Source organism: Neorhizobium phenanthreniclasticum, assembly GCF_040066075.1.
Taxonomy (GTDB): Bacteria; Pseudomonadota; Alphaproteobacteria; order Rhizobiales; family Rhizobiaceae; genus Neorhizobium; species Neorhizobium petrolearium.
In genome coordinates this window covers 115,344-172,072 of the sequence record NZ_JBEAAL010000015.1, presented here as the reverse complement: position 1 = coordinate 172,072, position 56,729 = coordinate 115,344, and the positions used below count along the sequence as shown (strand labels likewise).

The 56,729-nt window shown below is 61.1% G+C and carries 54 protein-coding genes (2 of these 54 cut by a window edge); 31 read left to right on the top strand and 23 right to left on the bottom strand.

The features are described 5' to 3' along the window. From ABK249_RS19295 to ABK249_RS19280, 4 genes are all read right to left on the bottom strand, one after another. Nucleotides 1-158: the beginning of a tripartite tricarboxylate transporter permease gene (locus ABK249_RS19295; RefSeq protein ID WP_348863692.1), read on the bottom strand. 1,348 nt of this gene lie to the left of the window's left edge; only the first 158 of its 1,506 coding nucleotides appear in the window; its start codon is at nucleotides 156-158; its stop codon lies beyond the left edge, outside the window. Between the two features lie 18 nt (nucleotides 159-176). Next, complete coding sequence (locus ABK249_RS19290; protein WP_348863691.1) at nucleotides 177-638, bottom strand: tripartite tricarboxylate transporter TctB family protein; 462 nt, start codon at nucleotides 636-638, stop codon at nucleotides 177-179. A gap of 245 nt (nucleotides 639-883) precedes the next feature. Beyond that, nucleotides 884-1,645: an SDR family NAD(P)-dependent oxidoreductase gene (locus ABK249_RS19285; RefSeq protein WP_348863690.1), complete on the bottom strand. Its 762-nt coding sequence runs from the start codon at nucleotides 1,643-1,645 to the stop codon at nucleotides 884-886. Between the two features lie 174 nt (nucleotides 1,646-1,819). Beyond that, nucleotides 1,820-2,593, bottom strand: coding sequence for an HpcH/HpaI aldolase family protein (locus tag ABK249_RS19280; RefSeq protein WP_348863689.1), 774 nt, complete (start codon nucleotides 2,591-2,593; stop codon nucleotides 1,820-1,822). 219 nt (nucleotides 2,594-2,812) lie between these two features. Between ABK249_RS19280 and ABK249_RS19275 the strand changes: the two genes are divergently transcribed. Next, nucleotides 2,813-3,706 carry a beta-keto acid cleavage family enzyme gene (locus ABK249_RS19275; protein WP_348863688.1) on the top strand — a complete coding sequence of 298 codons (894 nt, stop codon included), beginning with the start codon at nucleotides 2,813-2,815 and terminating at the stop codon, nucleotides 3,704-3,706. 86 nt (nucleotides 3,707-3,792) lie between these two features. Continuing rightward, nucleotides 3,793-4,704 (top strand): cupin domain-containing protein, encoded by a 912-nt coding sequence (locus ABK249_RS19270; RefSeq protein WP_348863687.1) that lies wholly within the window; start codon nucleotides 3,793-3,795, stop codon nucleotides 4,702-4,704. Between the two features lie 52 nt (nucleotides 4,705-4,756). On the opposite strand, the gene ABK249_RS19265 is transcribed toward ABK249_RS19270, so the two are convergent. Together ABK249_RS19265 and ABK249_RS19260 are read right to left on the bottom strand one after the other, a co-directional pair. Beyond that, nucleotides 4,757-5,779: an NAD(P)H-quinone oxidoreductase gene (locus ABK249_RS19265; RefSeq protein WP_037152000.1), complete on the bottom strand. Its 1,023-nt coding sequence runs from the start codon at nucleotides 5,777-5,779 to the stop codon at nucleotides 4,757-4,759. Between the two features lie 25 nt (nucleotides 5,780-5,804). Next, the gene (locus ABK249_RS19260; RefSeq protein ID WP_052182881.1) at nucleotides 5,805-6,752 is read right to left on the bottom strand and encodes a DUF6282 family protein; all 948 of its coding nucleotides are present in this window, start codon (nucleotides 6,750-6,752) and stop codon (nucleotides 5,805-5,807) included. A gap of 122 nt (nucleotides 6,753-6,874) precedes the next feature. Here ABK249_RS19260 and ABK249_RS19255 point away from each other — a divergent pair, with 122 nt between their 5' ends. After that, complete coding sequence (locus ABK249_RS19255) at nucleotides 6,875-7,657, top strand: helix-turn-helix domain-containing protein (protein WP_037152004.1); 783 nt, start codon at nucleotides 6,875-6,877, stop codon at nucleotides 7,655-7,657. Between the two features lie 69 nt (nucleotides 7,658-7,726). Here ABK249_RS19255 and ABK249_RS19250 read toward each other — a convergent pair whose 3' ends face one another. Continuing rightward, complete coding sequence (locus ABK249_RS19250) at nucleotides 7,727-8,350, bottom strand: TetR/AcrR family transcriptional regulator (protein ID WP_348863712.1); 624 nt, start codon at nucleotides 8,348-8,350, stop codon at nucleotides 7,727-7,729. Between the two features lie 264 nt (nucleotides 8,351-8,614). Here ABK249_RS19250 and ABK249_RS19245 point away from each other — a divergent pair, with 264 nt between their 5' ends. From ABK249_RS19245 to ABK249_RS19170, 16 genes are all read left to right on the top strand, one after another. Beyond that, on the top strand, nucleotides 8,615-9,475 hold the full coding sequence (locus tag ABK249_RS19245; RefSeq protein WP_348863686.1) for an FAD binding domain-containing protein: 861 nt from the start codon (nucleotides 8,615-8,617) through the stop codon (nucleotides 9,473-9,475). Then, entirely contained in the window at nucleotides 9,472-9,969 is a 498-nt protein-coding gene (locus ABK249_RS19240; RefSeq protein WP_348863685.1) for a (2Fe-2S)-binding protein, read from the top strand. Before ABK249_RS19245 ends, ABK249_RS19240 begins: the two co-directional genes overlap by 4 nt. Then, the gene (locus ABK249_RS19235; protein ID WP_348863684.1) at nucleotides 9,966-12,335 is read left to right on the top strand and encodes a xanthine dehydrogenase family protein molybdopterin-binding subunit; all 2,370 of its coding nucleotides are present in this window, start codon (nucleotides 9,966-9,968) and stop codon (nucleotides 12,333-12,335) included. The genes ABK249_RS19240 and ABK249_RS19235 overlap by 4 nt, the downstream gene beginning before the upstream one ends. A gap of 35 nt (nucleotides 12,336-12,370) precedes the next feature. Then, the gene (locus tag ABK249_RS19230) at nucleotides 12,371-13,621 is read left to right on the top strand and encodes an ABC transporter substrate-binding protein (RefSeq protein ID WP_348863683.1); all 1,251 of its coding nucleotides are present in this window, start codon (nucleotides 12,371-12,373) and stop codon (nucleotides 13,619-13,621) included. A gap of 33 nt (nucleotides 13,622-13,654) precedes the next feature. Beyond that, nucleotides 13,655-14,530, top strand: a complete 876-nt coding sequence (locus ABK249_RS19225) for a branched-chain amino acid ABC transporter permease (protein ID WP_348863682.1) — start codon at nucleotides 13,655-13,657, stop codon at nucleotides 14,528-14,530. Between the two features lie 10 nt (nucleotides 14,531-14,540). Then, nucleotides 14,541-15,536 (top strand): branched-chain amino acid ABC transporter permease, encoded by a 996-nt coding sequence (locus ABK249_RS19220; protein WP_415926457.1) that lies wholly within the window; start codon nucleotides 14,541-14,543, stop codon nucleotides 15,534-15,536. Continuing rightward, on the top strand, nucleotides 15,536-16,291 hold the full coding sequence (locus ABK249_RS19215; protein WP_348863681.1) for an ABC transporter ATP-binding protein: 756 nt from the start codon (nucleotides 15,536-15,538) through the stop codon (nucleotides 16,289-16,291). The genes ABK249_RS19220 and ABK249_RS19215 overlap by 1 nt, the downstream gene beginning before the upstream one ends. Next, nucleotides 16,284-16,988, top strand: a complete 705-nt coding sequence (locus tag ABK249_RS19210; protein ID WP_348863710.1) for an ABC transporter ATP-binding protein — start codon at nucleotides 16,284-16,286, stop codon at nucleotides 16,986-16,988. Before ABK249_RS19215 ends, ABK249_RS19210 begins: the two co-directional genes overlap by 8 nt. Before the next feature lie 443 nt (nucleotides 16,989-17,431). Continuing rightward, nucleotides 17,432-19,036 (top strand): ABC transporter substrate-binding protein, encoded by a 1,605-nt coding sequence (locus ABK249_RS19205; protein ID WP_415926456.1) that lies wholly within the window; start codon nucleotides 17,432-17,434, stop codon nucleotides 19,034-19,036. Between the two features lie 64 nt (nucleotides 19,037-19,100). Continuing rightward, a complete protein-coding gene (locus ABK249_RS19200) occupies nucleotides 19,101-20,117 on the top strand; it encodes an ABC transporter permease (RefSeq protein WP_348863680.1) in 1,017 nt (338 codons plus the stop codon). A 49-nt stretch (nucleotides 20,118-20,166) separates the two neighbouring features. Further along, nucleotides 20,167-21,036: an ABC transporter permease gene (locus tag ABK249_RS19195; protein ID WP_348863708.1), complete on the top strand. Its 870-nt coding sequence runs from the start codon at nucleotides 20,167-20,169 to the stop codon at nucleotides 21,034-21,036. Nucleotides 21,037-21,047: 11 nt separating this feature from the next. After that, nucleotides 21,048-21,905, top strand: a complete 858-nt coding sequence (locus ABK249_RS19190) for an ABC transporter ATP-binding protein (protein WP_348863679.1) — start codon at nucleotides 21,048-21,050, stop codon at nucleotides 21,903-21,905. Further along, a complete protein-coding gene (locus ABK249_RS19185) occupies nucleotides 21,902-22,660 on the top strand; it encodes an ABC transporter ATP-binding protein (protein ID WP_348863678.1) in 759 nt (252 codons plus the stop codon). The genes ABK249_RS19190 and ABK249_RS19185 overlap by 4 nt, the downstream gene beginning before the upstream one ends. A 30-nt stretch (nucleotides 22,661-22,690) precedes the next feature. After that, nucleotides 22,691-23,443 (top strand): FadR/GntR family transcriptional regulator, encoded by a 753-nt coding sequence (locus ABK249_RS19180; RefSeq protein ID WP_348863677.1) that lies wholly within the window; start codon nucleotides 22,691-22,693, stop codon nucleotides 23,441-23,443. 133 nt (nucleotides 23,444-23,576) lie between these two features. Next, entirely contained in the window at nucleotides 23,577-24,494 is a 918-nt protein-coding gene (locus ABK249_RS19175) for a dienelactone hydrolase family protein (protein WP_348863676.1), read from the top strand. Nucleotides 24,495-25,023: 529 nt separating this feature from the next. Further along, nucleotides 25,024-25,335: a hypothetical protein gene (locus ABK249_RS19170; RefSeq protein WP_348863675.1), complete on the top strand. Its 312-nt coding sequence runs from the start codon at nucleotides 25,024-25,026 to the stop codon at nucleotides 25,333-25,335. Nucleotides 25,336-25,340: 5 nt separating this feature from the next. Here the strand turns inward: ABK249_RS19170 and ABK249_RS19165 are convergent, their stop codons facing one another. Continuing rightward, nucleotides 25,341-26,489, bottom strand: coding sequence for a mandelate racemase family protein (locus ABK249_RS19165; protein ID WP_348863674.1), 1,149 nt, complete (start codon nucleotides 26,487-26,489; stop codon nucleotides 25,341-25,343). Nucleotides 26,490-26,591: 102 nt separating this feature from the next. After that, nucleotides 26,592-27,398 carry an NAD-dependent epimerase/dehydratase family protein gene (locus ABK249_RS19160; RefSeq protein ID WP_348863673.1) on the bottom strand — a complete coding sequence of 269 codons (807 nt, stop codon included), beginning with the start codon at nucleotides 27,396-27,398 and terminating at the stop codon, nucleotides 26,592-26,594. Nucleotides 27,399-27,551: 153 nt separating this feature from the next. Between ABK249_RS19160 and ABK249_RS19155 the strand changes: the two genes are divergently transcribed. Together ABK249_RS19155 and kdgD are read left to right on the top strand one after the other, a co-directional pair. Further along, a complete protein-coding gene (locus tag ABK249_RS19155) occupies nucleotides 27,552-28,316 on the top strand; it encodes a FadR/GntR family transcriptional regulator (RefSeq protein WP_415926455.1) in 765 nt (254 codons plus the stop codon). A gap of 93 nt (nucleotides 28,317-28,409) precedes the next feature. Beyond that, on the top strand, nucleotides 28,410-29,339 hold the full coding sequence (gene kdgD / locus ABK249_RS19150; protein ID WP_348863707.1) for a 5-dehydro-4-deoxyglucarate dehydratase: 930 nt from the start codon (nucleotides 28,410-28,412) through the stop codon (nucleotides 29,337-29,339). A gap of 107 nt (nucleotides 29,340-29,446) precedes the next feature. On the opposite strand, the gene ABK249_RS19145 is transcribed toward kdgD, so the two are convergent. After that, nucleotides 29,447-31,039 carry an ABC transporter substrate-binding protein gene (locus tag ABK249_RS19145; RefSeq protein ID WP_415926454.1) on the bottom strand — a complete coding sequence of 531 codons (1,593 nt, stop codon included), beginning with the start codon at nucleotides 31,037-31,039 and terminating at the stop codon, nucleotides 29,447-29,449. Nucleotides 31,040-31,274: 235 nt separating this feature from the next. Between ABK249_RS19145 and ABK249_RS19140 the strand changes: the two genes are divergently transcribed. The 8 genes from ABK249_RS19140 to ABK249_RS19105 all read left to right on the top strand — a co-directional run bounded on the left by ABK249_RS19140 (nucleotide 31,275) and on the right by ABK249_RS19105 (nucleotide 40,507). Then, complete coding sequence (locus tag ABK249_RS19140) at nucleotides 31,275-32,090, top strand: NAD-dependent epimerase/dehydratase family protein (protein WP_348863671.1); 816 nt, start codon at nucleotides 31,275-31,277, stop codon at nucleotides 32,088-32,090. Between the two features lie 13 nt (nucleotides 32,091-32,103). After that, nucleotides 32,104-33,183, top strand: a complete 1,080-nt coding sequence (locus ABK249_RS19135) for a mandelate racemase/muconate lactonizing enzyme family protein (RefSeq protein ID WP_348863670.1) — start codon at nucleotides 32,104-32,106, stop codon at nucleotides 33,181-33,183. A gap of 99 nt (nucleotides 33,184-33,282) precedes the next feature. Beyond that, the gene (locus tag ABK249_RS19130) at nucleotides 33,283-34,269 is read left to right on the top strand and encodes a BMP family protein (RefSeq protein ID WP_348863669.1); all 987 of its coding nucleotides are present in this window, start codon (nucleotides 33,283-33,285) and stop codon (nucleotides 34,267-34,269) included. An 11-nt stretch (nucleotides 34,270-34,280) separates the two neighbouring features. Further along, nucleotides 34,281-35,696 carry an amidase gene (locus ABK249_RS19125; protein WP_348863667.1) on the top strand — a complete coding sequence of 472 codons (1,416 nt, stop codon included), beginning with the start codon at nucleotides 34,281-34,283 and terminating at the stop codon, nucleotides 35,694-35,696. Next, complete coding sequence (locus ABK249_RS19120) at nucleotides 35,693-37,216, top strand: ABC transporter ATP-binding protein (protein ID WP_348863666.1); 1,524 nt, start codon at nucleotides 35,693-35,695, stop codon at nucleotides 37,214-37,216. Before ABK249_RS19125 ends, ABK249_RS19120 begins: the two co-directional genes overlap by 4 nt. Further along, nucleotides 37,206-38,252: an ABC transporter permease gene (locus ABK249_RS19115; RefSeq protein ID WP_348863665.1), complete on the top strand. Its 1,047-nt coding sequence runs from the start codon at nucleotides 37,206-37,208 to the stop codon at nucleotides 38,250-38,252. Before ABK249_RS19120 ends, ABK249_RS19115 begins: the two co-directional genes overlap by 11 nt. After that, entirely contained in the window at nucleotides 38,252-39,196 is a 945-nt protein-coding gene (locus tag ABK249_RS19110; RefSeq protein ID WP_348863664.1) for an ABC transporter permease, read from the top strand. The genes ABK249_RS19115 and ABK249_RS19110 overlap by 1 nt, the downstream gene beginning before the upstream one ends. 21 nt (nucleotides 39,197-39,217) lie before the next feature. Next, nucleotides 39,218-40,507 (top strand): amidohydrolase family protein, encoded by a 1,290-nt coding sequence (locus ABK249_RS19105; RefSeq protein WP_348863663.1) that lies wholly within the window; start codon nucleotides 39,218-39,220, stop codon nucleotides 40,505-40,507. On the opposite strand, the gene ABK249_RS19100 is transcribed toward ABK249_RS19105, so the two are convergent. The 9 genes from ABK249_RS19100 to ABK249_RS19060 form a co-directional block, all read right to left on the bottom strand. Next, nucleotides 40,504-41,415, bottom strand: coding sequence for an ABC transporter permease (locus ABK249_RS19100; RefSeq protein ID WP_037152021.1), 912 nt, complete (start codon nucleotides 41,413-41,415; stop codon nucleotides 40,504-40,506). The genes ABK249_RS19105 and ABK249_RS19100 overlap by 4 nt on opposite strands. Beyond that, entirely contained in the window at nucleotides 41,412-42,512 is a 1,101-nt protein-coding gene (locus ABK249_RS19095) for an ABC transporter permease (protein WP_037152023.1), read from the bottom strand. Before ABK249_RS19095 ends, ABK249_RS19100 begins: the two co-directional genes overlap by 4 nt. Then, nucleotides 42,509-44,032 carry an ABC transporter ATP-binding protein gene (locus tag ABK249_RS19090; RefSeq protein WP_037152025.1) on the bottom strand — a complete coding sequence of 508 codons (1,524 nt, stop codon included), beginning with the start codon at nucleotides 44,030-44,032 and terminating at the stop codon, nucleotides 42,509-42,511. Before ABK249_RS19090 ends, ABK249_RS19095 begins: the two co-directional genes overlap by 4 nt. A 3-nt stretch (nucleotides 44,033-44,035) precedes the next feature. Further along, the gene (locus ABK249_RS19085) at nucleotides 44,036-45,136 is read right to left on the bottom strand and encodes a BMP family ABC transporter substrate-binding protein (protein ID WP_037152027.1); all 1,101 of its coding nucleotides are present in this window, start codon (nucleotides 45,134-45,136) and stop codon (nucleotides 44,036-44,038) included. Between the two features lie 20 nt (nucleotides 45,137-45,156). Then, a complete protein-coding gene (locus ABK249_RS19080; protein ID WP_037152028.1) occupies nucleotides 45,157-46,536 on the bottom strand; it encodes an amidohydrolase in 1,380 nt (459 codons plus the stop codon). 1 nt (nucleotide 46,537) lies between these two features. Beyond that, complete coding sequence (locus tag ABK249_RS19075) at nucleotides 46,538-47,197, bottom strand: glutathione S-transferase family protein (protein WP_037152030.1); 660 nt, start codon at nucleotides 47,195-47,197, stop codon at nucleotides 46,538-46,540. Next, entirely contained in the window at nucleotides 47,194-48,039 is an 846-nt protein-coding gene (locus ABK249_RS19070) for an aromatic ring-hydroxylating oxygenase subunit alpha (protein ID WP_037152032.1), read from the bottom strand. Before ABK249_RS19070 ends, ABK249_RS19075 begins: the two co-directional genes overlap by 4 nt. Continuing rightward, nucleotides 48,036-48,689 (bottom strand): Rieske (2Fe-2S) protein, encoded by a 654-nt coding sequence (locus ABK249_RS19065; RefSeq protein ID WP_037152034.1) that lies wholly within the window; start codon nucleotides 48,687-48,689, stop codon nucleotides 48,036-48,038. Before ABK249_RS19065 ends, ABK249_RS19070 begins: the two co-directional genes overlap by 4 nt. A gap of 167 nt (nucleotides 48,690-48,856) precedes the next feature. Next, a complete protein-coding gene (locus tag ABK249_RS19060) occupies nucleotides 48,857-49,117 on the bottom strand; it encodes an acylphosphatase (RefSeq protein WP_348863662.1) in 261 nt (86 codons plus the stop codon). A 440-nt stretch (nucleotides 49,118-49,557) separates the two neighbouring features. On the opposite strand from ABK249_RS19060, the gene ABK249_RS19055 reads away from it, so the two are divergent. Beyond that, nucleotides 49,558-51,642 (top strand): TonB-dependent siderophore receptor, encoded by a 2,085-nt coding sequence (locus tag ABK249_RS19055; RefSeq protein ID WP_348863661.1) that lies wholly within the window; start codon nucleotides 49,558-49,560, stop codon nucleotides 51,640-51,642. 4 nt (nucleotides 51,643-51,646) lie between these two features. Next, nucleotides 51,647-52,453 (top strand): siderophore-iron reductase FhuF, encoded by an 807-nt coding sequence (gene fhuF, locus ABK249_RS19050; RefSeq protein WP_052182883.1) that lies wholly within the window; start codon nucleotides 51,647-51,649, stop codon nucleotides 52,451-52,453. A gap of 25 nt (nucleotides 52,454-52,478) precedes the next feature. Here fhuF and fhuB read toward each other — a convergent pair whose 3' ends face one another. The 4 genes from fhuB to ABK249_RS19030 form a co-directional block, all read right to left on the bottom strand. Beyond that, complete coding sequence (fhuB, locus tag ABK249_RS19045; protein WP_348863660.1) at nucleotides 52,479-54,464, bottom strand: Fe(3+)-hydroxamate ABC transporter permease FhuB; 1,986 nt, start codon at nucleotides 54,462-54,464, stop codon at nucleotides 52,479-52,481. Next, a complete protein-coding gene (locus ABK249_RS19040) occupies nucleotides 54,461-55,381 on the bottom strand; it encodes an ABC transporter substrate-binding protein (protein WP_348863658.1) in 921 nt (306 codons plus the stop codon). Before ABK249_RS19040 ends, fhuB begins: the two co-directional genes overlap by 4 nt. Continuing rightward, entirely contained in the window at nucleotides 55,371-56,186 is an 816-nt protein-coding gene (locus ABK249_RS19035) for an ATP-binding cassette domain-containing protein (RefSeq protein WP_415926453.1), read from the bottom strand. Before ABK249_RS19035 ends, ABK249_RS19040 begins: the two co-directional genes overlap by 11 nt. A 119-nt stretch (nucleotides 56,187-56,305) precedes the next feature. Beyond that, nucleotides 56,306-56,729 carry the end of an FGGY-family carbohydrate kinase gene (locus ABK249_RS19030; protein ID WP_348863657.1) on the bottom strand. Its footprint extends 1,208 nt past the window's final position, so only the last 424 of its 1,632 coding nucleotides appear in the window; its start codon lies off the right edge, out of view; the stop codon is at nucleotides 56,306-56,308.

Below are 56,729 nucleotides of genomic sequence, written 5' to 3'. Positions count from 1 at the left end.
AACGTAAAGGGCAGGAGCATCGAAATAGTGGCGATCGGCCCCAGGCCGGGCAGAACGCCGACTGCGGTGCCGAGAAGTACGCCGAAAAAACAATAGGCGAAGTTCGATAGCGTGGTTGCAGTCGAAAGGCCCAGAAGAAGTCCGTTGAATATATCCATGTCAAACCCGTGAACCGACTAGAAACCAAGACCCTGCAGCCAGTTCCCGATGATTGGTATGGGGAGGCCGAGCAGTTCGACGAAGACAACGGAGCAGAGTCCCGCAAAGACGAGAGAACCTGCGAAGGCTTTCCAATCGAGCCGGAATTTGACGCTCGCCGCAGCGCTCAAGATCACCAGCAGGAGGACGGCAAGCGGCAGCCCGAGTTTCTCCATCATCAGGCCGAAAATCAGGATCGTGACCGGCACGAGAACGAGCGGCCTCCACCGGATCGTCGGTATCGACCCGGATCCGGCCAACCGCGCGCGAAAGAGAACGAGAAGGCCTGTAAACAAGAGCAAGCTCGAGACGATGATTGGAAAATAGCCGGGTCCCATCCGACTGGAGGTGCCGAAGGGATAGCTGCACGCGATCCATGCCGACACGGCACCGATGACTGAAAAAAAGAGTCCAAGCAAAACGTCTTGGCTTAGCTTCATCTGAGGTCCTCCCGACACCATAAGAAGAAGTGATCATTCTATCACAACTCGGCGTCAGAAGATTCGCTCGGCAAGCGGCCGAATGCTCGTAAGAAACGTCGCAAGTTGTCCATGTTACTATCAATTCAGGACTGCTGTATGCTGGCAACCTGGTAAATGAGTATGTTTCGTCAGACGAAGAGCAAGGTGCGAAGCTGCGGCTGGAGCTTGATCCGAACGACGTGAGAGATTGCGTCTTTCAATTGCTAGAGGTGACGGCCCTCGTCCACCGGAACGACGATCCCGGTCGAACTGGTGAGGTTGACGATACAGGCGATCACCGCCCGTGCGACGTCGTCGGGGGTCGTGACTTTTCCGAGAGGAAGTCTTTCTGCGGTTTTCTGCAGTTGGTCACGGGTACGATGCGGAACGAAATCCGTATCGACACCGGCGGGTGAAACGGAGAAGACACGGATTTTCGGTGCCAGCACCTTGGCAAGTGCGATGGTGAGCGCATCCAGCCCGCCTTTTGCCGCGACATAGGCAAGGCTGCTTCCGATACCTGTCCGCGCGGCAATGGAGGAAATGTTGACGATGACCGCACTGTCTCTGCGTTCAAGCAGCGGCCGGAAAGCGCGAACCATGGCAAAGGGGCCTCTCAAATTTATCGCGACTGCACGGTCGAAAATTTCATCGGTCAGAGCATCGAGATCATTGGCGGCGACGGGTGTTGTCGCACCGCCGCAATTGATTAGGGCATCGAGACCGTCGAACCGTTCACGGACCACGGCGGCGGCATCGGCGACGGAGGTTGCGTCATCGATGGCGATACGTATGGCGAAATGCCCGCTGCCTTGAAGCGCGCCCACGACCTCATCCGCCATCTCGCGGCGGCTGTTATAGCCGACCACGATGGTTGTACCCACGCTGGCGAGGCGCGCGGCAATCGCCCGTCCGATCCCGCTGTTTCCACCGGTGACGAGGGCCACTTTCGGGATCGTCAACTCCGGAATTTCGATGGCAGTCATGTTTCTCCCCGACAGACTTCCCGCATTTCCGCGGCAACCGAAGCCTTCAACAGTTTGATGTGATTATATGGTTCCACGCCAGCGGTTTCTCTTGCACACGATCATGTCAGCAAATCTGACGGATCGCCGCCGTCAAGCCCCGCCGGTTCAGTGCGTAAGCGACCGCTGACTTTCTCAGTCGGAATAATCCGCGAGCGTTGCGCTTGCCGCCGAGCGGATGAAGCCGTGGTCGCTGGACAGCAGCAAAGCCGAGGCGCCGAGTTCCTTTGCGAAGGCAAGATCGGCCTTGCTGGTAGGCAGCATCAGCAGCGGGACGTTGGCCTTTTGGGCCGCAGCGGCGACCGTACTGCTGATTTCGGCGACCTTGGCCTGTGCCTGTGGGTCGTCGCCAAAGGATGCGGTCAGGTCGCCCCGGCCGATGAACAGGGCGTCGATACCATCCACCGCGGCAATCTCCTCGGCGCGATCGACCGCTTCGACATCCTCGATCATGGCGATGCAGGCAATTTGGCGGTCCTGCTGAGTCATATGGCGGATGCCGCCAACGCTGCCCCACATGCCGGCCCGAGTCAGTCCCGCAAAACCGCGATTGCCGCCCGCATAACGGCAACTGCGGGCTATTGCCTGTGCTTTTTCCACGGTGGTCACGTGGGGAACCATGATGCCCATCGCGCCGCAGTCGAGCGCGGACAGAATGTTCGCATCCGTGAATTCGCCGACACGGACCAGAGGTGCGATGTTGGAGGCCCTGGCGGCGAAAATCATAAGGTCCGTGATGTTGCGATCGAGCGGCGCATGCTCCTGATCGATGACGACAAAATCGTATCCGATCGTTCCGAGAATCTCGATGACCTGCGTCGTCGGGAGCTTGAGGAATGTGCCGAACATTCGCTGGCGCGTCAGTAATCGTTCGCGGAATGTCGTGAAGTCGGGACGCTGTTCTGTCATATGGCTGCCTTTCGTTAGCCGTTCCTAGCGGCTCCTTCGCAGAGCACGAAGCCAATTGCCGCGACGTTTCTCGCTGCGAAACACAGCCCTTCCACCTTGCGTTTCTTCTCGCGAAACGGCCGGTGATAACGATTGAGGTCAGCGACGTTGGATGCGAGCCAGAGCTTCATGACAGTGCGAGGTCAGCTCTGACCGCGCCCAATGAGGAAAGCGAGAGCTTTGGCCAATCCAACGATTATCAGTTGCGCCGTCACCGGCAATATAACCAGCCCCTCCCAGACCCCCTATCTGCCGATAAAGCCGGAACAGATCGCCGATGCCTGTCTGGATGCGGTGCGCGCCGGTGCGGCGATCGTTCACATCCACGTCAGGTATCCGGATGGGCGTCCGAGCATGGAATTGGCGCATTACCGGGAGGTCGTCGAACGCCTGCGCGCTGCCGAAGAGGACGTCATCATCAATCTCACCACCGGCCCCGGCGGTCGCTTCATCCCCAGCGAAGACGATCCGAGCGTCGCTGCACCGGGCACCACTCTTATGCCGCCGGTGCGACGTGTCGAGCATATCGCGGCGCTGAGGCCCGAAATCTGCAGCCTCGACTTCAACACGATGTATTCCGGCTCGTCGGTGGTCATCAATACGCCGCGCAATCTCGCCGTCATGGCCGATATTATTCGCGATTCAGGCGTCCTCCCCGAGCTCGAAGTCTTTGACACGGGCGATATCCAGCTCGCCAACCATTTCATTCAGGAAGGGCGGCTTGATGCGCCGGCGCTCTTCCAGATCGTGCTCGGCGTCCGCTACGGTGCGATCGCCACGCCAGAGACCCTTCTCTACATGAAATCACTGCTTCCGGTTGGTTCGCATTGGGCGGCTTTCGGTGTCGGACGCTGGGAATTTCCCATGCTCGCGCAGGCTTGGCTTCTGGGTGGCCACGTCAGGGTCGGGTTGGAGGACAATATCTACCTCGAAAAAGGCGTGCTCGCCGAAAGCAATACCGTGCTCGTCAGGAAGGCCGTGCGCATCCTGAAGGAACTCGGCGGCACCGTCGCAACTCCCGGCGAGGCGCGCGAAATCCTGGGACTGAAGAGACAGGTTCCCAAAGCCGGCTAGGGGGCCGGGCGCAGCGGCTGATCCGCGCGCCTGGCCTGCGGCTTTGGGCTCTACCGACATTTCGACAAAGACAAGCGGAGGAACGGATGTACGATCGGAACGACCCACGATCCAGCCTGCTGGGCAATGCGAAGCCGGCGGGCGCCAGGGTCCACAGCAGCTATTTTGGTTCGCAGCTGGGGCTGTTCTACAAGGAAAAGCCCCACATCAAGGACGCCAATGGAGATACCTGGATCAGTCGAGGCCAGAACTTCGTCGTCGCCTATACCAAAGGCAAGGAAGGCGGCGCCTTCTCCCGCGACGCGCAGCCCGACGAATATGCCGTCATCATTCCGGACAAGGAGACTTCGGTCGAAATCACCACCGCCGAGGGTACCACGACCGTGCCCGGCTATTCGGTCGCCTTCGTGCCACCGGGCAAGAGCTCCATCCGGATGCTGACCGCCGGCAGCATCGTCCGGCTCTTCACGCCGAAGTCGACGGATTTGGCGGAGGCCGCCTCGAATGCTGACGCGTATCGCGGGCCGCATCCCAATGTGCCGCCGTTCGAAGCCTGGCCCGAACCTCCCGGCGGCCTCAAGCTGAAATGGTACACTCTGGACGTCCCTGACGATCCTTCACGGTTCGGCCGGATCTACCGTTGCACGACGTTCATGATCAACTACCTCGTGCCGCGTATCGGCCCGCGCGAGCGGGACAAGGTCTCACCGCATCATCACGACGATTTCGAGCAGTGCTCCCTGGCGCTGAGCGGTACCTTCACGCACCATCTGCGCTGGCCGTGGACGACGAACATGAACATCTGGCGCGAGGACGAACATCTCTATTGCGAGTCGCCCTCGATCTGCGTCATTCCGCCGCCGGCCATCCATACGACCACCGCCGAAGGAACAGGCGTCAACCAACTGGTCGATATCTTCGCTCCACCCCGTTTCGATTTTTCGGAAAAGCCGGGTTGGGTGCTCAACGAGAACGATTATCCAATGCCCCATCGTTAAAGAGATTGCCGCCGGCTTTCGCCTCGAATGTCGGCGGCTACCACCTTCAACATCAAAATCGCTTGCCGGATGAGGGAACGGTTGCGGCAAGCGCCGGGTCCACAGCCAGGACCACTTTCCCGATCTGCTGGTTTTCGTCCAGGATATGATGGGCTTCCTGCACTTCGGTGAATGGAACGACTTTGTGGATACGGGTCGTGATGCGCCCATCCTCAAACAACGGCCAGACGTGGTCGACCAGTTCTCTGGCGAGCCGCCCCTTGTAGGCAGGAGGGCGTGGCCGGAGCGTCGATCCGGTTATCGTCAACCGGCGGCGCACGAGCGTGCGGATATTCACCTCGGCTGTACTGCCTTGATGGCTGGCGATGAAGACGAGCCGACCGTCGTATTTCAGCAGATCCAACTGGCGCTGCGTGTTGGCCCCGGCCTGGCCGTCGAGGATGACATCGACGCCCTCGCCACCCGTCAACGCCCGGATGCCCTCGTCCCAGGCGCCGCGGTAATCGACGGCTGCTTGGGCGCCGATGGCCTTGCAGACGGCCCGCTTCTCTTCGGTGCCTGCGGTGGCGAAAACCGTCGCACCGCGAAGATGTCTGGCGATCTGGATGCCCGCCATACCGACCCCGCTCGTCCCGCCATGGATCAGCAGCGTTTCTCCATGTTCCAGCCTGGCAAGCCAGATCAGATTATTCCAGGCCGTGAAGAAGACTTCCGGGAGCGACGCTCCCTCTATGAAGCTCAAGCCGTTCGGAATAGGCATGCATTGCACAGCCGGGACGGCGCAAAACTCTGCATATCCTCCGCCGTTGACGAGCGCGCAGACGGGGTTGCCAACATATTGCCCGTCAACGCCTTCGCCGACATCGTCGATGATGCCGGCAACGTCGAGGCCGAGGATTTCGGAGGCGTTCGGCGGGGGTGGATAGAGACCTCGCCGTTGCTGGACATCGGGGCGATTGACCCCGGCAGCCGCGACGCGGATCAGAACCTCCCCGGCCTTTGGCCGGGGGCGCGGCTGTTCGACGATCCGAAGAACTTCAGGCCCGCCCGGCCTTTCGATCATGACGGCTTGCATGTCTCATCCGCCATGCCAAAAGGGTTCATGACGTCAATCCGACCAGGCGAGCCGGATTGTCTGCCACCATGGTCCGCACGTCCGCGTCCGTGAAGCCGAGCGCCAGGCAGAGCTTGATGGCTTGACGCATGCCTTCGACCGGTGTGGGATTGTCGACCTGCCCGAGGTCCGAGCCGATCGAGGAATGTTCGACGCCGGCTGCAAGAATATGTTCCCTGAGCTCTTCCGGCGTATAGGTGTTGAAGCGGGAATCGACATAGAGCCCGGCAGACTGTTCGATCAGGGCGCCGAGCTGCGCCAGTTCGCGGATATCGTCATAGGTGAAGTGCAGTCCATACATCGGATGATTGACAAGCAGCCGCTTGACGCCGCGCGCACGCGCTTCATCGAAGAGCTTCCAGATTTCCCAGACATGCAGATGACCCGAGGACAGGATGACATCGAATTCGGCAATGAGATCGAGGATCTGCTTCACCTCGTCCAGGATTTCCCCGTATGGATCAACGACCGTCAGGGCCGGCGAGTTTCTGAGCTGGACGTTCGAGGCAAGCCGCGTCTTGCGGTGAGCGCTACGGATATGGTTGGCTGCTTGGGCCGTCGGCATCCAGATCAACTTGGCGCCCATCTTCAGTTGCGCATCGACGACGAACGGGTTCAGCCCCCCGGTGGAATTGTTGAGGACCAGACCGCTGTACATCGCAAAGTCCGGGTTTGCGAAAATGCGTTCCATCATCGGTATGACCGGGGAAACCGAATAATGGTGATCCTTGAAAAGGATGGCGCGCATCCCTGCCGCCGCGGCTTCCTCGGCCGCCTCCATATGGTCGAGCTGCCGAGGCATGGTTGACGGCCCGGAGTGAACGTGAAGATCGATGGCGCCCTTCAGCAAGGCATTTGCCCTGGCATCATCTATGCCGGCCATAAGCCGTCTCACTTCTTCCCTGTTGCGTTTCGCATCGTCTGTCGAAGCCATGACATTCCCCTGCTTGCATTCGAGGACTCCCCTAAAACTTGACACCGGAAAGCGACAACCTATCATCCCACGCATTTCGCCAGTCGAAATATGTAGCAGCGATTCCAGGGGGAGGAAGATCAATGGGCATTCGAGCAATCGAGCGCGCGATGAATGTTTTGCAGGAGCTGAATCTGCAGCCAATCAACACGATTGCCCAACTGCATGCCCGAACGAAGCTTCCGAAGCCCACTCTCGTGCGTATCCTGCGCACGCTTGAGGATGCAGGATACGTTGAGAATGATGTGCGGCAGGGGGGATACTGCGTCAGTGCGCTGGTGACGTCCCTCAGCTCCGGCTTTCACAAGGGGCCGCTGGTCGTGGAGGCGGGGCGTGCATGGGCCATCGCGATCACCCGCAAGCACAAATGGCCGATCGCGATCGCCCTGCCGGATTATGACGGGATGGTGGTTCGCTTCAGCACGGTTCCCGATAGCTTGATCTCCCCCTTCCACAGCACCGTGAACAAGCGTCTGTGCCTGCTTACGCGCGGACTTGGGCTGGCATATCTGGCGTTTCTCGACAAGGACGAGTTCGACATGATCATCGATATTCTTAAGAGGTCGGATGATCCGGAGAACGCGCTGAGCCATCACCCCAATGAACTGAAAAGGCTTGTCGGAAAGGTACGCGAAGCCGGTTATGCAACACGCTCGTCGCTTGTAGAGCCCAAGAACTCCAATACCATCGGCGTTCCCATCGTCGGCCAAGGGGGGCGAGTGATAGCGAGCATAGGACTGACTTATTTCAAATCGGCTTTCAGTTCGGAGCAGGAGGCTTGCGATCGCTATGTTCCAATTCTGCAGTCGGCAGCGGCGGCAATCTCGGAAGATCTTGATCGCTTGTCGAACAGCTTTGCTATTTGAGCGTGAGGTCTAAAGGCGTTCGAGAAACGTCGAGTACCTGAAGCAGACAACGATCAGCGGAATGACCGATCAGGCTTTTGCCTGCACGATCGTTTTTGCGACTTCCGGTCCGCCGAGCATGAAGCTCTTAACGCCGTCTCGGACGATATCGTCCAGGGATTCCGGTGTTGGCGTAGAATAGACAAAACGCCGGATCGCCAGATAGAAGATGCGGCCGTGCAGTCCCCAAAAGAGTTCGGTTTCCCGCTCGGTCAGCGGCGTCTCGTCCGCGCCGGGAAGCCCGAGTTCATGACGAAGCTCAAGACAGGCAGGTTCGATGATCTGCTGCCGTACGATGTCGAGATAGCGTGGTGTGATGTCGAATGCCTTCAGCCCGGAAAAGACGAAGATCCTTACCCAATCATAATGGAAGACGCGGTTCACGTATTGAAGGTAAAATTCCGTGAGCCGGCCTTCGAGCGGTAGGCTGCGATCGGTAATCAAACCTGCCCAGGCTTCGTCCCAGCGGCTTAGATAGACGTGTTCGTAGACGCGCTCGATCAGCGCCTCCTTGCTGGGAAAATGCCGGTAGATCGCCGAATGGGTGATGCCGATCCTCTTTGCGAGTTCCCGGGTCTGTCCCTCGAAACCATGCTCGGCAAAGAAGCGGACGGCCTCTTCCAGAATGAATTGCTCCCGCTCGGTTGCCCGCATGTACTGCTTGGGGCGCCGTGGCTTTGGCCGGCCATGCCCGCCTTCCGGGACATTCAGCTGATCCGTCATTGCACTCCTGAATCCGCGACCGCTCGCCATCTGCGGCACATAACGCATTGCTTTCTCAGCGATAGCGCAAGTCGCGATTGAGACCAAGTGGTAATTTATTTGAGACCATTTGGTAATTTTTGTTGACCGGCAACCATCTTGCGGAATAATGTAACCAAGTGGTCACAAATTCCAGCGACCATCGGGAGGAGACCGGTGAAGGCGAGAGCTTTCGAATATGTGCGCCCGCAATCCGTCGAGGAGGCGCTGCGGGCCTTTGGGGATGCCGATGGCGATGCGGCCTATATCGCGGGTGGGCAGAGCCTCGTTCCCGCTCTGGCGCTGAGGCTCCAGGCGCCGGCATTGCTCATTGACATCGCACGTATCGAGGAATTGCATGGCCTTGCCGTCGTGGAAGATAGGCTCCGCGTCGGTGCGACGACACGCCATTTCGAAATCCTCAACTCTGAACTGGTGGCAGAACATGCGCCGCTGCTTTCGAAAGCAGCGCCCTTCGTCGCCCATCCCGCGATCCGTAACAAGGGGACGTTCGGCGGCAGCCTGGCGCTCGCCGATCCCGCATCGGAATTTCCTGCCATGGCGTTGGCGCTCGACGCGGAGGTCGAGATCGCTTCGCTCGCAGGCGATCGGCGCGTTCCGATTGCCGATTTTTTCCTCGGTCTCTATGAGACGGCGCTCCAGCCCGGTGAGATGATCCGGGCCGTTCATATCCCGGTCGCGACTGGAAAGTCCCGCTGCGCCTTCGGCGAACTTGCCCGCCGCCGCGGCGATTATGCGCTCGTCGGTGCCGGCGTGAACGCGGAATGCGACGGCGATCGCATCGAGCGCATAGGGATTGCCTTTCTGTCGGCAGGGCCCGCGCCCATGCGGGCGAGAAACGCCGAAGCCGTCCTTACGGGGAGCCGCCTGACGCTCGAAATTATCCGCGAGGCGCAGGAAGCCCTTGATGTCGATCTCGATCCTCCTGGTGACGAGCACACGCCCGTCGAGATGCGCCTGCATCTGGCGCGCGTGCTGCTCGGCCGCCTGCTGGGGCAGCTGGAGGCGAGGCCATGAGTGGCAAGATCGCGGTTTCGCTGACGGTAAATAGCGAGGAGGTTGAGGCGCTCGTAGCCCCGAGAACCACGCTGGCCGATTTCCTGCGCCAGGACCTTCAGCTTACTGGCACCCATACCGGCTGCGAGATGGGCGTCTGCGGCGCCTGCCTGGTGCTGATCGACGACCGGCCCGTTCATGCCTGCCTGATGTTCGCCGTACAAGTGGACGGATGCGTGATCGAGACGGTCGAGGGGCTGACGTCGCGCGGTGCAATCACCGATCTCCAGAAGGCATTCCACGAGCGCAATGCGCTGCAATGCGGGTTCTGCACGCCCGGCATGCTGGTCAGCGCCTATGGCATCCTGTCGTCCGGCAATGTTCCGAGCCGCGAGGAGATCCGCGATGCGCTTTCCGGAAACTATTGCCGCTGTACGGGCTACGAGGCGATCGTCGACGCGATCGAGCGGACGGCTGGCGAGCGTTGGCGCGCCAAGGCGGAGGAGGAGGTATGAACGTGTTCGCCGGCTCCCTGGACAGACCCAATTCCTATATCGGCCGTTCGGTCTCCCGGCCGAATGCGAAACGTCTGCTCGAAGGCAAGGGGCGGTATGTCACTGACCTTGTCCTGCCGCGCATGCTCTATGCGGCCTTTGTCCGCAGCCCCTATGCCCACGGACGAATTCTCTCGATCGACACGGATGAAGCCGCGGCGCTTGCGGGAGTCCGCGCCGTTTTCACAGGCAAGGATCTCGCGGCGATCTGCACGCCCTGGATCGGCACGCTCGATCACTTCAAGAACATGAAGTCGCCACCGCAGATGCCGCTTCCAACGGAAAAGGTGACCTGGTCCGGCCAGCCGGTCGTGCTGATCGTCGCCGACAGCAGGGCAATCGCCGAGGACGCCGCCGAACTGGTAATGATCGACATCGAGGAGATGCCGGCGCTTGCGGACCCGGCTGAGGCTATGTCCGGAGGGGCGATTTCAGAAGAACTCGGCGACAATCTCTGTTTTTCGATGAAGCTTGACGCTGGCGGTGTCGATGAAGCCTTGGAGGCGGCGGATCTGACCGTGGAGCAGAGCTTCATCTTCGGTCGGCATACGGCCGTGACGCTGGAGCCCCGGGCGATCGTCGCTGATTATGATCCCAGCGAAAACCGGCTGACGGCGCATCACGCCACTCAGACGCCCTATCAGTTCCAGGATGTCTATTCCCGCCATTTTGGAATTCCGGAAGCCAATGTCCGCGTGATTGCGCCGGATATCGGCGGCTCCTTCGGCATGAAGCTGCATGTCTATCACGAGGAGATGGCGGCGGTTGGGGCTTCTATCCTGCTCGGCCGGCCGGTGAAATATGTGGCGGATCGAATGGAATCCTTCGTTTCCGACATTCATGCCCGCGACCATCGCGTTACGGCAAGGCTTGCGGTCGGGAAAGATGGCCGTATCACCGGCATGGAAGTCGACGACGTGACCGCGATCGGTCCATTCTCCAGCTACCCGCGTACCAGCGCCGTGGAAGGCAACCAGGTCGTCCGGTTGATGGGCGCGCCCTATGACTTCTCCGCCTATAGGGCAAAGCTGTCGGTGGTTTTCCAGAACAAGGTGCAGGCCAGCCAATATCGCGCCGTTGGCCATCCGATCGCCTGTGCGGTGACCGAATGCATGGTCGATAAGGCGGCGCGTGAGCTCGCACTCGATCCCTTTGATATCCGCGTCCGTAATCTCATCCCCGACGACAGCTATCCGCGCAAGTCGCCGACGGGTTACCAGTTCGAGAAGCTCTCCCACGAAATCTGCCTGTCGCGCCTGCGCTCGCTGATGAATTACGAGTCGCTTCGCGCGGAGCAGGCGAAATTGCGCGAGAAACGCATCCTGCGCGGCATCGGCATAGCGCTTTTCGTTGAGATCACCAATCCCAGCCCAGCCTTTTACGGTGTTGGCGGGGCGCGTATTTCCGCGCAGGACGGCGCGGTCGTCAAACTGACGCCATCCGGCGAGGTGCATTGCGCGATTTCCGTAACCGAACAGGGGCAGGGGACCGAGACCATCATTGGCCAGATCGTCGCGGATCAGCTCGGCGTCGATCGCGCCAAGGTTCGCCTCATGACCGGCGATACGGACATGACGCCGCATGGTGGCGCGACCTGGGCATGCCGCGGGGCGGGCATAGGTGGTGAGACAGCGCTGCAGGCGGCGCGCAGGCTGAAGGCCAATCTTCTCTCGATCGCGGGCCTCATCCTGCAGGCGCAGCCCGGCGAACTCGATATCCGCGAGGACTGGATCGTCGAGGCTGCTACCGGTCAGCAGCGGATCAGTTTGGCGGAAGTGGCCCGCATCGCCTTTTTCCGGTCGGACACCTTGCCGCCCGGCACCCAGGCGCAGCTCTCGGTCGCCCATCATTATGCCCCGCAAGGTTACCCCTTTGCCTTCACCAACGGCGCGCAGGGGTCACTCGTCGAGGTCGATGTGGAGACGGGCTTCGTCAAGATCCTTCGGCACTGGGTGGTGGAGGATTGCGGCCGCATCATCAATCCGCTTCTGGTCGACGAGCAGATCCGCGGTGGCGTGGTGCAGGGGCTCGGTGCGGCATTCTTCGAGGAATGCCTCTACAACGCGGAAGGCCAGCTCACCAACGGCTCGCTCGCCGATTACCTCGTGCCGATGGCCTGCGAAATGCCCGACATCGAGATTTCACATGTGGAGACGCCAACCCGCGACACGGAACTCGGCGCCAAGGGCGTCGGCGAGGCCGGCACGGCCGCCGCTTCTGCTGCCGCGATGAATGCCGTCAACGATGCACTCGCCCGTCATGGCGCGGTGCTGTCGCAGATACCGATGACGCCGGCGCGCATCCTGAAAGCGCTCGGCAAGATCTGATGCATGCGCACATGTCCAAGAGGAGGAGGACAACAATGACGAAGGGAATTGACAAGCTGGTCCAAAGGCCGATCAGCCGCCGCACCGCACTGATAGGGCTGGCCGGAACCGCCGGCGCGCTTTCGATGCCGTGGATCGCGCGGGCCCAGGCGGAGACGATCCGCATTGGTTTTCCGACGCCGCTCACTGGTCCATTCGCAGCCGAGGCCAATGACCAGGTGCGCAGCGCCCAGCTCGCGGTCAAGCTGGCGAACGACAAGGGCGGCATTGCAGGCCGCAAGGTCGAGCTGCTTGTCCGTGACGACAAGCTGAACGCCGGCGAAGCCGCTACCCGCACGCTTGAACTTATCGAGAAGGACAAAGTGCATGCGGTGGTGGGTGCGCTTTCGAGCGCCGTGCAGCTTGCAGTCAACGAAGTGACCCGCGCGCGCAACATGATCTATGTTTCGATCAGCCAGTCGGACACGATCAACGAGATCAAGGACTTCAGCCCCTATACGTTCCACGAGGCGCTGAACCCGACCATGACCACGGCGGTGGTGGCCAGGCATTCCTTCCAGAAGGGCTCCAAAATCGCCTATCTGGTGGCCGATTATGCCTATGGCCATGAAATGTTGCGTGGCTTCAAGCGGGCTGCCGAGGCGATCGGTGCCGAAACGGTCGGCGAGATCCTGCATCCTTTCGGTGCAGCGGACTACTCCACCTTCATCCCGACCATCCTGTCGCTCAATCCGGATATCCTCTGCATCTGCAATTTCGGCCGCGACCAGGCGAATTCGATCAAGCAGGCGGTGGATTTCGGCGTGAAGGACATGATGAAGATCGTCGTGCCTGTCATCCTGCACAACCAGCGCCTCGCGGTCGATCCGGAAGTCTTCGAAGGCGTGGTCGGCGGCGCGAACTATTACTGGGGACTCGAAGAAACCGTACCGTCGGCAAAGGCCTTCAACGACGTCTTCCGCGCCGAGTACAAAGGAGCGATCCCCACCGACTACGGTGCTTACGGCTATACCGGCGTCGCGTCGCTGCTCATGGCGATCGAGAAGGCCGGCGGAACCGAACCGCAGAAAGTCATCGAGGCCATGGAGGCACTGAAATACGACGTTGCCAAGGGCGAGCAATTCTATCGCAAGTGCGACCATCAGTCGGTACAGTCGGTTCTCGTGCTGGAATCGAAAGCCAAGAGCGATATGAAGTCGGATGCCGATCTCTTCAAGATCGTCGCCAACGAGCAGGCCTCGGAGAGCATTCTCAGAAGCTGCTCCGAACTCGGCTTCAAGAGCTGAGACAAGAGCCGATATTCCGGGACGGATGAACCTATGACCGTGCAACTCATTGCGATGCAGCTGTTTTCAGGCCTCGCGCTCGGCGCTATCCTGATCATGGTTGCGCTCGGCCTGTCGATCATCTTCGGCATGCTGGGCATCGTGAACTTTGCGCACGGGGCGCTGTTCATGGTGGGTGCCTATGCGGGTCTTTATGTGGCCGGGCTGACAGGGAGCTTCTGGTGGGCTCTCGTGCTGGCGCCGGTGCTGATCGGCCTGTTCGGCATGCTCATTGAGCGTTTTCTCATCCGCCCCCTTTATGGTCGTTCGCCGGATGATCCGCTGCTTTTGACCTTCGGCCTCGGTTATGTGCTGGTGGAAGCCGTGCGCATCCTCTTCGGCACCGACGGAATTCCGTTTTCCACGCCGGCGGCTCTGCGCGGCGTGGTCAACCTCGGCATCGGTTTCTTTCCGCTCTATCGGCTGTTCGTCATCGGTGTCGTCCTCGCCGTGCTGCTCCTTCTGTGGATCGGTCTCGAAAAGACGAAATTCGGACTGATCGTCAGGGCCGGATCGGCCGATCCGCTTATCATGCGGGTGCTCGGAGTCGATATCAGCAAGCTGTGGCTGGTCGTGTTCGGCATCGGGGTCGGCATCACCGCACTCGGCGGCGTGCTCGCCGCGCCGATGCGCAATGTCTCTCCCGAGATGGGAACGCTGGTGCTCGCCGAAGCTTTCGTGGTCACAGTCATCGGCGGCATGGGCTCGCTTGCAGGCGCTGTCATCGCAGGTCTTGTCGTCGGCGTGGCAGTCAGCATGACGTCGCTGTTCGCACCGGAAATGGCGACGATCGTGATGTTCGCGCTGATGGCGCTCATCCTTCTTGTGCGTCCGAATGGCCTTTATGGTCGCGCAGCGCCGGGGCTTTGAGGAGATGGTCATGTCGGTCGTTAGAAACGTCGAGCTTGCTCCCCCTCCATCCCGGCAGGGTCTTGCGGCGCTTTTCTCAGGCGCCAACCGCTGGCGTGTGCCGCTTTCCGTCCTGACACTCTGTATCCTGCCATGGGTGCTGCCATCGCAGGCGCTGGCCGTGAACGTACTGATCTACGGTCTTTTGGCCGTGGGCTACAATCTTCTGTTCGGATACACCGGCCTGCTTTCCTTCGGCCATGCGGCCTTCTTCGGTGCTGGTGCCTATGCAACCGGTATTACGCTCGGCACTTTCGGCGTGAACTGGTTCGTTGCCATGCTGATCGGGCTTGCCGTGGCCGGCTTCCTTGCGACTATCATGGGCGTGCTGGCGATCCGCACGCGCGGCATCTACTTTTCCATGGTGACGCTGGCCCTCTCGCAGCTCGTTTATTATACGGCGCTGCAGGCATCCTCCTGGACCGGCGGCGAGAATGGCCTGCGCGGCTTCACCGTCAGCACGTTGAGTTTTCCGGGCTTTTCGTTGAACTTCCTCGATCCACTCGTCAAATATTATGCGATCATGATCGTCGTGGCGCTGGCGCTGTGGTTCGTGTCGCGCGTGCTGAACTCGCCATTCGGCGCCGTTATCGAGGCTATCCGGGAAAACGAAACGCGGGCGCGCGCTTGCGGTTACAATGTTGAGCGCACCAAACTCCTCTCTTTCGTGCTGTCGGGCATCCTTTGCGGGCTCGCGGGCACGCTGTCGGCCATGCACCTCTCGATCGTGCCGCTCGACTCGCTGCATTATCAGACCTCGGGCCTGATCGTGATGATGACACTGCTCGGTGGGGCCGGCAGTTTCTTCGGTCCTTTCATAGGCGCGCTCGCTTTCCTTTCGATGGAAGATATCTTTTCGCTCTGGACCACCAACTGGCAGCTCATCGTCGGAGTGATCTTTATCCTCTTTGTCCTCTACCTGCCGAAAGGCGTCTGGGGCACGCTGATTTCCTGGGGGAAGGGCTGATGAACGAACCGATTATGAGCGTTGCCAATGTCGGTAAGCAGTTCGGCGGCCTCATTGCCCTCAAGGGTATCACGGCCGACTTCAAGGAAGGACAGATCACCGCTATCATCGGCCCGAACGGAGCGGGTAAGAGCACGTTCTTCAACATTCTGTCCGGGGCCCTCAAACCATCGAGCGGTACCCTGAAATTCCGTGGCGCGGATATGGCGGGCGTACCGCAGCACGATTACGTGCACCGCGGCATCGCCCGCTCCTACCAGATTACCAATATCTTCCCGAACCTTGCCGTTCTTGAAAACGTCCGCGTTGCGGCTCAGGCATTCAGATCCCGGATGAATATCTGGACCAACCGAGGTGTTTACGAAGACATCGAGGAGAAGGCATCTGCGACTCTTGCTGCCGTGGGGTTATCCGGACGGGCAGGGACGCTGGCGAAATTCCTGGCCCACGGGCAGCAAAGGGCGCTGGAGATTGCCATCGCGCTGGTTGCTGATCCCGCTCTCCTGCTGCTCGACGAACCCACTGCCGGCATGGGGCCGGAGGAGACGCGTGAGATGGTGGCGCTGATCGAGAAGCTGGCGGCCGACCGGACCATCCTGCTGGTCGAGCATAAGATGAAGATGATCCTCGGCTTGAGCGACAGGGTCATCGTTCTTCATCACGGCGAGCTTCTGGCGGATGGTACGCCGGAGGAAATTCGGGCGAACGGCGAGGTTCGCCGCGTCTATCTGGGGCAGAACGATGGCTATGCTTGAAATCGAAGGTCTGAATGGCTGGTATGGCGCAAGCCACGTGCTCCATGGCGTGTCCTTCGCCGTTGAACCTGGGGAAATTGTCGCGCTGGTCGGCCGCAATGGCGCCGGCAAGACCAGCATCATCCGTTCGATCATGGGTTTGATGCCGCGCACCACCGGCAGCATCCGGTTCAATGGCGAAGACATCACGCGATTGAAAGCGCACGCCCGCTATGCCCGTGGCCTCGCCTACGTACCCGAAGAACGGCGTATCGTCCGTGGACTGACGGTGCTGGAAAACCTCCAGCTCGGATTGGTGGCCGACCGCCAGGGTATCGACGAGGCTGCCGCCATCGAGGAGATCGCCCGCAGTTTCCCGCGCCTGAAAGAAAGGCTGCATCAGGAAGGTGTGACGATGTCAGGCGGTGAGCAACAGATGTTGGCGATCGCCCGCGCAATGATCGCCAAGCCGAAGATGATCCTGCTCGATGAACCGTCTGAAGGCATCATGCCGGTTCTCGTTGAAGAGATGGGGGTGCTGTTCCGGCGGTTGCGGGATGAGGGGACGACGTTGCTGCTCGTCGAGCAGAATGTGGAATGGGCGCTGAAGCTCGCTGACCGCGCCGTGATTGTCGACCAGGGTGAGATCGTCTATCGCAGCGATGCGGTCACGCTGCTGGCGGACAAGGACATCCAGGAGCGGTATTGCGCGGTCTGAACTGCCGGTACCCGATAATCAATGCTGGAAGGACGGGCTTCGTCGCGTTTGACGGCGAGGAAGGGTATCTTCAGGAGTTATCATAGATACGGGCTTGATGAGCCGCGTGTGGACAAGTCTTTTCGATCCCACGTGCTGCGTCGTTGTATTCCGAACGCAAGGAACTGACCGAGTCCAGCGAGAACAGTTGCGGCGCCAAAGCGGCGATCAAGATCCACTCGTTGGCGAAATAGGATCGTCTTGACTACCTGATTTCCGGTGGCATCCCATGTCTGCGATGTATCCTCGCAGGAATCATTGCCCTTAGCCCTGCCTGCCGTGATTTCACGGTCCTTCTCTTGAGACGGCAATTCAGATTGACACTTGTTATAAGACGTCATATCTCTTGCGAGGAGCTCATTCATCCGCCGGGAGGAGACCGGCGGCTTACGGGAGGATCGACCATGAAACCAGTTATGAGGATAATGGGGCCGCTATTGCTCGGTTCCACGCTGCTTCTCCAGCCGGCGCGAGCGGAAACTCCGCCGAACATGCTGGTCGTCGGCTTTTCGATGAACAATATCCTGACGCTCGATCCTGCCGCCATCACCGGCAAGGAGACCGTACAGGTCCTCACCAACATATATGACAACCTCGTGGCGCTCGATGCGGTCAATCGCGCTCAGGTGGATCCCCAGCTCGCCGAAAGCTGGATGATCGCCGAAGACAACGGCTCGATCACCTTCAGGCTGCGCAAGGGCGCGACCTTCGCTTCCGGCAATCCCGTCACTTCGGCAGATGTCGTCTGGTCCTTCAAGCGGCTGATGAAGCTCAACCTTGCCCAGGCGTCGTTCCTGAAGACCCACGGCTTCTCCGCTGCCAATGCGGATGCGAGCTTCACCGCTCCGGACGACAATACGGTCGTCATTAAGCTGCCGAAGAAGGTTGATCCGCAGATCATCGTGCAGACGCTCGGCATTGTCGGCCCGGGCTCCATTCTCGACATGAAGGCGGTTATGGAGCACGACAAGAACGGCGATATGGGCACCGCTTGGCTTACCAACAATTCCGCCGGTTCCGGCCCGTTCACGCTCGGACAGTGGCAGTCGAACGAGCGCGTCACCCTCGAACAGAACCCGAAATACTGGGGCGAAAAGCCGGCGATGCGCCGCATCATCATGCGTCATCTAGCGGAATCGCAGAGCCAGCGGCTGATGCTCGAAAAGGGCGATATCGACATCGCCTACTCCATGTCGGCAGCCGATCTCAAGGCGCTCGAAAACAACAAGGACGTCAAGATCCAGACGAACGGCGGCAGCGGCTTCTATTACCTTGCCGTCTCCATGAAGGACGAGAAGTTCCAGAACCCTAAGGTTCGCGAGGCGCTGCGTTATCTGATCGATTACCAGGGCTTGAACGACAGCGTGCTGCCCTATTTCGGCAAGCGGCGCGACCGCCCCGTGCCGGCGGGCATATTCGGCGCCTTGCCGAATGCGGGCTACAAGCTCGATGTGACGAAGGCCAAGGCGCTGCTCACCGAAGCCGGTTATCCGCACGGCTTCTCAACGACGCTTCGCGCCATTTCCGACGTACCGTTCATGAGCCTTGCGACCGCCATTCAGGCGACGCTCGCGCAGGCCGGCATCAAGGCGGAGATTATCACCGGCTCCGGCGACCAGATTTACGGTGCGATGCGTGAACGCAAGTACGAACTCATCGCTGGCCGCGGCGGCGGTGGCCAACTGCCGCATCCGGACTCGAACTTCCGCGCCATCGTCTACAATCCCAATAATGCGGACGAGGCGAAGCTGACGAACTTCCAGGGCTGGCGCACGTCCTTTTACGATGAGAAGATCAACAAGATGATCGATGATGCTCTCGTCGAAGGCAACAAGGACAAGCAGATCAAGGACTACGAGACCATCCAGACCTATTACGCGGACATGATGCCGGCGATCCAGCCCTTCTCCGAAGTGGTCGACAGTGTTGGTTTCCGGGCCGATATCAAGGGCCTCGAACTGAATCCCTCCTGGTCGACACAGCTTCGCACGGTCAAGAAAGAAAGATGATCGTCGGCCATCGCGGTGTGAGTTCTGAAGCGCCGCGACGGTTGTTACGATCCTGAGGAAGCCCATGATTAACGAGCGTCTCCCCGCTTTCACGCGGCAGGCCGGCACCATATTGGCAACCCTGATCGGCTTGCTGATCCTGACCTTCTGCATCGGACGGTTGATGCCGGTCGACCCAGTCCGCGCCATCGTCGGTGAAGAAGCCGATCAGGCCGCCTATGAGATGGTCGCGGAGCGGATCGGCGCAAACCTTCCTCTCTGGCAGCAGTTCTTCCGCTACGTGAACGACTTGGCTCACGGCGATTTCGGAACTTCGATCCGAACGGGGCAACCTGTCATCAACGATATCCTGCATGTCATGCCCGCGACGATCGAGCTTGCGACATTCGCGATCATCGTCGGTGCCGGCTTTGGCATTCCGCTCGGCATCCTTGCCGCCGTGCGTCGCAACCGGCCGACCGATCACGTCATCCGCTTCCTCACCCTCATCGGGCACTCCATGCCGATCTTCTGGACCGGTATGATCGGCTTGATCGTCTTTTACGCGGCGCTCGATCTTGTCGGCGGCGGCGGCCGTATGTCGGACTACTATATCGGCCTCGTGCCGGAAACGACGGGCTTCCTGCTGATCGACTCGATCCTTGCCGGCGACATGGAAGTCTTTTGGGATGCGGTGAACCACCTGCTGCTGCCGGCCAGCATCCTTGGCTATTCGTCTATGGCCTACATTACCCGCATGACCCGCAGCTTCATGCTGGATCAGCTGAACCAGGAATATATCGTCACGGCGCGGGTGAAAGGCCTGTCGAAGAACCGCACCATCTGGCATCACGCGTTCGCCAACATCCGCGTGCAACTGGTAACGATCGTGGCGCTCGCCTATGGCAGCCTGCTTGAAGGCGCGGTCCTCATCGAGACGGTGTTCTCCTGGCCGGGTTTCGGCCAGTACATCACCAACAACATGCTGATCGGCGACATGAACGCGGTGATGACCTGCGTACTGCTCGTCGGCATCATCTTCATTGCGCTCAACCTGCTTTCCGACGCGCTCTACAAGATCTTCGATCCGAGGACGCGGTGATATGGCAGCGAACTCTCTTCCCATGCAGAATGCCGCCCAGGAAACAGCTATGTCCGGTGCCCGCTCAAATCCCAACTCGGCCTTCCGCCGTTTCCTTGCGATCATTCGCGAACTTCTCGGCAACCCTTCCTCGGGTTTCGGCCTCGTAGTCATCGCCATCCTGCTCCTGACGGCGATCGTCGCGCCGTTCATCGCGCCTTACGACCCCAATATCGTCAACCTGAGCAACACGCTGAAGCCGCCGAGCGCCGAACACTGGTTCGGAACCGATGAGCTCGGCCGCGACATCATGAGCCGTATCATTTACGGCACGCGCATCAGTCTGACGATCATCACCATCGTCTCGGTCATTGTCGGCCCGATCGGGTTGCTGGTCGGAACCACCGCCGGCTATTTCGGCGGCTGGTATGACACGATCATGATGCGCATCACCGATATCTTCCTGTCCTTCCCGAGCCTCATCCTGTCGCTTGCCTTCGTGGCGGCACTCGGCGCCGGCCTCGAAAACGCGATCATCGCGATCGGACTGACCACCTGGCCGCCGATCGCGCGTCTCGCGCGTGCCGAAACGCTGACCTTCCGCGGTGCCGACTATATCTCGGCCTCCCGCATGCAGGGGGCATCGGCGCTACGCATCATCGTCAAGTCGATCATGCCTATGTGTCTTCCCTCGGTGCTGGTGCGCGTCACGCTCTCGATGGCGACGGTCATTCTGACGGCGGCGGGCCTCGGCTTCCTCGGCCTCGGAGCGCAGCCGCCGCTTCCGGAATGGGGTGCGATGATCGCCACCGGCCGGCGCTATATGCTGGACAACTGGTGGCTGGTCGCGTTCCCGGGCGGCGCCATCCTGCTCGTCAGCCTTGCCTTCAATCTCCTGGGCGACGGCCTGCGCGACGCGCTCGACCCGAAACAGCGCTAGGATTTTTCGCCATGGAAAACAGTCAGGCACTCCTGAAGGTCGAAAATCTCCGCGTAAGCTATCGCAGCGGCAAGACCTACAATACCGTCGTCAAGGGCGTCTCCTTCGATCTCGGCCGCGAGCGGCTCGGCATCGTCGGCGAATCCGGTTCGGGCAAGTCGACGATCGGCCGCGCGCTGCTGAAGCTTCTGCCGACTGCCAGGATCGAGGCCGACCGCATGGATTTCGGCGGCACCGACCTCATCTCCGCCAGCGAGAAGCAGATGCTGACGATCCGCGGCCAGCGCATTTCGATGATCCTCCAGGACCCGAAATTCTCGCTCAACCCGGTGCACCGCGTCGGCGACCAGATCGCCGAAGCCTATCGCGTCCATACCAGGGCTTCTGCCCAGGTGGCGAAGCAGAAGACGCTGGAAATGCTGGAAGCGGTGAAGATCCGCGATCCGGAGCGTGTCTTCTGCCTTTATCCGCATGAAGTCTCGGGCGGCATGGGCCAGCGCATCATGATCGCCATGATGCTGATCCCCGAGCCGCAGATCATCATCGCCGACGAGCCGACCTCCGCGCTCGACGTCACGGTGCGCATGCAGGTCCTCAACATCCTGAACGAGCTCGTGACCAACAAGGGCATCGGCCTCATCATGATCAGCCACGACCTCAACCTGGTGCGCAATTTCTGCGACCGCGTTCTCGTCATGCGCCATGGCGAAGTGGTCGAGGAGCGCGTGGCACGCGACATGAAGAACTGCACGCATCCCTATACGCAAGGACTGCTTGCCGCCCAGCCGCATATCGGCGGCAGCCGCAAGCCGCTCCCGGTGCTGAGCCGCGAGCCTCAGACCAATACAGCCAACGAGGTGCGCACATGACCGCCATCGAGGTCCGCAACCTCTCGATCGACCTTGGCTATGGTTCTGCGAAGAAGCGCATTCTCGGCGACGTCTGCTTTTCGGTCGAGACCGGCGAGTCCTTCGGCCTGGTCGGCGAGTCCGGCTCGGGAAAATCGACCATCCTGCGCTGCATCGCCCGTTTGCTGAATGCGTGGGATGGCGCTATCGAGCTCGAAGGGCGGTCCGTGACCGGCATGCCCTTCGCGGAATACTGCCGCATGGTCCAGATGGTCTTCCAGGATCCCTACGGTTCGCTGCATCCGCGCCAGTCGATCCGAATCGCGCTGCAGGAGCCTGTGCGCATCCACCGCATGGACAGGCAGGTGGAACGCATGGAGCGGGCGTTGATCGATGTCGGCCTCAACCCCGCCTTCCTGTCGCGTTATCCGCACGAACTGTCCGGTGGTCAGCGGCAGCGCGTCGCGATCGCCCGCGCGCTCATTCTGGAACCGCGCATTCTGCTTCTCGATGAGCCGACCTCCGCGCTGGACGTGTCAGTGCAGGCGGAAGTGCTCAATCTGCTCGCCGATCTGCGCGCAAAACGCAATCTCACCTATCTCTTCGTCAGCCATGATCTTGCGGTAATCGATCATATGTGCGAGCGGCTTGCAGTAATGCAGCATGGCCGTGTCGTGGAAATCATGAGCCGCGATGTGCTGGCGACAGGCGAAGCCAAGGATCCCTACGCTCGCGAACTGATCCAGGCGAGCCTCGAATACGATCACGCCGTCTAGTTCGGTCTCTAGAGGCAGGGAGGTGCCACGATGACAGTCGATGCCGGAAAGACCGCCTCGCCAGCCGCCACCTGGACCCGCAGGGAAACTCTGAGCTCCCAGGTGGTGCGCACCATCGCGGAGCGCATCAAGAGCGGCGATTATCCGCGCGGATCGAAATTGCCGACGGAAAAGGCGCTGATCGACGAACTGGGGGTCAGCCGCACCGTCATCCGCGAGGCGATCGCCAATTTGCGGGCGAGCGGCCTCGTCTCCATCCATCACGGGATTGGCGTTTTCGTCCGCCAGGACGCGGGCGTCACGCCGTTCCGGCTGGGCGATGAAAACCTGGCGTTGGTCGAAAACCTGGTAAAAGGGCTTGAGCTGCGCATCGGCATTGAATCCGAGGCAGCGGCGCTCGCCGCCGCAAGGCGCAACCAGGCCGATCTCGACGCCATGGCGGCGGCCTGCGACGCCATGGATGTCGCAGTACGCAATGCGAGCCGCGACACCCAGGCGGATTTCGATTTCCATTGCGCAGTCGCGACCGCCAGCCATAACGAGCACTTCTTCCGCATCTTCAACTATCTCGGGGAAACCCTGATGCCGCGCATGCGGCTTTCGACCCACGCAGTGGATGATGCGGCCCTTTCTGTGCATCTGGCGCGCGTCAACGAAGAGCATCGCGCCATTCTGCGCGCCATCGAGGTACAGGATGTCGAAGGCGCGCGGGCAGCGATGCGCAAGCACCTGGGTGACAGCCGCGACCGCATGCTTGAAAGACTGCGCGCAAGCCATGATTGACAGTGAGAATATGTCGAGCCTCGCAGTGAGGCTGCGCGATAATCTCTCGTTTCCGTGGAATTTCGACCCTGCGGCGGAAAGCTTTCCGGACTGGCGAGATCGGACGAGAGAGAAAATCAGGAAGGCTCTTGGCATGGAACTGGTTGCCCCAGCCAGCGCCTCCGTCATCGGGAAATGGGCCGAGGATGGCTGCGTCGGGCAGGAGCTCGAACTCAGTTTCTCGAACGGCGAGACGACCGGGGCCTATCTGCTTCGCCCGGATACGGAGGCCGCGACACCGGCGGTTCTGCTTCTGCACGATCACGGCTCGTTCTTCTCGATCGGCAAGGAAAAGATGATCCGGCGTCCTGGCGAGACGGCCGGTATCGCGGCCGACATCGAACACTGGATAACGAGGCTCTACGGCGGGCGTCACGTGGGCAATGAACTCGCCCGCCGCGGTTACACGGTGCTTTGTGCCGATGCGCTCGGGTGGGGAAGCCGCAAGGGGAATGGGTACGAGGCGCAACAGGCGCTGGCGGCCAATCTGATGCAGTTCGGCGTGTCATACGCCTCGGTCATTTTGACGGAGGATTTGGAAACGCTTGCCTGGCTTTGCCGATTGCCGGGCGTCGATTCCGATCGCGTCGGGAGCTTCGGTTACTCCATGGGAGGCTCGCGCGCCTGGCAACTGGCGGCCCTCTCGGACGACGTGAAGACCTGCGTCGCCGGCGGCTGGATGGGCACGCTCCAAGGGCTCATGCAGCGGGGCAACAATCAGCTTCGCGGCCAGTCGGCCTTTACCATGCTGCATCCGCCGATCGCCGGAAAACTGGATTATCCGCATTTCGCCGGGCTCGCCGCACCGAAACCGGCCCTGATCTTCAGCGGTGCCGAGGATCGGCATTTTCCGGAGCCGACCGCCCTGGCGGCGCATCGGCAGATCCGCGAGATCTGGGCTGCGGCCGGGACTGGCGGACAAGCCGAAACGCGGCTCTGGGAAGGCGCGGCTCATGCATTCCCGGCTGACCAGCAAGACCATGCGATCGACTGGCTTGATCGGGTGATGTGAGGTGGGTTGGAAGGCAAGTCCTCGCGGAAAGCGGGCTTGGATCGGGTCGAGGCCTGCTTCCCTATAAGGATTTCGATTATGCCGTGTGGCACCCCCTCTGCCCTGCCGGGCATCTCCCCTCAAGGGGGGAGATCGAAGAAGGCGTGCTCAGCGGTCCCTCTCTGATTTGTTCGACGGCAGGAAGCTGGCAGGGGCGGGGTACGCCTTCCAATGCTATTGCGATGTTTGCCCGTGGATAGGTGATCGCCGCCTTCGAGCATCTCCAATGACTTAACCGCCTCATCATCCCCGCCCTCCAAACCCATGCCTACAATCTCTCCGCTTCCGTTGCCGGAGTGTTTCGCGAGACGTTCGCGGGCAGGCGGGAGCCGGCGCTTCCATCGGAACCGTAACGTGCGGGAAAGGTGGAAGAGGTGAAAGCCATGGAGCGCGTGCCGAAAGGCGGTTGCTCCTATCAAGCCTCCCCCTGGCCGCCGGGTCAGGTTCGGTTGAGCCGTGCAAGTGGTGAGCCTGTCCCGAAAAGACGGGCGTGAACAAGACCACGCAGCGAGGCGAGATGATCACCTGTAGGGGCCGGAAGCCCCGAGAGAACGCCGAAGGCCACGCGAATGCGGAGCCACTTGATTACTATCATCCGAAGTTCCGCATTCGCGTGCGCTTCTCCGGACCATTCTTTGAAAACCACGGCAGGCGACTGCCGCGGGTCCTAAAGTGTTGGTCAAAGGCTGGAAAAATCAACGGAATTGATTTCACCGACGGAGGACAAACTTTTGCCGACCGCAAAAAACCCGGCCTCCAAAACGAGACCGGGCTTCTCTTTCCTGCTTGGGAGGCAGAATAGACAGTTCAGCCGACGAGATTGGCGTTGATGAAGTCGAAGTTGATGTCTTCGCCCATGCCCGGCTTGTCGGAAATGTGCACGAAACCGTCTTCGTCCATCGGATCCACGAGTGCATTCAGGTATTCGAAGCCGTCGTCATATTCGAGGAACGGGTGCAGCAGGCCGCGTTCGTACCACTTGGCATTCTTGGTGCAGGCTGCGACGATCAGGTTTGGAGCGCCGTTGCCGTGAATTTCGCAGTTCATGCCGAAGGATTCCGCCAGATGCATGCATTTCATGGCGGGACTGATACCGCCGACGTCGTGGACGCCGGTGCGCAGGATGTCGCAGGCCTTGGAGGTGATCCATTCAGCGCGGCTGAAATGCTTGCCGCCGGCGCTTTCGGGGCCAAGGACGGGAATGTCGAGATTGTCAGCCAGCCACGCGTAAGAGGCCGAGCTGTCTTCGTCCATCGGCTCCTCGATCCAATCGAAGCCGAGCTTTTCCAATCCCTTGCCGAGTTCCAGCGCTTCCGTTCGGGTATACCAGTGGAAGGCATCGATCATCAGATGGATGTCCGGACCGACTGCCTCGCGTACCGCGGCGCAGGCTTTCAGGTCCATCTTGACATCCGGTGCCCAGGAGACCGGCGGCATCCAGGTATGCAGCTTGATGCCCTTGTAGCCGCGCTTGACGAGCTTTTCGGCAAACCGGCCGTAGTCCTCCGGAGTTGCGAGGCCATTTTCCAGCTCATCACCGCACATGATCGAGCCATAGGCCGGAATCTTTTCGCGGTAGCTGCCGATCAGCTTGTGGACCGGCATGTTGAGCTTGCGGCCCGCGAGGTCCCAGAGCGCGCAATCGACGATCGCCAGCGCACGGTCGGTGAGTTGCATGGCGCTGCCGCGCTGCCAGTGGGCGAGGCCCTGCCACAGCCGTTCGCGTGCGAACGGGTCTTCGCCGATCAGCACCTTTTTCACGAACTTGTCGATGACGTGCGGGCGGATGACTTCGGGCGGAGCAAAGCAGTAACCTTCGGCGCCATAGTCATCAATAATCGTCAGCAGCGCCAGATTGACCTTGTGCGGCAGGCCCGGATGCGCGTGGCCGGCGCTGTCCTGATGACGGCGCGTGGTATGGGAGAATACCCGCACGTTGACGTCTACGATCTTCACGAAATTCCTCCTGTCGCGCGGAAGGTCCGGCTTCCGCCATTTTTTTACGTGAGTATCCGGCCTCGACCGGATCCAGGCCGCCCGGTTACAGGCAGCGATAGTCTATTTTCCGGTGTCGTCCGGATGGCCGGCGGATGCGAAGCCCCCGCCTTGGTAGATGACCGCCGGATCCGTTGGGTCTTCCTTGCCGGCGGCGGCTTCCACTTCCGCGCGCCATTTCGCGGAATTGTCTTGCGGCTTCCAGCCAAGGAAGGCGGCATTGCTGTTGTCCCACCACTGCTCGTCATTGGCGGAGGCGCCGTAGACGACGGTATGCCCGATCCGCGGAGCGGCAAACGCCCGCTGGCAGAGCGAGAAGAAATCGCGGTAGCTCAGCCAGGTCGCCAGCATGCGCGTATTGACCGGCTTCTCGAAGCACGAGCCGATGCGGACGGAGAGTGTCTCCTGTCCGAATTTTTCGAAATAGAGGCTGGCGATTGCCTCTCCGAAAACCTTCGAGGCTCCATAGAGGGAGTCTGGCTTGGGCACGACCATGTTGTCGAGCCGCTCATCGCGCCGGTAATAACCGATGACGTGGTTGGAACTCGCGAACACGATGCGCGGCAGGCCGTTGTGGCGCGCCGCTTCATAGAGATTGTAGAGGCCGACAATATTGCCCTGAAGAATAAGCTCGAACTTCTTTTCGGTGGAAATGCCGCCGAGATGAATGATCCCGTCGATACCATCGAGAAGCTTTGCCACGCCTTGGGCGTCCGCGAGATCACATCGGATAAAGGTTTCGTTCGAACCGGCGTCGGTGATTTCACCGATATCGGAAATGATGACATGGTCCGCGATATCCTTCAGCATCGGCCGAATTGCCCGGCCGACACCGCCCGCGGCGCCGATTAAAAGCAGTCTCTTGAGCATCCTTCCCTCACGGCGGGGTCGATTATCACGATCGGTCGCCTCACGATGTTATCATACCTCATATGACATGTCATACTATATGTCGAGCTCTTGGCGTCAATAAAATTCGTCTCGGCTGCTTGACAAGCCGGTCCTGTTTTATCCCTCTAAGTCATGCCAGAGCGATGGGAGCAGGCGGAATTGAAGAATTCAGATCATACCACTGGGGAAATAGCCTCGCGAAAAGGCCGCAATCTGGTCGAGACGGTCGGCCGGCGTATGAGAGATGCGATCAATCGGGGAGAGCTGAAGCCCGGCGACAAACTGCCGACGGAAAGTGGGCTTACGCTGCAATATCAGGTAAGTCGCACGGTCATCCGCGAAGCAATCGCGTCGCTGCGGGCCGACAATCTCGTCGAGGTCCGGCATGGCGTCGGCGTCTTCGTGCTGGCGCCGCAGGCCGGGTCGCAAAGCGGTTTCCGCATGGTGGATGCCAGCCGCGTTTCATCGATCATCGAGATGCTCGAGGTCCGGGCGGCAATAGAGATCGAGGCCGCGGGACTTGCGGCGCACCGTTCGTCTCCCGCTCAGCAGGAGCTGATCTTCGAATGTCTGGAGACGATCAAGCGCGAGATCGCGGCGGGCAGATCAACGGTCGAAAGCGACCGGGCCTTCCATCTCGCCATTGCGGATGCGACCAACAATCCTCGCTTTCGGGAACTCCTGGAAGCCATCGGCAGGCAGATGATCCCGCGATCGCTGCTGCAGGAGGGAGATATGGACGTTTCGCCCATGGAATACCTGTCCCAAATCCAGAACGAGCACGCCGATATCGCGCGGGCGATCGCCGATGGTGACGATTTGGCTGCTCGCGAGGCAATGCGCACGCATCTCAAGGGAAGCCAGCAGCGCTACCGGTCTTTGATACGGCGCTCCTGATTTCGTTCTGAATGAGAGATAATATCATTCTTGACAATCATATTATGACTCGCTAGCCTTTCTGGAAATCAACCAGGAGGGACAATCTTGTCTATGGATCCAAATGAACTGAAGCGTGCGCTCGGCGCCGGCCTCTTGTCGTTCCCCGTGACGCCGTTTGGCACGGACGGCCTATTCAACCGCAAGGTCTACGAAAAGCATGTCGGTTGGCTGGCAAGCTTCGATGCATCGGTCCTTTTTGCCGCCGGCGGTACCGGCGAGTTCTTTTCGCTGGAGCCTGCGGAAGTCCCCGAGATCATTGCCGCGGCCAAGGCTTCGGCCCGCGATACGCCGATCGTATCGGGCTGCGGGTACGGCACGCGTATCGCGGTTTCGATCGCCAGGTCTGCCGAAAAGGCCGGCGCAGACGGGCTGCTGCTGCTGCCTCATTATCTTATGGATGCCAGCCAGGAAGGTCTCTACCAGCATATCAAGACCGTCTGCCAATCGGTCGGCATCGGCGTGATGGTCTATAACCGCGACAATTCCATCCTCTCGGCCGAGACACTGGCTCGCCTTTGCGATGACTGCCCCAACCTGGTCGGATTCAAGGACGGCTCCGGCGATATCGGCCTGGTGCGCAAGATCACCGCGACCATGGGTGATCGGTTGACCTATCTGGGCGGCATGCCGACGGCGGAACTTTTCGCGGATGCCTATCTGTGCGCCGGCGTGACGACCTATTCCTCGGCTGTCTTCAATTTCGTTCCTGCCCTGGCAACACAATTCTACAAGGCGCTGCGCGCCGGCGACACGGAAACGACCAACCGCATCCTCATCGACTTCTTCTATCCCTTCATGGAGATCCGAAATCGTCAAAAGGGTTACGCGGTTTCCGCCGTCAAGGCCGGCGTCCGGCTGATGGGTTTCGACGCGGGTCCGGTTCGCGCTCCGCTGACCGATCTGACTGCTGAAGAGGTCAAAGTGCTCGAGCTTCTCTGCGAGCCCCATCGCAACGCTTCCGTGATACAGGCGGCTGAATAAGCGCCGTCTCTTCCAACTCGGCGCCGTTTTCCAGACGCGCATCATGAAAACGTCCGCAACCGGGGTTGCGGACGTTTCGTCTTGGGAGGGTCTTTGAGTGCTGCCAATCAGCGCTGCTTGAAAACGGTACGCAGGCGGACCGTCCAGCCGTAGTGGTTTTCGTAACCTTTCACGTCAGCACGATAGACGACGCTGTCGACGACCGCCGAAATCGGCTGCAGCGCTGGAACGAGTTCCTCGTACCGCTTCTGGATGTCTTCATACATCGTCTTCTGCTTGTCCTGGTCCCGCTCCACCAGCGCCTTCGCCGACATGTCGTTCAGCTGTTGGTCGAAGAAGGAGGTACGCCAGCCGATGATGCCGCTGAGCTTTGCGTCGTCGGCATTGTTGGGATTGATGACCAGCGCGCGCAGGTTGGAATGCGGATGTGGTTCCTGGCCGCCGCCGCCCCGGCCGACGATCATTTCGAACTTGCGTTCGCGCATCGGACCATAGATCTGGTCGCCGGCGCCCTGGATGATTTCGGCCTTGATGCCGGCCTGGGCGAGGGTGGCCTGGATCGCAGTGGCAGTGTCTGCGAAGGGCGGCTCGTTGAGCGTCAGGAGCTTGACAGGGAAGCCATCGGGATAACCCGCCTTGGCGAGCAGTTCCTTGGCCCTGGCGGCATCGACCTTGTAGTCCGGATCAGGCAGGCTGCCGATAACGCCCTTAGCGATCGGGCGAAGACGTTTCGTGCCGTAGTTCGGCATGATCGTCTGGTTGATGCCGTCATAGTCGATCAAGTAGCGGACCGCGAGTCTCACGTCCGGGTTCTTGAAGCGCTCGTCCTTCATGTTCATGGCGAGGAAGTAGAAACCCGAGCTCGGCGTGCTCTGCACCTCGACATCCTTGTTCTTGCCGAGCGCAGCGATATCCGGAACCGAAAGGCCGACCGCGACATCGATGTCGCCCTTTTCGAGCATCAGACGCTTTGTCTGGGATTCCGGCATATGCCGGAAGATCACGCGCTTCATCTTGGGCTTTTCGCTCCAGTAGTCATCGAAGCGCGTCAGGATGAGCATTTCGTTGGAGGACCAGCGGGTCAGGCTGAAAGCGCCGGAGCCGGCCGAATTGATCTTCAGCCAGGCTGCGCCCTTATCGCCGTTTGTCTCATGGCTGAGCACGGTCTTCATGTCGACGATTGCGCTGGCGTCCGGCTTGCCGAAGATGCCAAGCGTCAGTTGCGGGTCGTTGGGCCGTGCCGGCTTGATGGTGATCTTGTTGCCGTCCGCGCTCAGGAATTGGTCGATATTATCGGCCTTGTAGCCGAAGGACGACCAGACGCCCGCGCCGACGAGGCCGAGGCTGATGTTGCGTTTGATGGACCAGACGACGTCCTCAGTCGTGACCGGGTTGCCGGAGCTGAACTTCGTGCCATCCCGCAACGTGAAGGTAATCGTGCCGTCGCCCGCAATGGTCCAGGAGCTGGCGAGGCCGGGATTGACGGTCTTCTTGTCAGCGGCAAGTTCCACAAGCGTGTCGTAGAGATTGGCGATGACGCCGGTTGCCTCGCGGCCCGAGATCGCGGCCGGGTCCAGGGTGAGAATATTGTTCATGCTCAGCCCGACGATCAGCTGGTCGGCGGGCGTATCCGCAAAAGAGCCAATTGGCGCAGACAGCGTCAAAGCTGCGGCCAGGGCCACATGCCTCATCCATTTCATTGGGTTTCCTCCATTCGGCGCTCAGTGTATGACGTCACATGAGCTGAATTCTTGTATGAAGACCTAAACGACGCATTTCGTCAACAGATGCACCGTGTGTCGCGTAAATTTGTCTCATTTTAAAAGCGCTGGCGGGCGCATCCGTTTTGCGTCATCGCATTTCAGACGTCTTGTCATATTATAAGTTGATTGATATTCGCTGATCACTGCGTGCAGCCTGACGAGGAGGAGAGGAATGAAGCGGCTTCTGATCACCGGGGCGGCCGGCAATATGGGCATGGCCATGCGCCAGAGGCTCGGCCATCTGGCCGAAATCATCCGTGTCTCGGACATCGCTCCGCTCGGAAACATCGCGGTCAACGAAGAGCCGTTTACCTGCGATCTGGCGGATGCGGACACGGTCATGCGTTTGGTGGAAGGATGCGACGGCATCCTGCATTTCGGCGGCATACCGTCCGAAAACACCTTCGCCAGCATCCTCAACAGCAACATTCGCGGGCTGCACAATCTCTACGAGGCGGCACGGCGGCATGGAAAACCGCGCATTCTCCTCGCCAGCAGCAATCACACCGTGGGCTTTTACCGACAAGACCAGTTCATCAGCGTCGACAAGCCCACTAAACCGGACGGCCTTTACGGTGTCTCGAAATGCTTCGGCGAAGGTCTCGCTCGGATGTATTTCCACAAGCTCGGTCAGGAGACGGCGATCGTCCGGGTCGGCGCATGCTGGCCGAAACCGACCACTGTGCGCATGCTCTCGATCTGGTTGAGTTTCGACGACATGGCCTCGCTTGCCGAACGGGTGTTCAAGGCGCCTCATCTCGGTTGTCCGACGATCTGGGGTGTCTCCAACAACCAACCGAAATGGTGGGACAATTCCGCATCCGCCTATCTCGGCTGGATCCCCAGGGACAGCGCGGAGGTCTACCGCGCCGAATTGGAACGCGACCCGGGAATTCCTGCGAAGGATTCATCTCAGGCCATGTGGCAGGGCGGCGGCTTCGTCGACGATCCCATTTATACCGAACCTCCCCGTTCTCCGAACCGGTAATGGTAACGATCCTATGAAGATAACCGATCTGCGCACCACCGCCATCAGTCTGCCGCTTGCCGAACCGCTCGGCAATGCGACCGCGACCATTCATGAATTCTCCTGCCTTGTGGTCGATCTTGTTACCGATGAGGGGCTGGAGGGCGAGAACCTGATCTTCACCATCCGCCCGGAGCAGTTGAAGCTGCTCGATGCGATGGTGCATGTCCTGCGGGATGCGGTGATCGGGCGTGATCCGGATGATACGGGCGCTTTCTGGCAGGATGCCTGGCGGCGCATCAACTTCATCGGCTTCACGGGCGTCTCGATCATGGGCATCTCGGCGATCGACGGCACCATGTGGGACCTGAGAGGCAAGCGTGCCGGCCTTTCGATTTCTAGGATGCTCGGCCGGTGCAGGGAAAGCATTCCTGCCTATGCGAGCGGCGGCCTGTGGCTGAACCAGGACATACCCTCACTGGTGCGGCAGGCGGAAGGCTTTGTGGCGGAGGGCTTCAAGGCGATGAAGCTACGCCTCGCCGGGCGGATCGATATCGACCTGCCGCGGGTGAAGGCCGTCCGGGCGGCGATAGGCGGCGATATCGGGCTGATGATCGATGCCAATCAGGTACTCGATGCCGACACGGCGATCAGGCTCGGCGACGCTTTGGCGCAGTTCGACATTGCCTGGTTCGAGGAGCCGGTGCCGGCCCATGCCCTGGAGGATTTGGCAAAGGTGGCGAAGGCCCTGCGGCTGCCGATCGCTTCCGGCGAGAACGAATATACCCGCTACGGCTTCCGGCGCATGGTCGAGGCCGGCGCCGCCTCCATTCTGATGCCGGATCTCCAAAGGGTCGGCGGCGTGACCGAATTCGCGCGTGTCGGCGCGCTGGCGGCAAGCTTCGACCTGCCGATCTCGTCGCATCTCTTCCCGGAAATGAGCCTGCAACTGCTGTCCCACGTACCGACTGCCCATTCCCTCGAATACATGGACTGGTTTGCGCCGCTGTATGAAGGAAAGATAGAGCTTGTCGACGGGATAGCCCGCATTCCCGATGCGCCGGGTTGGGGGATGTCCCTGGATCGGGACGCCGTTAGCCGCTACGCTCTCTAGGTGCTTTGCTTACGGATTGTGCATCTCCATCGCTTGACACAGTTTTGGGCGGCCCATAGAAATTTTTGACCAACCGGCAAAAAATGAGGGGCTTCAGCCATGACAACCGAAATACGTCTATCTCGCCGTGCGTTGCTTGTTTCAGCCGCGGTTCTCAGTGCCGGAACTTTCCTATCGGCTGCGCGCGCGGCGGCTCCCATCAAGGTCGCCGGCATACATGGCTCACCTGTTGAAAATGCCTGGAACTCGGTCCTTCACAAGGCTTTACAGGACGCAGCGGCGGAGGGCGTGATCGAATATGTCTTCTCCGAAGGAGTGTCGGGGACGGACTATGCGCGAGCCATGCGCGAATATGCCGAACAAGGACACCAACTGATCATCGGCGAAGCCTATGCTGTCGAAACCGAAGCCCGCGAAGTCGCCGCCGACTACCCGGAAACGGCTTTCGTGCTCGGCTCGAGCGGCAAGGAGGCCGGAGATAATTTCGGCGTCTTCGGTACCTGGAATCATGACGGTGCCTATCTTGCGGGTATGCTCGCCGGCAAGATGACAAAAAGCAATGTCGTGGGGTCCGTCGGCGCCATGCCGATCCCGGAGGTCAACATGTTGATCAATGCCTTCGGAGAAGGCGTGAAGGCCGTCAATCCGGATGCGAAGCTCCTCGTTTCCTTCATCGGAACCTTCTTCGATCCGCCGAAGGCCCGCGAAGCCGGACTTGCCCAGATCGATGCCGGTGCGGATATCCTGTTCGGTGAGCGGATCGGTACGGCGGACGCCGCCAAGGCGCGTGGCATCAAGTCCGTTGGCTCGCTGATCGATTACACGCCGCGTTACCCTGACACTGTCTTCGCCAACGCGCTCTGGGGTTTCCGTCCGATCCTCAATGCAGCACTCGCCGATGTTGCGGCCGGCAAGCCGGTCGGTAAGGACTACACACCATTCGGTCTTCTCAAGGAAGGTGGCAGCGATATCGCCTATGTGAAAGGCGTCGCTCCGGCTGACGCCGAAGTGGCGATGGAAGCCAGGCGTGCCGAGATCAAGGCCGGCACGTTCGAGGCTCCACGCAACATGGAAGAGCCGAAGTAGCGGACGCTTCCATGCCCGACGATGCTACGGCACTGGCGGAGGCGATCCGTAAAGGTCGCCTTACTGCTTCCGGGGCCATGCAGGCCGCATTGGACCGTGCGGAGCAGATGGACGGCCTCGGTGCGATCGTTCATTTTGAAGCCGAAGCCGGGCTTGAAGCGGCGCGGGTGATCGATGCACGGCTGGTGCAAGCGGATGATCGTCTGAACTTCGCGCCTTTCATCGGGGTGCCCAGCCTCGTCAAGGACCTGGGCGGTCCTTTTGCGGGCCTTCCGGTCGCTGCAGGCTCGCGCATGTTGAGCCGCGGTAACGAGAACTGTCCGGACTCCGACCTAGCCGCCCGCATGCGAGCGGCAGGCCTCTGTTTCTTCGGGTTGACCACCGTGCCGGAGATGGGGCTTTCATTGTCCTGCGAGCCCGCGGCCGGGCCGACCTGCCGCAACCCGCTCAATCCGCTGCGAACGCCGGGCGGCTCGTCCGGAGGGGCCGCGGCAGCGGTTGCCGCCGGGATCGTCGCGATTGCCCATGCGACCGACGCAGGCGGGTCGATCCGCGTGCCCGCAGCCTGTTGCGGGCTTTTGGGCATGAAGGCGACGCGCGGCGCAATGCCGGCCGGGCCGGGATTCGGCAATCACCTCGGTGGAATTGCCGGTGAACTCGCCGTCTGCCGTTCCTCTCGCGATCTTGCAATGATCTTCGAAGCCGTGCTTGGTGGCGTACGCGGTCCTCTCGCCGACCCGGAACTGGCCCCTGTAAAGCGCGGACCGTTGCGCATCGGGCTTCTCACCGAAACGGGTAACGATCATCCGACCGACCCCTCCCGCAGCGAAGCCGTCGAGGCGGCTGCCAGATCGCTGGAAAAGGATGGCCACGCTGTCGTCTCTCTCGGTTGGAGAGATTTCGCCGGACCGGTAGCCGCGAGTGCGATCGCGCTTCGCGACATCATTGCCGTTAACCTGGCGACCCACGTCGCGGGCGTCCGACTTGACGTGGAACTGGCAGAGCCGCTGACAAGGGCCTTTATCCGCCGTGGCGTGGCGATGATCGGTAGCGAGCTGTGGTCGGCAATGGATGGCGCGGTCCACGCCAGCCGCTCTTTCTGGGACATCTTCAAGGATTTCGATCTTCTTGTCGCGCCGATGCTGGCAACAGCGCCGCTTACGCTCGGCTCATTGCCTTTCGACCACGGCGATCCGGATCTGCAGATCCGTCGCATGACGGATTTCGCGCCGCTTGCCGCGCTAGCCAACATTACCGGCTTTCCAGCGCTGACCCTGCCGTTCGGCGCTGATGCCGATGGCCTGCCACTGCCAGTACAGCTGATTGCGCCGATGGGCCATGACCGCTTGCTTCTTCACCTTGCAAGTCGTCTGGAAAAGGAAGACCGTTGGCAACACCGTTATCGCTTGGCAGGATTGAATTCATGACCGGCCCGGTGCTCGAACTTGATAGCATCAGCAAACGGTTTGGCGACAATCTTGCCAACCACGATATTTCGCTGAACCTCGCGAAAGGTGAGATTGTCGCCCTGCTTGGCGAGAACGGCGCCGGCAAGACGACGCTGATGAGCATTCTTTTCGGCCACTACATACCGGATACCGGCAAGGTCACTGTCATGGGTAAGGGGTTGCCGCCCGGCAAACCGCGGGCGGCAATCCGGGCCGGTGTCGGCATGGTGCACCAGCATTTCTCGCTGGCGCCCAACCTTACGGTGCTGGAGAATGTCATGACCGGCACGGAAAGCCTTTGGTTGCCGGCCTCGAATGCCGCCGCCGGGCGCAAGAAGCTTCTGGAGATATCAGAACGTTTCGGACTGAAGGTCGATCCGGATGCGCGCCTCGGCGATCTCTCGGTGGGCGAGCAGCAGCGAGTCGAAATCCTGAAGGCGCTCTATAACGACGCGCGTATACTCGTTCTCGATGAACCCACTGCAGTGCTCACCAGGATTGAGGCGGACAAGCTGTTCTCGACACTCAAGGACATGGCGAGGCAGGGGCTATCGCTGATCTTCATGTCGCACAAGCTCGACGAGGTGATGGCGACGGCCGACCGGATCGTCGTGCTGCGCGGCGGCAGGTTGGTGGCGGAGCGCAAGACTGGAGAGACCAGCAAGGTAGAGCTTGCCGAACTGATGGTCGGCCGGGCGGTTAGACGGCCGGTACGTGACGCCTCAGCTCCGGGCGAGGTCGTGCTTGAAGCGACCGGTGTTACGGTGCGGGCGGGCGGTGTCGACCGGCTGAAATCGGTGGACTTCCGGCTACGCGCCGGCGAGGTGCTGGGGATCATCGGCGTCTCCGGCAACGGTCAGGCGACGCTTGCGCAGTTGCTGAGCGGCACGGTGCAGCGCAGTGCGGGGTCCCTTCTCCTGTTCGGCGGGGAAATCGCCGACCTTACGGTCGCGGACGCCGTTACCAGCGGGATCGGCCGTATTCCCGAGGATCGCAACCGGGAGGGCGTGATCGGCGAGATGACGATCTGGGAAAACGCAATCCTTGAACGTCTGTCACGCTTTTCACGATGGGGACTTGTGGACCGGAAGGCCGGTATCGCCTTTGCCGCCAAGATCATCGAGGCCTTCGATGTGCGCGGTGGGTCGCCGGTCAGCCGTGTCCGGCTGCTTTCCGGCGGCAACATGCAGAAGCTCATCCTTGGCCGAAACCTGATCGAACACCCGCGCATTCTGCTCGCCGCTCAGCCGGCACGCGGGCTGGATGAAGGCGCGGTGGCTGCGGTGCACCAGAGAATTTTGGAGGCCCGTCGGGCGGGTACGGCAGTTCTGCTCATTTCCGAAGATCTCGACGAGGTCATGGCGCTGGCCGATCGCATCCAGGCGATCGTTGGGGGTAGGCTTTCACCGTCCGTCAATGCCGAGGATGCCGATGCGCGCAGCCTCGGCCTGATGATGGCCGGTGAATGGGAGGGACGCGAGGTGGTCGATGCGGTTTGAGAGGCGTGAACATCGACCTGCAGCGCTTGTCGTCGCGGCGCCTCTGATTGCTGTCGCAGCGGCGCTCGCCGTTGCCGGTGTCCTGGTCGCATTGGCGGGTGCTCCGGTGCTCGAAGCCTACTGGAAGATCCTGACGAGTGCTTTCGGCTCGCGCCTTTCGGTAACGGAAACACTGACCCGCGCCAGCCCGCTCATCCTCACCGGCCTTGCAGCGGCGGTAGCGTTTCGGGCGCGACTTTGGAATATCGGTGGCGAAGGGCAGTTCTATCTCGGCGCCATTGCCGTTGCCGCCGCAAGCTCCCAGCTCTTCGACGGTTGGCCCTCCGCCGCGCAGATTCCGCTGCTCTTCATCATCGGCGCCGTAGCCGGGATGCTGTTGCTGTTGGTGCCGCTCTGGCTGAGACTGCGCTTTTCGGTGGATGAGGTCGTTACGACGCTACTGCTGAACTTCGTCTCGCTTCTGTTTGTCTCCATGCTGATCGATGGCGTGCTGAAAGACCCGCTGGCCTTCGGCTGGCCGCAGTCGGAGGCGGTGGACGCCGCAGCGCGTCTGCCGAAACTTCTGGCACGTTCGCGCCTGCATATCGGTCTGGTGATCGCCATTGCGATCGCCTTTGCTGTCCATTTCGTGCAGTCGCGCACCGTTTTCGGCGTCCGGTCGCGTGCAGCAGGGCTTAATCCGACAGGTGCCGCCTTTGCCGGGGTGCCGCTCGGGCGCACGCTGGTGATCGTCGCCATGATTTCCGGCGGTCTTGCCGGCCTCGCCGGCACGATCGAGGTGTTGGGCGTCAAGGGATACGTGACCAATGATCTTTCGCCCGGTTATGGTTATTCAGGTATCGTCGTCGCCATGCTTGCCAACCTGAACCCGTTCGGCGTCGTCCTGGCAGCCCTCTTCACGGCCGCCATGTTCGTTGGCGCAGACGGGATGAGCCGCAGCGTGGGCATCCCGACCTATATCGCCGACGTCACCGTCGCCCTTTCGCTGCTATCCATGCTGATCGCCGTCTTCTTCACGCAATACAGGATACGCTGATGAACGCCCTGATCGACATCCTTGCCTCTGCCGGTCTCTGGGCTGCGGTTCTGCGTATTGCCACTCCGCTGATCCTGGGCACGCTCGGAGCGCTGCTCTCCGAGCGATCGGGCGTGCTCAATCTGGGCATCGAAGGGATCATGACCCTTGGTGCCATGATCGGCTGGCTGGCGGTCTACAACGGGGCCGATCTCTGGACGGGGGTATTGATCGCCGCGCTCGGCGGTGCCGTATTCGGCTTCCTGCATTCTGTGCTGACGGTCACGCTCGGCCTGTCGCAGCACGTCTCCGGCCTCGGCGTCACGCTCTTTGCGTCGAGTTTTGCCTATTACGTCTTCCGGCTGATGGTGCCGGTCGCCGGCACGCCGCCGACCATCGAGCCTTTCAAGTCCATCGACATTCCGGGCCTTTCTTCGCTCCCCTTCCTGGGGCCTGCCTTCTTCACGCAGACCGCGCCGACCTATGTCGCGATCGTGCTTGCTGTCGTCCTGGCCTATCTCATCTCGCGTACTCCGGTTGGGCTTGCCATCCGCATGACGGGTGAGAACCCGCATGCGGCGGAAGCCCAAGGCATCAATCCCATGGCGATCCGCTACGGCGCCGTCATTGCCGGCAGCGCGCTGATGGGTGTCGGCGGTGCCTTCCTGACGCTGTCCGCCTTCAACAGCTTCTTCCCGACCATGGTGCAGGGGCGCGGCTGGATCTGCATCGCGCTCGTCGTATTTGCTTCGTGGCGTCCGGAGCGAGCTCTATTCGGTGCGCTGCTTTTTGCCTTCTTCGATGCCTTTCAGTTGCGTCTTCAGACGGTGCTGAGCGGCGTGGTGCCCTATCAAATCTTCCTGATGATCCCTTATCTGCTGTCGATCGCGGCGCTTGCCGCGATGGCGCGGCGTGCAAGGGTTCCGCAGGCATTGATGCAACCCTATCGGCGCGGCGAGCGCTGACCGAGGCCCGAGGAGTTCTCCATGTTCGACCTGATCATTCGCAATGCCAACCTCCCGGACGGGCGCAGGGGCATCGATATCGGTATTGCGGGCGAAAAGATCGCTGCCGTGGAGGTGGGATTGCCGGGGGAGGCGCGCGAGGTCATTGACGCGACCAACCGCCTGGTCAGCCCGTCCTTTGTCGATCCGCATTTCCACATGGACGCGACGCTTTCCCTCGGCCTGCCGCGCATGAACGTTTCCGGCACGCTTCTGGAAGGGATTGCGCTCTGGGGCGAGCTGCGTCCGTTGCTGACCCGGGAGGCGCTCGTCGAACGTGCGCTGGCTTATTGCGATCTCGCCGTCGGCCAGGGGCTTCTGCATATCCGCACCCATGTCGACACCTCCGATCCGCGTCTCGTCACCGTGGAGGCCATGCTGGAGATAAAGGAGCGCGTGGCACCTTACATCGACCTGCAGCTCGTTGCCTTCCCGCAGGATGGCTATTACCGCGCCTCGGAAGGCGTGGAATCGCTGGAGCGCGCCCTCGACATGGGTGTCGATATCGTCGGTGGCATTCCGCATTTCGAGCGGACCATGCAGGAGGGGGCAGTGTCGGTAGAGGCGCTGTGCCGGATCGCTGCCGATCGCGGCCTGCCGGTCGACATGCACTGCGACGAGACCGACGATCCCATGTCCCGGCATATCGAAACGCTGGCGGCCGAAACCGTCCGCTTCGGGCTCAAGGGACGCGTTGCAGGCTCGCACCTTACGTCGATGCATTCGATGGACAACTACTATGTCTCCAAGCTCATTCCGCTCATGGCGGAGGCGGAGATCAATGTCATCCCCAACCCGCTGATCAACATCATGCTGCAGGGGCGTCACGACACCTATCCGAAGCGGCGCGGGATGACGCGGGTCCGCGAACTGATGGCGGCAGGACTGAACGTCTCCTTCGGCCACGACTGCGTGATGGACCCCTGGTACTCGATGGGCTCGGGCGACATGCTGGAAGTCGGGCACATGGCGATCCATGTCGCGCAGATGTCGGGTTTGGAGGACAAGAAGAAAATCTTCGATGCCCTGACGGTCAATTCTGCACGGGCGCTCGGTCTCGAAAACTATGGCCTCGATGTCGGATGCCATGCCGACCTCGTGATATTGCAGGCCGAGGATGTGCTCGAGGCCCTGCGCATGAAGCCGACCAGGCTTGCCGTCCTGCGGCGGGGAAAGGTCATCGCCCGCACGGTGCCGAAGATCACCGAACTGCAGATCGAGGGACGACCGGAACGTATCGATGCGGGATACAATCCCACGGCTCGTCCTTAGCGCTCGAAGGGTTCGCCGAGCGAAGCGACGCCGTTGAGCTTTAAAAGGCGGCGATCGGCGGAGATGATCCCGAGCACGATGATCGTGACGATATATGGCAGGCTGGAAAGCAGTTGAGATGGTACGTCTAACCCTGTCGCCTGGGCGGCAGGCCCCATGAGGGAAACCGCGCCGAAGAGGCAGGCGCCGAAAAAGATGCGGCCGGTAAGCCAGGTGCCGAAAACCACGAGCGCGATCGCAATCCAGCCGCGGCCGGCAATCATGCCATCGGCCCACAGCGGGGTATAGACTACCGCGGCATACGCGCCGGCAAAGCCGGCCATCATTCCTCCGAAGGCGACGGCAGCGATGCGGACGAGGATTACCGGATAGCCGATAGCGTGCGCAGCTTTTGGATTTTCGCCAACGGCGCGGATAACAAGGCCGGTCTTGGTGAAGGTAAAGATTGCCCAGATGGCGAGCGTGGCGGCGAGCGAAAACCAGACGACGATATCCTGGGTGAAGAGACCACCGATGACCGGCAGCTCTGAAAACCAGGGCAGGGCGAGCTTCGGCAGGCCCTTGACCGTCAGGCTTTCATAGGTTTTGCCGAATAGCGCCGAAAGACCCTGGCCGAGGATGCCGATCGCAAGGCCCACCGCCACCTGATTGGCTCGGAAAACCAGTGCGATGATGGCGAAGACGAGCGAAAACAGTGCGCTGCAGATGCCTGCAGCGACGAAGCCGATGATATGCCCGCCGCCGTGATAGACAATGATGAAGGCGATGACCGCACCCAGTGCCATCAGGCCTTCGACCCCGAGATTGAGTACGCCGGCGCGTTCGACCACCAGCTCGCCGAGCGCGGCGAGCAGAAAAGGCGTCGCGGCCGCGAGCATGCCCGCAAGGATGAACTGGATGGCGTTCATGATGTGCTCCGATGGCCGGCATGACGCCACTCGAGGCGGTAGCGCACGAAGGCAATGGCGACGAGATGGGCGAACAGGAGGCTGCCCTGGAAGACGCGCACGGCGGCGATCGGCAGGTTGGCTGAGACCATGGCATTGTCTCCGCCAATATAAAGCGCAGCCATGAAAAAGGCGGAGACGACGATGCCGATCGGATGCAGGCCGCCGAGATAGGCGACAATGATGGCGGCATAGCCGTAACCGGTGGAGATCGACCGCTGCAGCTGGCCGAGCGGTCCCGCCACTTCGGCAGCACCCGCAAGGCCTGCGGCGAAACCACCGATCAGCAGCGAGAGCCAGATTGCCCGGCCCTGGTTGAAGCCGGCATAGCCCGCGGCGCGCGGCGCAAGTCCACCGACCTGCAGCTTGTAGCCCATGAAGCTCTTCTGCATGAAGATCCACGCTGCGGCGGAGAGGGCGAGAGCAATGAGAAGTGAGGCGTTCACGCGCGTTCCGGGGATCAGGGTCGGCACCATCGCGTCGTACTGGAACATGACCGACTGGGGGAAATTGAAGCCGTTCGGATCCTTCCAGGGTCCGAGCAGCAGGTAGTAGAGCAATTGCGCCGCCACCAGGCTCAGCATCAACGATACCAGGATCTCGTTGGCATTGAGCCTGACGCGCCAGAAGGCAGTGATCGACGCCCAAAGCGCGCCGCCGATCGCGCCGAGCAACAGCATGGCCGGCCAGATCCACGCCCCGGTCGCCTGCGGAAACCAGATCGGGATGGCGGAAGCGAAGATCGCTCCGAGGATGAATTGGCCCTCCGCACCGATGTTGAAGACCTTGGCACGGAAGCCGATCGCCAGTCCCTGGGCGATGAGGAGCAGCGGTCCGGTCTTCAGCAGCACTTCCGAAAATGATGCCCATGAGAGGAAGGGTTCGAGGAGCATCGCATGGACGACGGCGACGGGGTCGCGACCCAGGAGCACATAGAGGCCCAGATTGAGGATAAGGGCCGCCACCAGCGCCACGGGCGGAGCAAACAGGGTCGCCGTGAGAGAAGCGCGGTCCCGACGTACGAGAGTAGGCAGGAGGGCGGGGGTGGGGCGGTTCATGCGGAGGCCTTCTCGCCTGCAGGTTCCGCCCCTATCATGTATCGGCCGATCTCCTCCGGCTTCGTGTTCAGGGCCAGGAGCGGAGGGCTCAAGGTGCCGTGATGCAGGACCTGGATGAAATCGCTGAGCTCGAACAGTTCCTCCAGCTCCTCGGAGATGACGAGGATCGCCATGCCGGCATTGCGCAGCGCGATGAGCCGCTGGCGGATTGCCGAAGCCGCACCGACATCGACCCCCCAGGTAGGCTGGGCGACGAAGAGGAGCTTGGGCGCCAGCATGATCTCGCGCCCGACGATGAATTTCTGAAGATTTCCGCCGGAAAGCGAACCCGCTTCGGCATCCGGGCCGCGCGTTCGTACATCGTATTGGCGGATGCAGTCATTGGTGAAGGCGGCCGCGCGTGCTCTGTTGATGAGGCCGTGTTTCAGGAGCTTCAGCGGATGGGCGGTCAGCAGGCTGTTGAGCAGGAGCGACATTTCGGGTACCGCGCCGCGGCCGAGCCGGTCTTCGGGCACGAAGGCGAAGCCCAGCTCACGGCGGGCGGCGGGATCGAGCGTGCCCACATCCCTGCCCATCATGAAGATGCGGTCCGCCTGCTCGCGTTTCAGCACCGTTTCGCCCGAGATCAGTGCCGAAAGCTCGCTCTGGCCGTTGCCCGAAATGCCGGCGATGCCCAGGATCTCGCCGGCCCGCACCGTCAGGCTGATGCCGGAAAGCGGCACGGCGAACGGGTCGTCCGGCGTGTAGTCGAGCCCAATGATTTCGAGCCGTCTCTCGCCACCCGATAGCGGCAGCGCCGGAATAGGCTCCGGCATGTCGCGGCCGATCATCATGCGGGCAAGATCGTGGGTATCGTGTTCGCGAGGATCGACATTGCCGGTGACGCGCCCGCCACGCAGGATGGTTGCCCGGTCGCAGACCGCCCGGATCTCCTCCAGCTTGTGGGAAATGAAGAGGATGGAGACGCCGCCATCGCGCAGGCGCCGCAGCGTGTCGAAGAGCTTGTTGACCAGCTGCGGCGGCAACACGGACGTCGGCTCGTCGAGGATCAGAAGCTTCGGATTGGTCATCAGGCAGCGGATAATTTCGACCCTCTGCCGTTCGCCTACGGACAGCGCATGCACATGGGCAAGGGGGTCGACTTCGAGGCCGAAATCCCGCCCGAGCGTGCGGATGCGTTCGGTCAGCTCGGCCTTCCGGCCTGGCACGACGAGCTGGATGTTTTCAACGACCGTCAGGGTTTCGAACAGCGAGAAGTGCTGGAAGACCATGCCGATTCCCCTGTGCCTGGCTTCGGCAGGCGAGGCCAGGCTCAAAGGTTCTCCTTCCCAGGCAGCGGTCCCATCATCTGGCTGTTCGACGCCGTAGATGAGCTTCATCAGCGTGGACTTGCCAGCCCCGTTCTCTCCGAGGATCGCGTGGATCGACTGCGGAGCCACGTCCAGGTCGATCTCCTGATTGGCCCTGATTGCACCGTAACTCTTGGAGATGCCGCGGAGAGACAGGAGGGGTTGCAACATGGCTTACTTCGGCAGCGGCGTGGTCACGCCCTTGACGTGCCAGTTCATGGCGACGATCTCGGCATCGGCCATGGTCTTGCCGGAAGCGACGCTCTCGCTGCCGTCGGCCTTGGTGATCGGCCCGGTGAAGGGCGAGAAGCTGCCGTCAGCGATCTTGGCTCCGACCTCCTCGATCCTGGCCATCGTGTCTGCCGGAATGTCGGCATTCCAGTCGACCACTTCCACGACCTTGTCGGCGACGCCCAGAAAGGCGTTTGCGCCCTTGAATGTGCCGGCGAGATGGGCGTCCACAGAGGCTTTGAAGAAGGGGGACCAATCGGTTGCCACACAGCCCAGATAGGTTTTCAGCGCGTATTTCTTCATCGACGAGTTGAGGTTGAAAGCGTAGACGCCGGCTTCCTCGCAGGCTGCGATGACGGACGGGGTATCCTGTGCATTGGAGAAAATCACATCGCATTTCTGGGCGATGAGAGCTTTTGCGGCCTCCTGTTCCTTGGCGGGATCGAACCAGGAATTCACCCAGACGACCGAAACTTCGATATCGGGTTTGACGGCCTGAGCGCCAAGCGTGAAGGCATTGATGGAGGTGATCAGTTCGGGAATCGCGAAGGCGGAGACGGAGCCGAGCTTGCCGGTCTTGGAAAGGGCGGCGGCTGCCATGCCGAGCAGATAAGTGCCCTGGAAGTATTTTGCGGCAAAAGGCGAAAAATTGGGGGCGACCTGAAACCCGGAAGCATGCAGTACAGTGACGCCCGGATTCCGGCGGGCAATCTGCAGCGCCCCGTTCTGGTAGCCGAAGGAGCCGGCGATCAGGAACTTGTTCCCGTCGGCGACCGTCTTGTTCATGATGCGGTCGGCATCCGGGCCTTCGGGAATGTTTTCGATGACGGTGACCTTCACCTTGTCGCCATAGGCAGCTTTGATCGGATCGAGACCGGCGGCGAGCGCATGAGCCCAGCCGACATCGCCGACCGGCGAGGGGACGACGAGAGCGATACCGAGCGGTTCATCGGCCGCGACGGCAAGGCGGCTGCCGAGTGCGCCGGCAAGGCCCGTGGCGGCAAGGCCTTTCATCAACGTTCTGCGGGTCAGGTTGTCGAGCATAAAGGTTCCCTCTTTTGGTTTTAGAATTCCACGGCGGCGAGTGCCGCTTCGGCCTCGGCGAACAATTTCGCTTCGTCCAGTCCGATGAACTCGCCGTTCTGCCAGACGATCCGGCCATTGATCATGGTCATGTCTGTCGGCGTGCCGATGCCGACACGGGCGATCAGGCTCAAAGGGTCATGCCGGGTGCCGACATAGTCCATGCGGCGGGTGTCTATCGCAAACAGGTCGGCCGCCATGCCGGGCGCAAGCCGGCCGATGTCGCTTCGGCCAAGCAGACTCGCGCCGCCGGTCGTGGCATAATCGAGGAAATCGGCTGGAGGTGGTACCGGATGGACGCGGGTGGATGACGTTAGACACTGCAGCATATAGGAGGAGTGCAGGCAGTGCATGAGGTTCGAGTTGTCGTTGGAGGCAGCGCCATCGCAGCCAAGACCGAGGCGCAAGCCGAAGGCGGACATGGCGGGTATGTCGGTCACCTCGGCGCCGACCAGATAAACCGGTTCCGGGCAGTGCGAAACGCCGGTGCCGCTGACGGCCATATTCCTGAGTTCGTCGTGGGTCAGCTCCCAGCAATGGGCATAGAAAGCATCCGGGCCGGCAAAGCCGAGCTTCTCGAGATAATCGACGGTCCGCATACCGTGGCGTGCTTCGATGACCGGGCTTTCGCCCTCACCGACATGGGTATGCATCATGACGCGGCGATCTCGCGCCAGCGCGACGGACTCAACGAAGGTCTCCCTGTAGCAATTGACCGGCTGGCACGGCGCAACCACGACTTGGCGCATGCTGAATTCGCCGGCATCGTGATAGGTGTCGATCAGGCGTGCGCAATCGCCGATGAATTCGTCCGTCGTTTCCAGCATCTCGTCCGGAATGGTCGAGCCTTCCGATTTCGGCAGCGTATTGCCGCCGCGGCCGGCATGAAAGCGCATGCCGAGAAGATCGGCCGCCTCGAATTGACGGTCGATCAGCCGCTTTCCGGCGTGCCGGGGAAAATTGTACTGGTGGTCGAAGGCCGTGGTGCAGCCATGCTTGATCAGCTCGGCCATGGCCGTGAGCGAGGAGTGATAGAAGCAATCCTCGTTGAGCCGCGAGAAGATCGGATAGATGCGGTCCAGCCACTCGATGACCGAGAGTTTCGTCCAATCGAGGTCCGCGCGGTTGCGCACGAAGCATTGGAAAAAGTGATGGTGGGTGTTGATGAGGCCAGGATAGACGAACCAACCGGTGGCATCCTGTGTGATCGTGCCGTCGAGCAGGTCGCCTGCGCCAAGATTTTCGCCGATCGACTGGATCGCGGGGCCGCTCGTGAGAACGTCGACATTGCGATAGACGGTCGGACCCTTGCCCTCGTCGACGATGACCGCTGCGCAGTTCTTCAGGAGGTAACCTGCCATGTCACGCCTCGCTCCCTTCGACGTGGGGCTCGGGCTTCAACTCGTGGAGCCGGTGAATGCCCGGCATCTCAAGGAATTGATCGAGCGAGCGGATGGCACGGGACCAGAGCCGTATCGTGGGATATGGATCAAGCGAGACGCCTCCGTCGGGTGCGAGCGCCACATAGGGGAAACAGGCGATATCGGCGATCGTCGGCCGGTCGGCGGCGAGGAAGCGCATGCCGCGCAGGCTCTGTTCGAAGAGGCCGGCCTCCAGCTCACGCAGAGCGGCAACGCCTTGAGTTTGCAGCGCACGGATGTCGCCGGGGCGCAGCAGCATTTCATGAAGCCGCGCACCGCCGAGACTGGCGGTTAGTCGGCCCGAGAAGGACAGCCATTGCTGCACGCGCGCCGCTTCTTCTGGTTTGTTGCTGGCGAGCCATCCCGGGGCAGCCTTGGCGGCGAGATAGACGAGCATGGCAGAGGATTCAGTCAGGATCAGCTCGCCGTCCTCCAGGATCGGGATCGAGCCTGCCGGATTGAGCGCCAGGAGTTCGGGGCTGCGATGTTCGTTGCCGGGGTGGAAATCCACAGGGCGGATATCGAGCTTCACACCCATCAGCGATGCCATCAGGCGCACTTTGTAGCAGCTGGGTGAGAGGATGTAGTCATAGAGCTTCATTGCGCCACCAACTGTGCGCCATAGGTATAATTATGGCGTTTCAGCCAGCGCCGGTATGCAACCGAGGTGAGATCGGCACGGGTCGGGATCTCCATGCCCGGATCGAGCGGCAAGAGCCGAGGGATCTGGTTTTCCAGGATCGATCGGTCCTGAAGGAAGATCGTTTGCTGGAAATGGATAAGGTCAGTCATGGAGCTTTCTTCGTCGAAGAGCGCCATCCACGGCCAGACGTCGCATAGATCCTCGGCAAGCGGCTGCACGAAGAGGGTGATGACATCCCATTCTCCCGGGCGGGGCGGGCAGGTCTTGTAGAGGATCGAACAGGTCGGCGCCGGCACGCGGTACATATATTCCGTCGTGATGCCGCCGCTTGCCGATTTGGCCGCCTGGGGTTGGTAGAATTTCACCTGTGTCGCCCAGACTTCGTCTTCTTCCTCGCGAATCTCGACCTTGTAGTTCTGGACTTCCGTGTGGGGTTCGGCGCCCAGAATATCCGTATGCACGAAGGGAAAATGAGCGATGTCAAGGAAGTTTTCGACGGCGCGGAGCGGGGAGCAGCGCACACGCACCACGCCGACATCGACGAAGCGTCGCCCCGCCTGATCGGCCTCTGGAATGTCGAAGAGTTCCTTCTTCGGCTCTCCGAGAGATGCCCAGACATGGCCATAGCGTACGCGTACGGGTAATGTCCGCCCGTTTCCGCCCGTCACCCTGGCGCTGCCGTCGGCATCAAGCGCCACGTCGATCGGCTCGTCCATCAGCGCGGTCTTTCGCCCCTTTAGGTCGAGCTGGCTGAGAAGGCCGACCGGGTACCATTCGTCGATCATCGCTTTCACGGTCATTGCGTGATCTCCTTTTTCTGAAGACCCTCCGCCTTGCGGCGCAGGCTCTCTGCGGTACGCGAGGCGGCGGTGCATTCCGCCGGGCCGGCCTCGCCTTTGATCAGGACATGGGTCAGCGTCTCCTCGTCGTCCCGGGGAGAAAGCAGGAGACAGATGTTCCCGGCGTCTTCGCCCACCTCAAGAAGACCCTCAAGGTTAGCCTTTGCGCCGGCAGCAGCTTCAATGGCAGCGACACCCGCCAGTACGGTCAAGGAACGTAGGGGAACAAAATCAGTTAGCCGCGGCGGCTGGGAGAGAGGGTTGCCCACGGCAATCCAGATCAGCCCGTCGGATTCTTCAACCCGATGCGTTGTGACGCGGATTGTCTCCGGAGGCGCAAGCCGCGGATGGGCCGGAATGCGGAGACAGTTTCCGGCCTGGCCATAACTCCAGCCGTGATAGATGCAGGAAAGGGCTTCGCCGCGCACGAAACCGTGCGAGAGGCGCATTCCGCGATGGGGACAGCGGTCCGCCGAGGCTGCCGGGCGCCCGGATGCGCTGCGCCAGAGGGCAACTGATCCGGCAGGAATGCGCGCCGGCATGACGGTTCCCGCAGGCAGGTCACCGGAAAGAGCGACTGGCATCCAGGAGCCTGTCGTATCGGAGTGCATGGGTAGACTTTCTGAGCGTCATCAATAACTTGCAGGACGCACGCGAGGCATGTTCGTCCCTCGGCCCGCTGCCCGGCGACAGCACGTTTGCATAAATATTCCTCATTGGCAATGATGACCAAATAAAGTGCACGGCCGGGTGCGCAGGTTGCTCAAGGTACCCTGTTTCAGTCGTCGATGGGCCTGCGTTCGATCGTGTCGACCCAGACATCAATCGGGCCCAGCGAACATCCCATCTCCATCATGTCGATCAACTCTTCAGGTCCGGCGACCTCGAGTTCAATACGGTCCGGCCCGGTATGAGCTATGTCTTGCGAAAGCCCGAGTTTGGCTGCGTGGCGCCGGATCCAGGGCACGAAGGAGGAAGCATCCAGATTGCCGACGATTGTCATCCGTTCCCTGAGCCGGATCTGAGGTGGCTGCCGCATCGTTGAAATTCCCATTCCTTCGCATCAGTCGCCCGGTATGGCGCATGAGCGGCCGCCCGGAAGGATGACTGTAGCAGAAGTCTCGTGTCATGCGCATCTAGGTGCTGCAGCAGGGACGTGGATAGATGGCGATTGCTGATAAAGGTGCCGGAGCTTTTATCCCGCGCTCGACCTGATGCCTGCCAGGATTGCGCACACTTCCATGGTTCCGGTCCTTGGTGTTTTTTGTCGCATCTATTTCAGAATTTTAAGTTGACTATTTTTGTTATGTTTATATTTTCCGGCGGCGCAGCATCGCTTTCGGGGACGAATTGAAAGCAACGCATAGCGCGGAATTGAAATGACACGACAGGAGATGCTTTGCCATGGAGGCCATCCGGCAGGCGGGATCACGCACGTCCTTGAGGTGCGCAAGTCGGCGTATTGCCGTAAGGCGGCTGATGGCAAGCAGCGCCCTGGTATTGTTTTCTTCCTCGACGCTGACGACGACGATTTTTGCGCAAGAGATATCGACCGAACTGCCGACGATCGTTTTGACCGGCAAGACGAGCCGCGCGGTAGGCCCCGACAGGACGATCGTCGCGAAGGACACGGCCACCGGCACCAAAACCGATACGCCCATCATCGACATTCCGGCTTCCGTTTCGGTCGTCACCGAAAAGGAACTCGAAGAACGCCATGTGGACAACCTGCAGCAGGCCATCGCCTATACCGCCGGCGTTTTCTCCGATGAGTTCGGCAACGACGACCGCTACGACTATATTCGCATCCGCGGCTTCGATCAGACGGCGCTCGGCACCTATCGCGACGGGCTCGCCGCCCGCATTCCCGCCTGGTACACGGCAAGCCGGCTCGAACCCTATGGCCTGCAGCGTGTGGAGGTGCTGAAGGGCTCGACCTCGACCCTGTTCGGCCTCAACGCCCCCGGTGGCCTCGTCAACGCTATCACCAAGCGTCCATTGGACGAAAAGCACGGAGAAATCTACACCTCCTACGGTGATGGTACCAAGGAGATCGGCACGGATTTCGGCGGCCCGATCGATGCTGAAGGCGTATGGACCTATCGTTTGACCGCGCTTGGAAAGGACGGAAACAATGGTTGGGATTATTCCAACGACGACCGCTTCTATATCGCGCCGGCCTTGACCATCAAGCCGGAAGAAGGCACGTCGCTCACCATCCTTGCCGATTACTACAAGCGCGATGGCACGGGTGCCCGTGGCTTTCCCACCGGCGCCGATATCGACATCGATACCTTTCTCGGAGAGCCGGACTTCAATCGCTTCAACACGCGTCAGACCGATATCGGCTATCAGTTCGAGCATGAAATCACCGACGGCCTGACGTTCCGGTCCAACGCCCGCTACACGCATCTCAGCCTGGATTACGCGGAAGTCTACGGGGCTTCTCTCGACCCGACAGCCGACCGCGCTGCTTTCTCGGTGGACGGCTTGTCGAACCGTTACGCTTTCGACAACCAGCTTCAATACGATACAAGCTGGGACAATTTCGAATCGAAGACCCTGGTCGGCGTCGACTACACCAGCGACAACACGCGCGAGGACATCAAGTATGGCACTGCGGAACCGATCGATATCTACGACCCCGTCTATTGCGGGCTCTCGTGCATTGATCTCGATCCATATGTAAACTGGCGTGTCAAGCAGCAGGCGGTCGGCATCTATGCCCAGGAGCAACTGACTTTTGATGACCGCTGGGTCATTACGCTTGGTGGGCGCTGGGATCATGTGCATACCACGGCTGACTATGTCGACACCGGTACCAGGGACGACAATACAGCCAGCGCTTTCACCACCCGCGTCGGGCTCACCTATAAGTTCACGCCCAACCTTGCGGCCTATGCCAATTATTCGGAAAGCTTCCAGCCTTTGGTGACGCCGAGCGCGAACGGCTACGCGCTGAGTGGCTCTCTGAAGCCGCAGGAGGGTGAGCAGTATGAAATCGGCCTGAAATACCGTCCCGAAGACTTCGACGGCCTGTTCACGCTCGCGCTCTTCGACCTGACCCAGACGAATGTTCCGACCTATGTCAGCCCCTTGGTTCAGGAGCAGGTCGGCAAGATCGGTGTTCGCGGCATCGAGCTTGAAGGCAAGGCGGCGATCAACGACCGGCTGAACATGACGCTCGCCTATTCCTATTGGGACGCCGAGATTCGTGAGAACGCAGGTGCCAACGAGGGCAACCGACCGCAGCGCGTGCCCAAGCATCTCGCATCTGCCTGGCTTGACTACACCATTCCGGGGGACGGCCAGCGCGGTGACCTGACGATCGGCGGAGGCGTGCGTTACATCGGGGAGACCTATGGCGACGACGCCAACACGGTCAAGGTGCCGAGCTATACGGTCTTCGACGCCGCTGTAAGCTACAAGGTAACGGAGAACGTCAAGCTCTCGGTGAACGCGACCAATCTGTTCGACCGGAAATATGTGGCGAGCAGCTATTACGGGACCGAATATTACGGCGATCGTCGCAAGATCGTCGGAACGCTGAAATTCACATGGTGATCGCTTGATCTCTACCGCGTCCAGTCACGCCTCCCCGGAAAAGGGAGCGGAGCCGCCCGCATCAGACAATGCGGGCGGCTGTCGCGATCTCGGCGAGCTGTTGATACGGCGCGGCGGCGAGAAATACGCTTTCTGCAGGGGAAAGTTCGTCCTCGATGTGCCGGCCGGGTGCGAGACGGTGCCGTGTTCCGCGCTCTGCGAGGCCGATTGTTTCAACCGCATTGTCGATCGATACGGAGCTGCTTTCCCGAATGCGGACCGTCGCGCCGTCGTGTCGCTCTGGACGCTCTATTATTTCAGTACCCTGACCATCAACACCGCTCTCGCATGGCTGGAATTGCGGCGCCTCCTGCCGATCTCGCTTGATGAAACCTCGGTATGTCTCGATCGGGAAACAGGCGTGCCCATGGCCTTCCTTGTCCACAGTCTCGGCCAGCGGCGGGAACTCGGCATCCATGAAGCGATGCACCCCCTCCTGCGGCAGCATATCGAGCCTTTGGCCAGCGCGATCTCCGCCCACACGCGTATCAGCACCAAGCTGCTATGGGGAAATGCCGCCGGATATCTCGACTGGATCGTCGAGGAGGCGGGGCGCCAGAGCCGTCCGGCGCTGGCTGCGGAAGGAGCCCCCCTGTTTCAGGATGCGGTATTTCCCGACGGTGCGAAAAACCCTCTCTGCGGCACGCTCCGGGCCATGACCGACGAGAATGGCGTCGCGTTCAAGCGTCGCAAGGTGTGCTGCCTGCGTTACTGCCTGCCGGCGATCGGTGGTTGCGGCCAGACCTGCCCCCTGCCGGAAGGACGGCAGTAGGCGCGCTCTTGAGCGCTTCCGGTCTTCACTTCCGCCGCATTAAGAGCATCAGGAACGGTGCGCCGACGAGGGCCGACACCAGCCCCGCCGGAATCTGGTAGGGGAAGATGATCGTGCGGCCGAGCCAATCGGCGACGACCATCAGCCCGCCACCAAGCAGCGCCGCGCCAAGAATTTGCGGCCGTGCCCTCACGAGCCCGCATTCCCGCGCCAGATGCGGCCCCATCAGTCCTATGAAGCTCAACGGTCCCACGCAGAGCGTTGCCACCGCCGAGGCAAGCCCCGCAAGCGCGAAGAGAAACAGCCGTGAACGGGGGAGCGAAAGGCCCAGGCCGGCGGCGGGTGCAGGGCCGAGCGGTAGAATATCAAGCCAACGATGCACTGATGCCGCTGCTGTCACGAGCATGACGGCCGCCGCCGCAACCGCAAAGGCGGTGGACGTTTCCACGCCATAGGTGGAGCCGCTCATCCAGCGCAAGAGAAACATGGCCCGGGGATCGCCCGTCGAGGACAGGACGCCCACCACGGCATCGACCATCGCGCTGAGCGCTATGCCCGCAAGCAGCACCCGTTCAGGCAGAAGCCCGCCGCGCAAAGAAAATCCGACGACAAGCCCCAGCACCGCGAGCGCGCCAGCCGCCGCCGAAGTGATCTGCAGGCCAAATCCCGGCGCGGCAACGATGAAGATCGTCACCGTCACGCCGATCGTGGCGCCGGCGCCTATACCAAGCACTTCAGGGCTCGCCATCTCGTTTCCGGTCAGGCGTTGAAGGATCGTACCCGCTATTGCCAGCATGGCGCCCGCCGAAAGTGCCCCCAGAACCCGCGGAAACCGAAGGGGCAGAATGTCGATGTAAAGATCGGGGTGAAGAAGAGCCCAATCGCCGTCGGCCGTACGTCCCACAAGAAGCGCTGCAGCGACCAGCAGGGCAAGCCCTGCGATCGCCGCAAGTGTGAGGCCAGGGGATGCCTGGAGCCGCCTGCTGAATATCCTGCCTTGTTCAGGCATGACGCGGTGGCGCACTTTGAGCCGGTGCAGAAGCAGGAGGAGCAATGGAGAACCGAAAACCGCAGTCACCGCGCCGGTCGGGAGGAAGTCGGAAAATGCGCCGGCAAGATATTGGACGACGCCGTCGGCGAGCCACAGCAGCGCTGCCCCGATAAGAGCGGACCATAGGAGCACGGAACCGGCCCGGCGTGCGCCGGAAAGTCGCGCGATGATAGGCGCGACGAGGCCGATGAAGCCGATGACGCCGACGGCGCTCGTCACGAAGGCGGCGAGCGCGACAGCGACGACGATGGCAAGCAGCCGCAGTCGCGATGTGTCGACGCCGAGTGCGGTCGCACCCGCCTCCCCGAGCTCGACCAGCGCGAGCGGCCTGACGATCAGCCAGGCGAGAAGCCCGGCGATTGCCACCTTGGGCAACAGCGAAAGCGGGATGACCCAGCTTTGCTGTGAAAGCGAACCCGCGCCCCAGATGAAGAGGCTTGCCAGCCAACGGTCATTCAGCATGACAAGGACGGCCGAGAGCGCACCGCACCACAGACTGATGACCAGGCCCGACAGCACGAGCGAAAAGGGTGAGAAACCGCGTCTGGCTCCGAGCAGAAACACAAGTCCGGCCGCGATTGCGCTGCCGGCAAGCGCCACCAGATCCCGCCCGAAGCCCAGAAGATCCGGCACGTAAAGCGTCGCGAGCGCCAGCGAGAGGTTGGCCCCGGCCGAGACGCCGAGCGTCGTCGGTGAAGCCAGAGGATTGCGCAGCACCTGTTGGAACAGCGCGCCCGAAAGGCCAAGCGCCGCCCCCGCCAGAAGCGCCGTAGCCATCCGCGGCAGGGTCGAATACAGGAGCACGACTTGCCGGATATCGTAGCCGGGGGCCTGTTGGCCGATGGCAGCAAGTTCCGGCTCCAGCCGGAGGACGGCGAATGCGGCTGCAGCAAGGGCGATGATGATCGCGACGAGGAGCGGGCCGGCAAGGCGGCCGGGCGCGGCGGCATTCGCAGTCATGCCGTATTCTCCAGGTGTTCGGTCAGGAGACGCGCGAAACGCATTGCGTCGTTGACCATGCCGAACATCAGGGCACCGGGGATCACCGAGAAACGGCCTGGCTGCGATATTGGCAGCGCCTTCCAGAGCGGGCTTTCGGCAAGCTTCGGCAGGACGTCGCCCGGTACGGGCTCGAAGGCGATCAGACGAGCACGCGGGTCGGTGACGCGTGCCAGATCCTCGATGCCGATGGTTTCGAACCCCCAGTAGTTTCCCTGGCCCTTCCAGGCGTTCTTGACGCCGATACGGGAAAGCACATTGTCATAGAGGCCGGGGGTTGCGTAGACCCGCGCATGGCGGGCGTCCAGGAAACCCATGAGGACAACCGGCGGGGCGCCGATCAGCGCCAGCCTTTTCCGGCAATCGTCGAAGAAGATGTCCGCCCGCGCGAGAAAGGCATCGCCTTCCGCCACCCGGTCGACGGCCTGTGCCAGCGCACGCGTGGCCGCATAGGCTTTGGACAGAACGGCGCCGCCGCTGGCATCGTAAATTTCAAGGCGAAGTACCTTGCCCATGGTTTCTAGCCTTGGCTTCAATGCGTCGAGATAAGGAGTGGTCAGAATCAGATCGGGCTTGAGCATCGCCAGGACTTCGAAATTGATTTCCCAACCGTTGCCGAGATCGGCCACGCCCGCGGGGATTTCCGGTTCGATGACCCATTTGTCCCAATCGGCGAGGGAGACAATCGCAGTCGGTGTGATTCCGAGGTTCATCAGTGTGGATGCGAGGCCGTAATCCAGGCTTGCGACCTTTGGTAGGGGCGCCGGGGACGCGGCGCGGGCCGGGGCGGCAAGACCGAACGGCGCCAGTGCGGCCGCAGACAGAAGAGAGCGGCGGCTCAGGCCCTTGACCCGCATGTTTTCGGATTTAGCAGACATAAGCGAGCGGAATTCCGAGATGCGGATGCGGCATCACCTCCATCCTGACACCATATATGCGTTCCAGCACCTCGCATCGAAGGATGTCGGCGGCGCGGCCCTCCGCCACGACGGCGCCGGCTTTCAAGGCGTAAATGCGGTCGCAGAAGCGTGCCGCCATGTTGATGTCGTGCAGCACGATCACGACGCTCAACCCCTTTTCCCGGGAAAGGCGCTGGATGAGGCCGAGCAATTCGATCTGATGGGCGATGTCGAGGGCAGACGTCGGTTCGTCGAGCAGAAGGTATTCGGCATCCTGCGCCATCAGCATGGCGATCCAGGCGCGCTGACGTTCCCCGCCCGAAAGGGTCTCCATGAGCCGATCGGCAAAACTTTCGACATGGGTGAGCGCCAGCGCCTCTTCGACCTTTGCGCTGTCGCCTGCCGTGAAGCGGCCAAGCGCGCCGTGCCAAGGATAACGTCCGCATGCCACCAGTTCCCGGACCGTCATGCCAGGGGCCGCGGAAACCTCCTGCGGGAGATAGGCGACGGAGCGGGCGAAGGTGCGTTGGTCAAATTCGCTAAGTTTATGGCCTCCGAATCGGATCTCGCCCGACGACGGGATCATCTGACGGGCCAGCAGCTTGAGCAGCGTCGACTTTCCCGAGCCGTTGTGACCGACCAGGGCCGAGATCTCACCGGCGCCGAAAGCAATGTTCACGTTCTTGAGCAGATCGCGGTGTTCGACGGAAAAGGAGATCCCCGAGAGGCTGAATGCCTTGGCTGCCCCGCTCGTCTGCTCGACCTCTGCTTTCAAAGAATACACGACAGCGCCCCATGCCTTGGGAGAAGGGATAGGTGGGCCAATAAATTAACATGACACTTTTAGTCAATAATATTTTGCAAGATAATCGAATGAGCGAGCGGGCGAGCTCTCAGTCAGCGCTAGCTCTTCGGGATAACTGGTCGGATCTGTCTGCCGGCCGCTTGAAGAAGTCCAAAGGCCAGGTATCGATGAGTGTGCAATTCGCGGGTTGCGCCTCCTTGGGGGTCATATTGCTTCGACAGGCGCGACATCACTCCCATGGCCTCAGTCAGTGATTGATATCTGCCGGCAGCGACAGCCCCAAGCATTGCAGCCCCCAGCAGAACCGGCTCTTCGCTGTCAGCAATGGCCACAGGCAGATTGGTGGTGTCCGCCAGTACCTGTCGCACGAGATTGCTTTGGGCCGCGCCGCCGCTCGCAACGATCGTGTCGGGCACGATGCCGTTCTGGGACAGTTTTTCCAGGAGTTGCCGGAGACCATAGCCGATACCGCAAAGTCCTGCGACGTAGAGGGAAATCAGGCTGCGAATGTCGGCTTCCAGT

Bases quoted from the DNA above. Each gene is read 5' to 3' on its own strand.
- ABK249_RS19155 (WP_415926455.1), top strand. From the start codon at position 27,552: ATGCCAGAGCGATGGGAGCAGGCGGAATTGAAGAATTCAGATCATACC.
- ABK249_RS19250 (WP_348863712.1), bottom strand. From the start codon at position 8,350: ATGCGGGCAACCGAGCGGGAGCAATTCATTCTGGAAGAGGCCGTCCGC.
- ABK249_RS19230 (WP_348863683.1), top strand. From the start codon at position 12,371: ATGACGAAGGGAATTGACAAGCTGGTCCAAAGGCCGATCAGCCGCCGC.
- ABK249_RS19130 (WP_348863669.1), top strand. From the start codon at position 33,283: ATGACAACCGAAATACGTCTATCTCGCCGTGCGTTGCTTGTTTCAGCC.
- ABK249_RS19255 (WP_037152004.1), top strand. From the start codon at position 6,875: ATGGGCATTCGAGCAATCGAGCGCGCGATGAATGTTTTGCAGGAGCTG.
- ABK249_RS19260 (WP_052182881.1), bottom strand. From the start codon at position 6,752: ATGGCTTCGACAGACGATGCGAAACGCAACAGGGAAGAAGTGAGACGG.
- ABK249_RS19055 (WP_348863661.1), top strand. From the start codon at position 49,558: ATGGCAAGCAGCGCCCTGGTATTGTTTTCTTCCTCGACGCTGACGACG.
- ABK249_RS19240 (WP_348863685.1), top strand. From the start codon at position 9,472: ATGAGTGGCAAGATCGCGGTTTCGCTGACGGTAAATAGCGAGGAGGTT.
- ABK249_RS19095 (WP_037152023.1), bottom strand. From the start codon at position 42,512: ATGAACCGCCCCACCCCCGCCCTCCTGCCTACTCTCGTACGTCGGGAC.
- ABK249_RS19225 (WP_348863682.1), top strand. From the start codon at position 13,655: ATGACCGTGCAACTCATTGCGATGCAGCTGTTTTCAGGCCTCGCGCTC.
- ABK249_RS19235 (WP_348863684.1), top strand. From the start codon at position 9,966: ATGAACGTGTTCGCCGGCTCCCTGGACAGACCCAATTCCTATATCGGC.
- ABK249_RS19070 (WP_037152032.1), bottom strand. From the start codon at position 48,039: ATGACCGTGAAAGCGATGATCGACGAATGGTACCCGGTCGGCCTTCTC.
- ABK249_RS19215 (WP_348863681.1), top strand. From the start codon at position 15,536: ATGAACGAACCGATTATGAGCGTTGCCAATGTCGGTAAGCAGTTCGGC.
- ABK249_RS19075 (WP_037152030.1), bottom strand. From the start codon at position 47,197: ATGAAGCTCTATGACTACATCCTCTCACCCAGCTGCTACAAAGTGCGC.
- ABK249_RS19085 (WP_037152027.1), bottom strand. From the start codon at position 45,136: ATGCTCGACAACCTGACCCGCAGAACGTTGATGAAAGGCCTTGCCGCC.
- ABK249_RS19180 (WP_348863677.1), top strand. From the start codon at position 22,691: ATGACAGTCGATGCCGGAAAGACCGCCTCGCCAGCCGCCACCTGGACC.
- ABK249_RS19120 (WP_348863666.1), top strand. From the start codon at position 35,693: ATGACCGGCCCGGTGCTCGAACTTGATAGCATCAGCAAACGGTTTGGC.
- ABK249_RS19280 (WP_348863689.1), bottom strand. From the start codon at position 2,593: ATGACAGAACAGCGTCCCGACTTCACGACATTCCGCGAACGATTACTG.
- ABK249_RS19265 (WP_037152000.1), bottom strand. From the start codon at position 5,779: ATGCAAGCCGTCATGATCGAAAGGCCGGGCGGGCCTGAAGTTCTTCGG.
- ABK249_RS19185 (WP_348863678.1), top strand. From the start codon at position 21,902: ATGACCGCCATCGAGGTCCGCAACCTCTCGATCGACCTTGGCTATGGT.
- ABK249_RS19145 (WP_415926454.1), bottom strand. From the start codon at position 31,039: ATGAAATGGATGAGGCATGTGGCCCTGGCCGCAGCTTTGACGCTGTCT.
- ABK249_RS19220 (WP_415926457.1), top strand. From the start codon at position 14,541: ATGTCGGTCGTTAGAAACGTCGAGCTTGCTCCCCCTCCATCCCGGCAG.
- ABK249_RS19205 (WP_415926456.1), top strand. From the start codon at position 17,432: ATGAAACCAGTTATGAGGATAATGGGGCCGCTATTGCTCGGTTCCACG.
- ABK249_RS19115 (WP_348863665.1), top strand. From the start codon at position 37,206: ATGCGGTTTGAGAGGCGTGAACATCGACCTGCAGCGCTTGTCGTCGCG.
- ABK249_RS19060 (WP_348863662.1), bottom strand. From the start codon at position 49,117: ATGCGGCAGCCACCTCAGATCCGGCTCAGGGAACGGATGACAATCGTC.
- ABK249_RS19270 (WP_348863687.1), top strand. From the start codon at position 3,793: ATGTACGATCGGAACGACCCACGATCCAGCCTGCTGGGCAATGCGAAG.
- ABK249_RS19080 (WP_037152028.1), bottom strand. From the start codon at position 46,536: ATGGCAGGTTACCTCCTGAAGAACTGCGCAGCGGTCATCGTCGACGAG.
- ABK249_RS19125 (WP_348863667.1), top strand. From the start codon at position 34,281: ATGCCCGACGATGCTACGGCACTGGCGGAGGCGATCCGTAAAGGTCGC.
- ABK249_RS19135 (WP_348863670.1), top strand. From the start codon at position 32,104: ATGAAGATAACCGATCTGCGCACCACCGCCATCAGTCTGCCGCTTGCC.
- ABK249_RS19090 (WP_037152025.1), bottom strand. From the start codon at position 44,032: ATGTTGCAACCCCTCCTGTCTCTCCGCGGCATCTCCAAGAGTTACGGT.
- ABK249_RS19210 (WP_348863710.1), top strand. From the start codon at position 16,284: ATGCTTGAAATCGAAGGTCTGAATGGCTGGTATGGCGCAAGCCACGTG.
- fhuB (WP_348863660.1), bottom strand. From the start codon at position 54,464: ATGACTGCGAATGCCGCCGCGCCCGGCCGCCTTGCCGGCCCGCTCCTC.
- kdgD (WP_348863707.1), top strand. From the start codon at position 28,410: ATGGATCCAAATGAACTGAAGCGTGCGCTCGGCGCCGGCCTCTTGTCG.
- ABK249_RS19285 (WP_348863690.1), bottom strand. From the start codon at position 1,645: ATGACTGCCATCGAAATTCCGGAGTTGACGATCCCGAAAGTGGCCCTC.
- ABK249_RS19290 (WP_348863691.1), bottom strand. From the start codon at position 638: ATGAAGCTAAGCCAAGACGTTTTGCTTGGACTCTTTTTTTCAGTCATC.
- ABK249_RS19105 (WP_348863663.1), top strand. From the start codon at position 39,218: ATGTTCGACCTGATCATTCGCAATGCCAACCTCCCGGACGGGCGCAGG.
- ABK249_RS19100 (WP_037152021.1), bottom strand. From the start codon at position 41,415: ATGAACGCCATCCAGTTCATCCTTGCGGGCATGCTCGCGGCCGCGACG.
- ABK249_RS19140 (WP_348863671.1), top strand. From the start codon at position 31,275: ATGAAGCGGCTTCTGATCACCGGGGCGGCCGGCAATATGGGCATGGCC.
- ABK249_RS19040 (WP_348863658.1), bottom strand. From the start codon at position 55,381: ATGTCTGCTAAATCCGAAAACATGCGGGTCAAGGGCCTGAGCCGCCGC.
- ABK249_RS19065 (WP_037152034.1), bottom strand. From the start codon at position 48,689: ATGCACTCCGATACGACAGGCTCCTGGATGCCAGTCGCTCTTTCCGGT.
- ABK249_RS19190 (WP_348863679.1), top strand. From the start codon at position 21,048: ATGGAAAACAGTCAGGCACTCCTGAAGGTCGAAAATCTCCGCGTAAGC.
- ABK249_RS19195 (WP_348863708.1), top strand. From the start codon at position 20,167: ATGTCCGGTGCCCGCTCAAATCCCAACTCGGCCTTCCGCCGTTTCCTT.
- ABK249_RS19200 (WP_348863680.1), top strand. From the start codon at position 19,101: ATGATTAACGAGCGTCTCCCCGCTTTCACGCGGCAGGCCGGCACCATA.
- ABK249_RS19110 (WP_348863664.1), top strand. From the start codon at position 38,252: ATGAACGCCCTGATCGACATCCTTGCCTCTGCCGGTCTCTGGGCTGCG.
- ABK249_RS19175 (WP_348863676.1), top strand. From the start codon at position 23,577: ATGGAACTGGTTGCCCCAGCCAGCGCCTCCGTCATCGGGAAATGGGCC.
- ABK249_RS19160 (WP_348863673.1), bottom strand. From the start codon at position 27,398: ATGCTCAAGAGACTGCTTTTAATCGGCGCCGCGGGCGGTGTCGGCCGG.